The organism is bacterium (assembly GCA_019695335.1).
Lineage (GTDB): Bacteria > CLD3 > CLD3 > SB21 > SB21 > JABWBZ01.
Genome location: JAIBAF010000003.1, coordinates 1 through 57,671 on the forward strand (window position 1 = coordinate 1; position 57,671 = coordinate 57,671).

49 protein-coding genes (1 of these 49 running past the window's edge) are annotated in these 57,671 nt (G+C 40.3%); 39 read left to right on the forward strand and 10 right to left on the reverse strand.

The window, feature by feature from the left end:
* The 5 genes from rfbA to K1X84_01175 form a co-directional block, all read right to left on the reverse strand.
* Positions 1-818, reverse strand: an 818-nt coding sequence (gene rfbA, locus K1X84_01155) for a glucose-1-phosphate thymidylyltransferase RfbA (GenBank protein MBX7150217.1), incomplete at its 3' end; no start/stop codon positions are given.
* Positions 815-1,912: a hypothetical protein gene (locus K1X84_01160; GenBank protein ID MBX7150218.1), complete on the reverse strand. Its 1,098-nt coding sequence runs from the start codon at positions 1,910-1,912 to the stop codon at positions 815-817. The genes rfbA and K1X84_01160, both read right to left, overlap by 4 nt.
* 14 nt (positions 1,913-1,926) lie before the next feature.
* Positions 1,927-3,078 carry a glycosyltransferase family 4 protein gene (locus tag K1X84_01165; GenBank protein ID MBX7150219.1) on the reverse strand — a complete coding sequence of 384 codons (1,152 nt, stop codon included), beginning with the start codon at positions 3,076-3,078 and terminating at the stop codon, positions 1,927-1,929.
* A gap of 8 nt (positions 3,079-3,086) precedes the next feature.
* Positions 3,087-4,223, reverse strand: coding sequence for a glycosyltransferase (locus K1X84_01170; GenBank protein MBX7150220.1), 1,137 nt, complete (start codon positions 4,221-4,223; stop codon positions 3,087-3,089).
* Positions 4,220-4,948 (reverse strand): PASTA domain-containing protein, encoded by a 729-nt coding sequence (locus K1X84_01175; protein ID MBX7150221.1) that lies wholly within the window; start codon positions 4,946-4,948, stop codon positions 4,220-4,222. The genes K1X84_01170 and K1X84_01175 overlap by 4 nt, the downstream gene beginning before the upstream one ends.
* 182 nt (positions 4,949-5,130) lie before the next feature.
* Here K1X84_01175 and K1X84_01180 point away from each other — a divergent pair, with 182 nt between their 5' ends.
* The 17 genes from K1X84_01180 to K1X84_01260 all read left to right on the forward strand — a co-directional run bounded on the left by K1X84_01180 (position 5,131) and on the right by K1X84_01260 (position 22,066).
* Entirely contained in the window at positions 5,131-6,279 is a 1,149-nt protein-coding gene (locus tag K1X84_01180) for a response regulator (protein ID MBX7150222.1), read from the forward strand.
* 85 nt (positions 6,280-6,364) lie between these two features.
* Entirely contained in the window at positions 6,365-6,709 is a 345-nt protein-coding gene (locus K1X84_01185) for a response regulator (protein ID MBX7150223.1), read from the forward strand.
* A complete protein-coding gene (locus tag K1X84_01190; protein MBX7150224.1) occupies positions 6,706-7,395 on the forward strand; it encodes a ComF family protein in 690 nt (229 codons plus the stop codon). The genes K1X84_01185 and K1X84_01190 overlap by 4 nt, the downstream gene beginning before the upstream one ends.
* A gap of 7 nt (positions 7,396-7,402) precedes the next feature.
* On the forward strand, positions 7,403-8,161 hold the full coding sequence (locus K1X84_01195; GenBank protein MBX7150225.1) for a carbon-nitrogen hydrolase family protein: 759 nt from the start codon (positions 7,403-7,405) through the stop codon (positions 8,159-8,161).
* Complete coding sequence (locus K1X84_01200) at positions 8,158-9,048, forward strand: diacylglycerol kinase family lipid kinase (protein ID MBX7150226.1); 891 nt, start codon at positions 8,158-8,160, stop codon at positions 9,046-9,048. The genes K1X84_01195 and K1X84_01200 overlap by 4 nt, the downstream gene beginning before the upstream one ends.
* 82 nt (positions 9,049-9,130) lie before the next feature.
* Complete coding sequence (locus K1X84_01205; GenBank protein MBX7150227.1) at positions 9,131-9,835, forward strand: Crp/Fnr family transcriptional regulator; 705 nt, start codon at positions 9,131-9,133, stop codon at positions 9,833-9,835.
* A gap of 121 nt (positions 9,836-9,956) precedes the next feature.
* On the forward strand, positions 9,957-12,059 hold the full coding sequence (locus tag K1X84_01210; protein ID MBX7150228.1) for a response regulator: 2,103 nt from the start codon (positions 9,957-9,959) through the stop codon (positions 12,057-12,059).
* 18 nt (positions 12,060-12,077) lie between these two features.
* Positions 12,078-13,169 carry a response regulator gene (locus tag K1X84_01215; GenBank protein MBX7150229.1) on the forward strand — a complete coding sequence of 364 codons (1,092 nt, stop codon included), beginning with the start codon at positions 12,078-12,080 and terminating at the stop codon, positions 13,167-13,169.
* A gap of 8 nt (positions 13,170-13,177) precedes the next feature.
* The gene (locus K1X84_01220) at positions 13,178-14,023 is read left to right on the forward strand and encodes a PHP domain-containing protein (protein MBX7150230.1); all 846 of its coding nucleotides are present in this window, start codon (positions 13,178-13,180) and stop codon (positions 14,021-14,023) included.
* Entirely contained in the window at positions 14,020-15,126 is a 1,107-nt protein-coding gene (locus K1X84_01225; protein ID MBX7150231.1) for a TIGR04552 family protein, read from the forward strand. Before K1X84_01220 ends, K1X84_01225 begins: the two co-directional genes overlap by 4 nt.
* 12 nt (positions 15,127-15,138) lie before the next feature.
* Positions 15,139-15,852, forward strand: a complete 714-nt coding sequence (locus K1X84_01230; protein ID MBX7150232.1) for a TIGR04283 family arsenosugar biosynthesis glycosyltransferase — start codon at positions 15,139-15,141, stop codon at positions 15,850-15,852.
* A gap of 3 nt (positions 15,853-15,855) precedes the next feature.
* A complete protein-coding gene (locus tag K1X84_01235) occupies positions 15,856-16,509 on the forward strand; it encodes an HAD family phosphatase (GenBank protein MBX7150233.1) in 654 nt (217 codons plus the stop codon).
* Complete coding sequence (locus K1X84_01240; protein MBX7150234.1) at positions 16,500-17,240, forward strand: class I SAM-dependent methyltransferase; 741 nt, start codon at positions 16,500-16,502, stop codon at positions 17,238-17,240. The genes K1X84_01235 and K1X84_01240 overlap by 10 nt, the downstream gene beginning before the upstream one ends.
* Positions 17,241-17,242: 2 nt before the next feature.
* The gene (locus K1X84_01245; protein MBX7150235.1) at positions 17,243-18,568 is read left to right on the forward strand and encodes a thymidine phosphorylase; all 1,326 of its coding nucleotides are present in this window, start codon (positions 17,243-17,245) and stop codon (positions 18,566-18,568) included.
* A gap of 176 nt (positions 18,569-18,744) precedes the next feature.
* Positions 18,745-19,371 carry a sigma-70 family RNA polymerase sigma factor gene (locus K1X84_01250; protein ID MBX7150236.1) on the forward strand — a complete coding sequence of 209 codons (627 nt, stop codon included), beginning with the start codon at positions 18,745-18,747 and terminating at the stop codon, positions 19,369-19,371.
* Positions 19,372-19,373: 2 nt separating this feature from the next.
* The gene (locus K1X84_01255; protein ID MBX7150237.1) at positions 19,374-20,222 is read left to right on the forward strand and encodes a hypothetical protein; all 849 of its coding nucleotides are present in this window, start codon (positions 19,374-19,376) and stop codon (positions 20,220-20,222) included.
* A gap of 5 nt (positions 20,223-20,227) precedes the next feature.
* Positions 20,228-22,066: a tetratricopeptide repeat protein gene (locus K1X84_01260; GenBank protein ID MBX7150238.1), complete on the forward strand. Its 1,839-nt coding sequence runs from the start codon at positions 20,228-20,230 to the stop codon at positions 22,064-22,066.
* 15 nt (positions 22,067-22,081) lie between these two features.
* Here the strand turns inward: K1X84_01260 and K1X84_01265 are convergent, their stop codons facing one another.
* A complete protein-coding gene (locus K1X84_01265) occupies positions 22,082-23,152 on the reverse strand; it encodes a tetratricopeptide repeat protein (protein MBX7150239.1) in 1,071 nt (356 codons plus the stop codon).
* Between the two features lie 32 nt (positions 23,153-23,184).
* Complete coding sequence (gene polA, locus K1X84_01270; GenBank protein MBX7150240.1) at positions 23,185-25,917, reverse strand: DNA polymerase I; 2,733 nt, start codon at positions 25,915-25,917, stop codon at positions 23,185-23,187.
* Between the two features lie 278 nt (positions 25,918-26,195).
* Here polA and K1X84_01275 point away from each other — a divergent pair, with 278 nt between their 5' ends.
* The 6 genes from K1X84_01275 (at position 26,196) to K1X84_01300 (ending at position 36,940) form a co-directional block, all read left to right on the forward strand.
* On the forward strand, positions 26,196-26,495 hold the full coding sequence (locus K1X84_01275) for a DUF2914 domain-containing protein (protein MBX7150241.1): 300 nt from the start codon (positions 26,196-26,198) through the stop codon (positions 26,493-26,495).
* 136 nt (positions 26,496-26,631) lie between these two features.
* Positions 26,632-27,915 carry a dicarboxylate/amino acid:cation symporter gene (locus K1X84_01280; GenBank protein ID MBX7150242.1) on the forward strand — a complete coding sequence of 428 codons (1,284 nt, stop codon included), beginning with the start codon at positions 26,632-26,634 and terminating at the stop codon, positions 27,913-27,915.
* Between the two features lie 68 nt (positions 27,916-27,983).
* Positions 27,984-28,394, forward strand: coding sequence for a cytochrome c maturation protein CcmE (locus K1X84_01285; GenBank protein ID MBX7150243.1), 411 nt, complete (start codon positions 27,984-27,986; stop codon positions 28,392-28,394).
* Between the two features lie 75 nt (positions 28,395-28,469).
* On the forward strand, positions 28,470-31,223 hold the full coding sequence (locus tag K1X84_01290) for a PAS domain S-box protein (GenBank protein MBX7150244.1): 2,754 nt from the start codon (positions 28,470-28,472) through the stop codon (positions 31,221-31,223).
* Positions 31,216-31,872 carry a response regulator transcription factor gene (locus K1X84_01295; protein MBX7150245.1) on the forward strand — a complete coding sequence of 219 codons (657 nt, stop codon included), beginning with the start codon at positions 31,216-31,218 and terminating at the stop codon, positions 31,870-31,872. Before K1X84_01290 ends, K1X84_01295 begins: the two co-directional genes overlap by 8 nt.
* 217 nt (positions 31,873-32,089) lie before the next feature.
* On the forward strand, positions 32,090-36,940 hold the full coding sequence (locus tag K1X84_01300) for a hypothetical protein (GenBank protein MBX7150246.1): 4,851 nt from the start codon (positions 32,090-32,092) through the stop codon (positions 36,938-36,940).
* Positions 36,941-36,970: 30 nt separating this feature from the next.
* Here K1X84_01300 and ruvC read toward each other — a convergent pair whose 3' ends face one another.
* Positions 36,971-37,504 carry a crossover junction endodeoxyribonuclease RuvC gene (ruvC, locus tag K1X84_01305; GenBank protein ID MBX7150247.1) on the reverse strand — a complete coding sequence of 178 codons (534 nt, stop codon included), beginning with the start codon at positions 37,502-37,504 and terminating at the stop codon, positions 36,971-36,973.
* Between the two features lie 369 nt (positions 37,505-37,873).
* A complete protein-coding gene (locus tag K1X84_01310) occupies positions 37,874-38,707 on the reverse strand; it encodes a DUF2520 domain-containing protein (GenBank protein MBX7150248.1) in 834 nt (277 codons plus the stop codon).
* A gap of 165 nt (positions 38,708-38,872) precedes the next feature.
* Between K1X84_01310 and K1X84_01315 the strand changes: the two genes are divergently transcribed.
* The 7 genes from K1X84_01315 (at position 38,873) to K1X84_01345 (ending at position 44,696) form a co-directional block, all read left to right on the forward strand.
* Positions 38,873-39,106 (forward strand): hypothetical protein, encoded by a 234-nt coding sequence (locus tag K1X84_01315; GenBank protein ID MBX7150249.1) that lies wholly within the window; start codon positions 38,873-38,875, stop codon positions 39,104-39,106.
* Positions 39,106-39,501 carry a DUF2203 domain-containing protein gene (locus tag K1X84_01320; protein MBX7150250.1) on the forward strand — a complete coding sequence of 132 codons (396 nt, stop codon included), beginning with the start codon at positions 39,106-39,108 and terminating at the stop codon, positions 39,499-39,501. Before K1X84_01315 ends, K1X84_01320 begins: the two co-directional genes overlap by 1 nt.
* Positions 39,502-39,609: 108 nt before the next feature.
* The gene (locus K1X84_01325; protein ID MBX7150251.1) at positions 39,610-40,272 is read left to right on the forward strand and encodes an HD domain-containing protein; all 663 of its coding nucleotides are present in this window, start codon (positions 39,610-39,612) and stop codon (positions 40,270-40,272) included.
* A gap of 119 nt (positions 40,273-40,391) precedes the next feature.
* A complete protein-coding gene (locus K1X84_01330) occupies positions 40,392-41,609 on the forward strand; it encodes a 2,3-bisphosphoglycerate-independent phosphoglycerate mutase (protein ID MBX7150252.1) in 1,218 nt (405 codons plus the stop codon).
* A gap of 71 nt (positions 41,610-41,680) precedes the next feature.
* Positions 41,681-42,625, forward strand: a complete 945-nt coding sequence (locus tag K1X84_01335) for a CHAD domain-containing protein (protein MBX7150253.1) — start codon at positions 41,681-41,683, stop codon at positions 42,623-42,625.
* Positions 42,622-43,119, forward strand: a complete 498-nt coding sequence (sixA, locus tag K1X84_01340; protein MBX7150254.1) for a phosphohistidine phosphatase SixA — start codon at positions 42,622-42,624, stop codon at positions 43,117-43,119. The genes K1X84_01335 and sixA overlap by 4 nt, the downstream gene beginning before the upstream one ends.
* Positions 43,119-44,696, forward strand: coding sequence for a Ppx/GppA family phosphatase (locus K1X84_01345; GenBank protein MBX7150255.1), 1,578 nt, complete (start codon positions 43,119-43,121; stop codon positions 44,694-44,696). The genes sixA and K1X84_01345 overlap by 1 nt, the downstream gene beginning before the upstream one ends.
* On the opposite strand, the gene K1X84_01350 is transcribed toward K1X84_01345, so the two are convergent.
* Positions 44,693-45,835 (reverse strand): FAM83 family protein, encoded by a 1,143-nt coding sequence (locus K1X84_01350; protein MBX7150256.1) that lies wholly within the window; start codon positions 45,833-45,835, stop codon positions 44,693-44,695. The two genes, K1X84_01345 and K1X84_01350, sit on opposite strands and share 4 nt — an antisense overlap.
* Before the next feature lie 476 nt (positions 45,836-46,311).
* Between K1X84_01350 and dnaK the strand changes: the two genes are divergently transcribed.
* From dnaK to serA, 9 genes are all read left to right on the forward strand, one after another.
* Positions 46,312-48,225, forward strand: a complete 1,914-nt coding sequence (gene dnaK, locus K1X84_01355; protein MBX7150257.1) for a molecular chaperone DnaK — start codon at positions 46,312-46,314, stop codon at positions 48,223-48,225.
* An 11-nt stretch (positions 48,226-48,236) separates the two neighbouring features.
* Complete coding sequence (locus tag K1X84_01360) at positions 48,237-48,455, forward strand: zinc ribbon domain-containing protein (protein MBX7150258.1); 219 nt, start codon at positions 48,237-48,239, stop codon at positions 48,453-48,455.
* A 34-nt stretch (positions 48,456-48,489) separates the two neighbouring features.
* A complete protein-coding gene (htpX, locus tag K1X84_01365; GenBank protein ID MBX7150259.1) occupies positions 48,490-49,368 on the forward strand; it encodes a zinc metalloprotease HtpX in 879 nt (292 codons plus the stop codon).
* A 13-nt stretch (positions 49,369-49,381) separates the two neighbouring features.
* Positions 49,382-49,579 carry a hypothetical protein gene (locus K1X84_01370; protein ID MBX7150260.1) on the forward strand — a complete coding sequence of 66 codons (198 nt, stop codon included), beginning with the start codon at positions 49,382-49,384 and terminating at the stop codon, positions 49,577-49,579.
* Positions 49,576-50,466 carry a J domain-containing protein gene (locus tag K1X84_01375; GenBank protein ID MBX7150261.1) on the forward strand — a complete coding sequence of 297 codons (891 nt, stop codon included), beginning with the start codon at positions 49,576-49,578 and terminating at the stop codon, positions 50,464-50,466. The genes K1X84_01370 and K1X84_01375 overlap by 4 nt, the downstream gene beginning before the upstream one ends.
* 119 nt (positions 50,467-50,585) lie before the next feature.
* Positions 50,586-52,115 (forward strand): DegQ family serine endoprotease, encoded by a 1,530-nt coding sequence (locus K1X84_01380; protein ID MBX7150262.1) that lies wholly within the window; start codon positions 50,586-50,588, stop codon positions 52,113-52,115.
* A 120-nt stretch (positions 52,116-52,235) separates the two neighbouring features.
* Positions 52,236-54,668, forward strand: coding sequence for an endopeptidase La (gene lon / locus K1X84_01385; GenBank protein ID MBX7150263.1), 2,433 nt, complete (start codon positions 52,236-52,238; stop codon positions 54,666-54,668).
* 31 nt (positions 54,669-54,699) lie between these two features.
* Positions 54,700-56,640, forward strand: coding sequence for an ATP-dependent zinc metalloprotease FtsH (gene ftsH / locus K1X84_01390; protein MBX7150264.1), 1,941 nt, complete (start codon positions 54,700-54,702; stop codon positions 56,638-56,640).
* A gap of 89 nt (positions 56,641-56,729) precedes the next feature.
* On the forward strand, positions 56,730-57,671 hold the 5' portion of the coding sequence (gene serA / locus K1X84_01395) for a phosphoglycerate dehydrogenase (protein MBX7150265.1). The gene runs 666 nt beyond the window's last position; only the first 942 of its 1,608 coding nucleotides appear in the window; its start codon is at positions 56,730-56,732; the stop codon falls past the right edge of the window.

Here is a 57,671-nt window from a genome sequence, read left to right on the forward strand (position 1 = left end):
GGGTAATTCTCCAAGCTTTTTACGAAACCTTCAATGGAAATAAATCCCTGCCGGAGAGCCGCTTCCTCTATACTTCCGATCATCAGGCCTTGCCGCTGTTCGATTGATCCGATAAAATTATTTGCTTCTAACAGTGCTTGGGGAGTACCGGTATCAAGCCACGCAATGCCGCGGCCAATTTTTTCAACCTTGAGTTTTTGCTGATTGAGATAAATGCGGTTCAAATCAGTAATTTCGAGTTCACCGCGAGCAGAGGGTTTTAGGTTTTTGGCGTGTGTCACAACATGGTTGTCATAGACATAAAGGCCCGGAACCGCATAGTTGGATTTTGGCATTTTCGGTTTTTCTTCGATGGATAACACACGGCCGTGTTCGTCAAATTCTACGACGCCATAACGTTCAGGATCGTGTACAATATATCCAAAAACTGTAGCTCCATCCGTTGTATTCTGTATAGCCCGTTTAAAAAAATCAAGAGGACCGTAAAATAAATTATCACCTAAAATCAAAGACACGCGATCCGAGCCTATGAATTTTTCACCAATAATAAAAGCTTGTGCAAGGCCTTCCGGCTTGGGTTGCTGAGCATATTCGAATTGTAGTCCCATGTGGGAACCGTCACCCAAAAGCCTTTTAAAGCTATCGGCATCTTCGGGCGTAGTGATGATCAAAATTTCTTTGATCCCGCCTAAAATCAATGTAGATAGGGGATAATAGATCATTGGCTTATTGTAAACATACATGAGCTGTTTACTATAAACTTTACTAATAGGAAACAAGCGGCTTCCGGCGCCACCAGCTAAGATAATGCCTTTCATTCTGATCTTCGTTTCGTTAGTAATTGATGAGTGTCAATATAATTTTTGATAGCCACAGCCGCTAAATGATGTCCATTGCGATTCCAATGTCCGTCACCTTTAATTACAAGGTTGTTCCAATCATTCGTTTTAGCGTAGTCTTTAAAAACCGGAAGCAAATTAAGAACATCAAGGTTATTTTCTATGCCAAATTTTTCAAGTTGATCAAACGGGCGTTGGTTAGTCCATTGTGCAAAGCTGCCACCGTAATAAGTATGGTGAGGAATAATAACCACCAAAGTTTTGGCACCATGTTTTTCACATTGTCTTTTAATCTCCAGCAGGATCTTTCTTAAAAGCTGCCATCCTTCATGCTGTGAATCATATTCAGGCAAAGGATCAAATCGACGTGAAATATAATTAAATTTTTCAACTAAAAAAGCGATAAAGCGGCTATGCTTCTGCCAAAATCCTATTACACGATTTTCTCCTGCGTCATCTGAAACAGTGAGAGAGGAGTCAGGTCGAGTAATTGGAAAATTAGTTACTATTAGAGAATCTCCATTGGATTGCAAAAATGGGCGATTGATTGAATCCAAGTTCCTGCCAATATTGGTTATAAATAAACCAACGATAACTAAATCGGGCTGATAGTTAAAACCTTCGGTTTTTAAATACAACAATTGTTGAGCGGTGCCATAACCGCTTACGCCCATGTTAATTATTTCTGTTGAATCCAACATGCTTTCTAACATATTGCTATAACGATCATTTTCACTGACTCCATGTCCGAACGTAAAAGAATCTCCGACAATTACAATTCGAGCATTAGAATTCCTTTCGTAAGAATACTCATGAGCATTTCTGGTCCCTTGAGCGTTAATTTTATATTCAGCCGAATCATTACCAATATAATGCATAACTCTGACATTGGGCCGGTGTCGCCAACCCAGTAAGGGGTCGTATTCATCTTTGAGTTTTGCTGTACGCCTGTTTTCAGGTATTGACAATGGCGGTTTAGGTTTGTAAAAGAATCGGACAAGAAGCTCACCGCCAGCAAAAAAAATAAGTATCGAAAAAACGATTTTAACAAAGAATGATAGAAAGTTTTTCATTTGATTCCGATAAGTTAGACTATTGCTGAGAAAATCTTATCAAGACGTTCAACAGTCATTCGAATGTCGTGATTTTTTAGGGCATAGTTTCTTGCATTGCGGCCCATCGTTTTTCGTAACTCTTCATTTTCAATCAGCAGGTTAACGTCAGCAGTCATTCGTTCGAATGACTTTGAATGAAATCCCATCTGATTTTTTTCAATAACACCGTCCGGATCACAATGCAATGTTACTACCGGTGTTTCACGCATCCAAGCCTGAATATACGTATTAGGAAATCCTTCGCGTCCCGGTAAGGTGGTGTTGACAAAAATACTGGCTTTTGAGAACCACATATTCGATTCATCCCAACTCAAAGGACCAATATAACGGATGTTATTTAACCCATTCATTCGATTTTGAATTTCCTGCCAGTAATTCTTGTGTGGCATCGTTCCAGCTATAATAAACTCAGCACGAGTAATTTGCAACTGCCGTGCAAGGTCAACGAAAAGTTCTAATTGTTTTCTTCTTCCAGTATTTGCAACCCAGAGAATATAAAACCGCTCATTTTTTTGAAACGGTGGTCCTGGCACTTCTTGGCTGGAATTGACAATAGTTGCTTGTTTGTTATACAACGATTCAAAGCCTGCAAGCTGATAAGTGTTTTGAGCTATAATCGTATTCGATTTAATAACAGTTTGTTGGAAAAAATAATCTGATAATTTTGCATGGATATATAAAGGGACGATTTTGAACGGATTGAGTTTGTTTTTCTTAAATTCGGTTGTATTAAATTCTTTTACCAGATCATTATCTTCAGCGCAATGGTATAGTATCTTACATTGGTTTTGTTCGGCAAACCAATAGGGAATAGGTGAAGAGGTGAATCGTGATCGACCGCGCTGATATATACAGTCAGGCTTAATTTTCTTTAAAGTGTTCATTAAATCCTTACGAAAGAACGAAAACAAGCTTTTCCGCTGTATCCAATGAATTTCAATATTTTCGTAATTGCTAGCGGTATTAACTTTCGACGGGTCTGAAGTTTCTGCGATAAAACTTACATTCCATTTTTTTTGTGCAAGATATTTGCCAATCAAAAAAGTTTGTATTTCAACCCCCCCAACTCGTTCTGAAATAAAATTAGTGACAATAAAACATATCTTTTTTTGCTCTTTGGACAACTAAACACTCAATTTTTGATAAGATTTTCAATTTGATCGGTTATGCTTTCCAATCCAAATTCATTTCGAGCATAACGGATTGCGTTATTGCTCATCACGTTCCAGTTTTCTGTAGCCTTTAACCATTGCTGCAGTATATTTTTGATGTCAGGAATAGAGTTTGAAACATGCCCTAATTGTTGTGATGTAATGATCGAATCCGGATTACAAAAAAAACTTATCGTTACTGTGCCGGACAACCATGCTTGCACAAAAGCATTGGGGAGGCCTTCATATCCATCTTCCGTCGTATTGACTAAAACATGTGCTTGTGCAATGATTTCCTGGCTTTTTTCAAAGGGAATAACACCAAGGAACTTTAATTTTTTAGTTTTTTGTAAATATTTTTCAATCAAAGTGTGGTATTTTTGGTCGACTATTTGTCCGGCCATCCAAAATTCGCAATCTAAATCTTGACATATTTCAGCAAGTTGCAAAAATAATTCAGGTCTTTTAATTGGCTTGATACTGCCGATCCATAGCACTTTAAAAGGGAATGATCGCTGAGCGCTTATCGGAATAGGGTGTCCGGATTTAATGACAATTGAATCACGCTCGAAATTAGTCTTAAGTTGTTCGCTTTGATATACAGTTTGAACGATAATCCGGTCAGCATTTTCGATGCCGTATTCGCACATCCAATCGTTTATTTTGGCTTCAGTCTTTAAAAGAAATCTTTTTAGAAAAAAACGGTTTTTCCTGTTAAGCTGGGCGATGTATTTTCCTCTTTGAACTCCGGTTTCCCCTGCACTGGCCCAGATAAAATTTGTTTTACTACGTTTACAATAGCGAGCGGTTATGCCGGTTAATATATCCCGGCCCCTTTGATAATAAAACGAAGCATTAACTTTTTGGAGCCGCTTTAAAATTTTAAAATAATTTAAAATAGGAACAAATTTTCTTTGTGGAAGCCAATGAACAAATAATCCTTCATGGATTTCATCAGCTTCTTTTTTACTATCCTTTGTATAAGCGATAAAATGGACTTCCCATTTCCGTTTCGATAATTCCTTGCCCAGCAGATAAGTTTGTACCATTGGGCCGGTAATAGTCGCTTGAGAATCGGATATAAAAGAATCGCATACAAAACAAATTCGTTTGTTCACTCATCGTCCTTATCGATTGAACTCACAACCAAATCGATTGCAGTTTGAGGGGCAACTACTTGTGAAGAGTCCAGTGATTGTGAGATTATGGTACCGGGTAAAAGATCATTATGGTATTTTTTCGTAACTTTACCCAAGCTCAGTCCGGATTCAACAATCATGGTTTTAGCCTCTAAAAGAGTTTTAGAGATCATATACGGAACGTGTGCTTCCGTAAGAGTGCTGCCAAGACTTACGATGAGGTCTACAGAACTTCCGCTTCGGATTTTACTGTTGGAAGATATGGACTGATCGATGACGACACCTGCCGGAAACTCAGGCGATGGTTGGTGCGTAATATTTCCGACCTTGAGTCCGATGGATTCCAGCGTGAACGAGGCATCTCTTAAAGTTGTCAATTTTACTGAAGGGACCGTCACCATTAATTCATCCTGGCTGAGAATCAAACGTACAACGCGACCTGATTTAACGATTGCACCGGGTTCCGGGCTTTGGTTGAGAACAAGATTCTTTGGAAGAGTAGGTTCAAAGCGGTATTTAACTGATAAAGTCAGACCAGCTTTCTCGAGTAATTTTTGAGCGTCACTAAACTCGAGTTTAACGACGGAAGGTACAGCCACATCTTTTTCAAAATGAACGTATGACGGCATAATCACTTTATCAGCTAAAATGATTAAAATAACAGAGTAAATGGCTACCGTCAAGGCGGCTTTTAGCGATCTCACATCAAGTAAACTTGGGATGAAAAAATAAAAAATAATAAGCTAAATTCAGCGCGTGAATATATTTAATGAACGTGATAAAATCAAGCCTGATTTCAACTCATTAACTACTGTTTTATAAAAGGATGCAATTAATTTGACAATCGGACGAATGTTTAGTAAGATTTACATAGTTTGGTGAAGTTATGAGCGAAAAAAATTTATCAAATAAACAGTATCACGTTTTGGTTGTTGATGACGAAGAACTGAATGTTCGGTTTCTTTCGACTTATCTTTCGCGTAAAGGTTATATCGTATCGACAGCGCAAACAGGGCAACAAGCCTTGGATCAAATCAAAGAACAGATGCCGGATGTTGTGTTGCTGGACGTGATGATGCCTGAAATGGACGGATTTGAAGTTTGCCGGCAGTTGCGTGAAGATTCCTTGACGCATATGCTACCCGTAATTATGGTTACAGCATTGAGCAGTGTGGAAGATGAAGTGCGGGCGCTGGATTCAGGTGCAGATGATTTTTTACCAAAACCTATCAATAATCTCGAATTGCTGGCGCGTTTACGATCATTACTGCGAATCAAATCCCTCCATGATCAATTGAAAGACAGTAAAAATGAACTGGAAGAGAAAAATAAAAGGTTGGTGGAATTACAAGGATTGCGGGATTCATTAACTCAAATGATCGTACACGATCTTAAAAATCCATTAACTGGGATTATGGGCTGTGCGGAATTATTGATGATGACCAAAGACAGTTTATCTGAAAAACAAATTGTGATTGTAAAAAAAATCGATGAGAGCGCCACGACCATTTTAAATATGATCTCGGATATGCTTGATATTAGCCGGATGGAGGAGAACAAACTCGTACTGCATAAACAATTGTTCAGTATAACGGAAGTTTTGCAAGCCAATATCGAAGAGTTCAGTATCATGATGCAGAAAAATAATATTACCGCCGAAATCAGTTCGAACGGATCATTACCGCTTGTCAACGCCGATAAAGATTTAATCAATCGCGTTGTGGCCAATCTTCTTCATAATGCCGTCAAACACAGTCACCCTCAGGGAAGAATCATTCTCACTACTCACCATGATCATGATTCAAAAAAGGTTACAATTTCGATTGAAGATTTTGGTGAGGGCATACCGGCAGAATACCATGAAAAAATATTCGAAAAATTTTCGCAAGCCGACTTGAAAAAATACGGATTAAAAACCGATCGCGGTTTAGGTCTGGCATTTTGTAAATTGGCCGTTGAAGCACACGGTGGTCAAATTCGTGTCGAAAGCCGTCTGCATCAAGGAAGCAAATTTATTTTCAACATTCCCGTATAATTCCTCATAAAACTCTATCAAAACATTTTCTGGATTTATCTCTTTCGATTGACTATACTTCGATCAGAAAATTAAAAAAGAATTTATGATCGCAGTTATTGAAGATGATTTAATGTTTCGTTCGAAATTGAGTGCGACGGCAAAAGCCAAACGCACTGAAATTCAATTTCTTTCAGGATCTATTGAGTTCAATTTTGAGGAAATTAAATTTTTACAGCCATCAAAAGTTATTCTTGATTTGAATGCAACAAAGCTTGAACCTCTCAAGCTATTGCAGAAACTCAAATCGGTTCCCGATACATCAGCAATTCCTGTCATTGCATTTTTGTCGCATGTGCAAACAGATTTGTATGTTGCAGCGCAAACAGCAGGATGCGATAGTATACTGTCACGGTCGAAATTTGTACAAGAACTGGAAATATTGTTATGATGAATCCATCGGTTTTTTTTAGGAACGTCATTCAGAACTTGCTTGAATTTATTTATCCGCCGTTATGCGTTGTTTGCGACGGTCAGATCGATGCAAATGATACATTGATCTGCAGTCAGTGTTGGAGCGGACTGAAGAGCGTTAAAGGGCCTGTAGAATACGGCATTCTTGAACGTTCGCACATCGATGAAATTCGATCAGGCTTTTATTATGACAACATTCTGCAATCGATTATTCACTATTTAAAATATAATCAGGCGCCGGGCCTTGCAAAAAAGATGGCCGAACTCGTTGCGCCAAATCTGGTCAATCATCCGGAATGGGCGCGTGCGGATGCACTAATTCCAATTCCATTGCACAAAGCAAAAGCCCGCGAGCGGGGGTACAATCAAGCCGAAGTCATTGCGCGACATCTTTCAAAACTTACCGGCATACCATTTTGGCCGGATGCCCTGATCCGAAAGTCTAATACAGTTTCGCAGACCAAAATGAAAAATGCTCAGGACCGAATTGAAAACATGAAAAATGTTTTCGAAATACGTTGTTCAGTACGAGAAAAACGCCTGATTTTGATCGATGATGTAATTACTACCGGCGCCACGGCTAATGCTTGTGCACAAGTTTTAAAACATGAAGGCGCACATTCTGTATACGTTCTATCGGTGGCTCGGCCGATTTTTGATTGAAATAATTATGGACATTCGAATAGTTCTATATCAACAAAAGCTCATTGGGAAAATTTTACCTGAAGATTTTAATGCCATTAAGAACATGCATCCGGATTTCGTGTGTCTTCCGGAATATTTTTTTATCAAAGAGGGATTCGGACATGTGGAACAAGCCCGATTTGCCGAAGAAAATATCGAAGCTATTTCAAAATTATCAATTGAGCTGGACTCAGTTTTGATTGGGGGAAGCATTGTTGAGAAAATAGAAGATCGTTATTTTAATGTTTCATATATATTCGATCGTGGTCTGAAAATCGGACGATATTGCAAAGTGCATCTTTTTAAAGGTGAGTTGCATTCCAATCTTACGCCCGGCCATGATTTTAGAGCCTTTGATATCCAGGGCATACGCGTGGGACTGTTGATTTGTGCTGACGTATTATATCCGGAATCATTTGCAGCAATGAATAATTTTCAATGTGATATTGTTTTTGTACCGACGACATCACCGAAGAAAACCGAAACGCTGGCGGATAAATTGGAACGGGATGAAATTATTTTCGTAAAAGGTGCCCAAACGGCTGAAGCTTATATAGCTAAATGTTGTGCTGTAGGAAGTATTTTTAATTCACCGATTCAAGCAAGGAGCTTGATCGCGTCACCGGAAACTATCATGCAACGAGCGGGTTTGGAAGAAGAGGAAAAACCGCTCATAATATCTCAAACGTTGTCCATTGACTGGATACGCAATTATAAAATGGGAGCAGGTAAAGAAACAGTATGAAAATTGGTTTTGTGGTTAATCCTAAGGCGGGCGTTACCAAAAGTGCGTATCAGGAGATTCAGGAGTTCTCTAAAAAGTTAATTCGTGAAAAGCATCAGATAGACATAAAAGTAACGCAAGGACGTGGCGATGCAACGATGATTGCCCGGGAATGGGCCAATCAAAAATTTGATCTTGTGGCCTCGGTGGGCGGTGACGGAACGGCCAATGAAACCGCGCAAGGACTGATTGATTCCGATACGGCGTTCACTATTATCCCGTATGGTTCGGGAAATGGTTTAGCTCGCGGGTTGTCGATTCCGCTCAACCGCGAATTAGCCGTTCATGCCATGGGTGCTTTTACAACCAAACTCATCGATGTAGGCGAGGTAATCGATCGTGATCAACAACGATTATTTTTTGGATTTTCAGGAACAGGTTATGACGCGTTTATTGGCAAATTGTTTAATGAACGTCACGGACGACGCGGTTTAATGAGGTATGTATACTTGTCTTTGACCGCTTATAATAAATTTAAGCCTGTTTCAATGACTCTTAAACTTAACGATCAGGAAATTGCCTGTGAGCCATTTGTTTTAGCAATTGCCAATACTAATGAATATGGCAACGGAGCCATCATTGCTCCCAGAGCGATTCCGGACGACGGTTATTTTGAAGTATGTTTATTGCAGGAAATGACTTTTTTAAAAGGCGTTCTTCATGGTTGGAGGCTTTTTAATGGGTCAATTGCTGAATTGCCTGGAGCTTTAATGCTAAGGGCGCAGGAACTTGAAATTATTCCAAGTGAAAAAATTTATTACCATCTTGACGGCGAGGCACAAGAAACAAGCGGACCACTTAAATTTCGCATTTTGCCCAAACGAATTAGAGTAATGGTTCCGGCTTAAGAATATAACTTGACTCTAAGACCTTAAAAAACTAATTTTTCACCGAGAGTGGAAACCTTAGCATTTAGTTTCTCTTCATACTATGAGCGAGCAGAATAATAATTCGGTCAACAAAGTCGATTTCTTGAAAAAAGTTCCGATCTTTAGCGAACTTGCACGTAAAGACTTAGAGCGCATTGCTCAGGTAGCTCATTCGCGAAAATATTATCGAGATAACGTCATACTCATCGAGGAAGAAACCGGTCAGACATTGTTCATTGTTATGAACGGCCAGGTCAAAATTTCGCGTGTGAGTGAGGACGGGCGAGAGGTTATTCTGGCCGTGATGGGTGAGGGCGATTTTTTTGGTGAATTGTCTTTATTGGATGGCCAATCCCGTTCAGCCAATGTCACGGTTTTAAAAGATTCTGAAATGCTGCTTATTCATCGCGACGATTTTTTACGATTACTTAACGAATTTCCACAAATCGCCATTAACCTGTTACGCGAATTAGCGGGCCGATTAAGAAAATCGGATGCACAGATCAAAAGCCTTTCGTTAAAAAACGCTACCGGTAAAGTAACGGCCACGATTTTAAGACTCGCGGAAGACATCGGAGTGTTTTCGGATAAGCAATTGGAAATATCTAATCTTCCTACTCAGCAAGACTTGGCTAATATGGCCGGAACCAGTCGCGAAACTATTTCTCGTGTGATTCAAAAACTCATTAATCGTAAAGAAGTTTGTAAAGAAGGTAATAAACTGATCATTTTAGATTACGAACGCTTCAGAAAAGAATACTCGTAATTTTATTCAATGAAAAATTTCCATAAAAGCCAATCTCGATAAGGGATTGGCTTTTATATTTAATGGATTTTATGATCAGATTCGTATATATTGAGCCACAATTTTCAGAAATTGCAAATCCATGAATTTTAGACCCAAAATTTTGGTATGTGAGCCCAATCCACAGACCATGGTTACGTTGACCACCATCCTCACGCACAACAATTATTCAATGGAAAAAGCCTATGATGGGCATGAGGTGTTGGATAAAATAAAAACACTTCATTACGATCTGGCACTTGTCTCAGCAGACATGCCGGGAATTGATGGTTTTCAGGTGTGCAGGCTTTTGAAAGAAAGCGAACAAACCCGTCATATTCCGGCCATGATCATAGCCTCGATGAGCGATCATGTGACACGCAATCGGGCTATCGAGTCCGGTGCGGAAGAGTTTATTACTACGCCGATTAATCGGGTCGAATTGCTGGCTCGCGTGGTTACCTTGCTTCGAATTAAAAATTTGCACGACACGCTTCAGCGTCAGATTCAGGAAAAAGAAGACGAACGGAAAAAATTGGCTCAAAAAACCAATGAACTTCGGATTCTGTCTGAAATTGCCCGGGTCGTTATTTCCGTGAAAGACCGGCAAAGTGCAATGAATGAAATTGTCAATCATATTCGCAATGCATTTGCCGTCGAAGGCGTTCTGCTTGCCATAAGACATGAAACAGCATGGGTTGTTGAATCGCTTTCGGACAATCTTTCGCAATTGCATTCAGGACAGATCATCGATAAAACCGTTACCATTTTCGATTATGTTTTGCAAAATGAAAAGCCTGTCATTGTCAACAACGTATTGACTGATGAGCGCTTTTCGCCTTTGCTTACCCGTTTTACGGGTTTTATGATCAAAACCGCTTTATGTTCGCCGATTTTCGTTCGCGGCTCACTCATTGGCGTGTTGGTTATTTTTAATAAGAAAGATTTATCGTTATTTGAAACCGCTGATTTGACTTTACTGATGACCTTGTCGGGACAAATTGCGCTTGCCATCGAAAACATGCAGCTTTTTGACCGACTGTCCAGTTACAATAAAAATTTGCAGGAACAAATCAGCGTTTCAACACAAGCCTTGCTTGATTTGAAAAATTTTAATGAAAGTATTATTCAGAATATCAGTTCCGGGCTTATTACAGTGGACTTTTCAGGGAAAATTGTATTTGCCAATCGTGCAGGCGCAGGTATTCTTGGATACAACGAGATTGAATTGCTGGATAAGAATCTTACCGATATTATTGGCTCCAAAGCGGCTCAGACTATTCTACAGCCGCATGAAGGCGATACGAGCGTTGGAGCGGAAATATTGATTCAAACAAAGCAGGCCAAAGATATCTACATCGGGTATACTACCAGCTTTCGTTATGATCCGGAAAAGAAAATGGTCGGATATATTCTTAGTTTCCGCGATATTACTCAAATAAAGGAAATGCGTTCGACGATTTTGAAAATGGACCGGCTGGTTTCTTTAGGCATGCTGACGAGCGGTATTGCGCATGAAATTCGTAATCCGCTTGCGGGTATTAAAACTATGGCGCAAGCTCTTGAAAAAGAACTCGGGCCCGAGGATACGCGGTTGGAGTATGTCAGCCGGATTATCAAACAGATCAATCGATTAAACGAGTTACTTAAAGCTTTTTTTACGTATGCCAAACCGGTACGCCCCGAAAAGCAATACTGCAATCTGGCTGACATTGTTAAAGAAGTTCGTGAACTAACCCGGCAACGTTGTGAAAATGAAAAGATCAACGTGGAAGAATTTTACGATCCATATATTTCAAAATTATTTGTAGATGAAAATCAGATCGAGCAGGTGTTGATCAATTTGATCATCAACGCCATTGACGCGATGAAACACGGCGGTGTATTAACTGTTGAGGCACAAAATGCTAAACGTGCTTTGCCGCCGCGTTTTGCCGAAGCGCGTGAGATGATCGAAATAAAAATTTCCGATACCGGTATGGGAATTTCAAAAGAAAACCTGAAATCTATTTTTGATCCGTTTTTCACTACTAAACAAAACGGCGTCGGATTAGGATTATCTATTGTTTACCGAATTATACATGAACATGGCGGGGAAGTGCTGGTCGATAGTGTTGAAAAAAAAGGAACGACATTTACTATTTTACTGCCGCTGCATGATCAATTGCATCATGTAGACATTGACAGGCGGATATCCATGACGTAATTAAATTCCAGGATTACTATGAAGAAAAAAGTTTTGGTAGTTGATGACGAAGAAGATTTGACGTGGAGTATTTCAAAAAATCTGGCTAAGGACAAAGACATTTACGAGATCGTTTGTGTCAATAACGGCCAGGAAGCGTTGAACGTTTTGTCGCAAGTTCCGGTCGACTTAGTTGTCAGCGATATTAAAATGCCTGGCATTACCGGGCTTGATCTGCTCATGAAGATCAAAGAAACATATTCGAGCACCAAAGTCATAATTATGACGGCATTTGGTTCAGCGGATGTACAAAAAGAAGCTACTGCTCGTGGTTCATTGTATTACATCGAAAAGCCTTTTGAAATTGAAGACTTGCGGACATTAATTAATAAAGCCATTGCAGATAAAAAAGGTTTCGATGGCAAAGTGACAGATTTTCAACTGTCAGATCTGATTCAAATGAACGTATTGGGAAGAATGATAGCTGCGCTCGTTGTAACAAAGGATAACGAACGTGGTACGATTTACTTTGCCGAAGGCAATATTGTCCACGCGGAATGCGGATCCATTGTTGGCGATGAAGCCTTTTATAAAATACTTTCATGGGAAGACGGTAAATTTGAATTTCGTAAAGGAGAACGGTCCGATCAGGAATCGATTACGCGAGGCTGGCAGAGTTTGCTTTTGGAAGGAATGCGACGAAAAGACGAAGTCAATCCGGAATCGAAAACCCAAATGAAAGAAGTTTCACGGCAGGAAAGCTTAGAGAAAATCAAAGGCTGTTTGGGAGAATTTATCAAATTGAAAGGCATTGATTTGATATCTATCGTCGACGGTTCAGGCTTTTCGCGCGCCTCGTTGCAAAATGACAAAAAAGAAGACGTGTTGGATATTACAAGTTTACCGGGAATCATCACTCCTGGATTGGAATATCTGAACAAATGTAATGTCGATGTAAAAGGCAATGGCCTTCGTATTGTTACAATTGAATACAACAGTAAAACCCTAATTTTTTCACCTCTGCCATCGGGAGTTGAATGGTTGTTTATCGTGTGTGAGCCTGAAGTGAACTTAGGGGCTGTTCGCATGGCGATAAAAAAACAAGTGCCGATTCTCGCAGATATTTTATAGGATACTTGATGGTTCTCGATCAAACTGATTTCGTCGATTTGCATATGCATTCCGTTCATTCGGACGGACAATTGCCGATTCGTTCTATTATTGATTTTGCGGCAGGCGCCGGATTACGGGCGATTGCCATTACCGATCATGACACGGTAGAGGGCGTTGATGAAGCGATGCAGCTAGGCCGTGAAAAAGGACTTGAAATAATTTCGGGTGTTGAACTTAGTGCAACGATTGAAAACAGAGACATTCATATTTTGGGTTATTTGTTTAATCATTCGGATAAACATTTTTTGGATCGTATCAGTCATTTTAAAGATGAGCGTTATAAACGGGCTGAAAAGATGGTGCGCAAACTGAACAATGCCGGAGTTCATTTACAAATGGATTCTGTAATGGAATTTGCGGGCCAAGCGGCTGTGGGACGTCCGCACATTGCCGATGCAATGGTGAAACACGGATTTGCCGAATCCATCGAAGTTGCTTTTCGTGATTATATCGGCTACGGCGGGATTGCATACGAAGATAAATTTAATATTACACCGGAAGAGGCCATTCGCATTATAACAGACGCTGGTGGTCTTTCATTTTTGGCGCATCCTTCACTTAATTTGAAGCAAAAATATTTATACCAAGTGATTCGATCAGGAATTCATGGAATCGAAACCATTCATCCGAATCATTCAGAAAGCTCGTCAAGTTATTATAAGCGAATTGCTATGCAGCATGCTTTGCTTGAATCCGGCGGATCGGATTGCCATGGCCGTAACGGTGAAATCAATATCGGGAAATATCGAGTGCCTTATAGGGTAATTGAAGCAATGAAAGAAAAGTTGAACAAGAAAACGGGGGGTCGATGAGTCATACGGCCACGATACCTCAATTTCATAATGCTTATACCCATCTATCCGACAGAGAAGCGCATTACATCAGCCAGATGACGATCAGCGATCTGGAGGCTATTCGATTGGTTTTGGAGGGTAATTCGGTCATTGACTGGTTCCGACTTGATTTTTCTTCAGACGAACAAATCGAATTATTTCTTAGAGTCAACGGTTATGACGCTAATCAAACCCATGATCTTAAGCGCATCGACCGGCTTCGTCGGGAAGCTATTGCGTATCTGGATTTAAATTACCCGCACCGGCTGCCGCCGGAATTACGCGAAAACGAAATTCCAATTCATAAATTATTTTATTGGGCATCGGGATCTTACAAACGCTCGAAAATTCAAATGTTTGCTTGCATGGTTTTAAAAATCATGCATACGCTCAATCATATCGATGCGCGGGAACTTATGCATAGTTGTGAATTTCGCGCATCGGAGTTGTACACGGCCGTCGAACGTAAAGTTGAAAATGCGATCGTGACTATGCAAAACGAAGGCTTCCATATTGTTGATTTTTACGGAAGCCATAAAGATAAATTCAGTATGATAACAAAGCTTATTTCCAAGAAAGAAAATCATGCGGCGGCCATTTATGATAGAATACGATTTCGTATCATTACTTTAACGGTGTCGGACATTTTACCTATGCTATACTATCTTGGGCGAACAATTTGCCCATTTAATTATGTAATTCCGGGGAGTTCACATAACAGCCTGATTCCTTATCCTGACTTGCTTTCCCATTTTTCGCGATTTGAGCATTATGCTTCATATTTACGAAAGACGACGTCATTATCAGGTGCTGCGAAAAATAATTCCAACCAATTTTCAGATCCAGGCTACAAAGTCATTAATATTGTTAGCGACGTGCCGATAAGGGTCGATGAGTTGTTGTATACGCCGGATTTTGCTGAACTCGGAAGGATTATTTTCGTGCCGGTCGAGTTTCAGATTATGGATCAGGAGACGTATCACAGTAACGAAGCAGGCAACAGCAACCACAAAAAATATAAACAACGACAATCCGAAGCCGTTAATATCCGCTTGGGAATCCATCTTACTGACCACTTCTAACGCTATTTCTCCATGCGCATTTCTGCCATTGTTCCTGTCCTGAATGAAGAATCTGTTATCGATTCGTTTCTGCAATGGCATATGAATTTAAACGAAATAGACGAATGGATTGTAGTGGATGGGGGAAGTAACGATCGAACACTTGAACGAGTTGATGCATTTCAAAAACAATGTGCAAAGATCAAATTAATATCAGGCGAGCAGTTACGAGGTCGTGCAAAACAAATGAATGCAGGAGCTTTATCAGCCAATGGCGAGGTTTTATTGTTTTTACATGTTGACTGCAAATTGGATCGACTTGCTCCCGCAGTTTTGAAAAATGCAATGGGTCACGAGCATTTAATCGGCGGGGGGTTTTATAAAAAATATGAAAATGAAACCGTATTATTGAAAATTTATCGCTCAATCATGAATGTTCTTCGAACTCAGTGGCTGAGAAATTTAGTCGGGACAAATGGGATTTTTGTCAGGAAAAATATTTTTGAAAAAATCGGCGGTTATCCGGATACCCCGATCTTGGAAGACATGCTTTTATGTGATCGTATGAAATCAGCTGGAAAATTGGCCATGATCAAACCCTATATAATTGTTTCATCACGTAGATATTTTAAAGATGGCGTTCTTCGGAGAATTGTAATGGCCTTAAAAATTTTGTTCTTGTTCCGAATTATGAAAATATCACCCGATCAATTAAAATCGTATTATCTGAAAACAGTTAAGGAGTAGTGTTTGTCAGTATTGCATAACATTGATACAATTTTATTTGATTTTGACGGCGTAGTCATTCAAAGTATTGAAGATCATTACAAATCGTGGAATCAAGCCTTTGCTCGTTTTGGGGTAACGGTTCAATGGAACGATTTTGCCGTGTTAGAAGGGCAAAGTTTATATACCATTGCATCCCAATTATGCAAGCTTTATAACATTTCTCAAGCCGAACATCGGGCCATTGGCGTCGAAAAAAATGCCCTATATTTGACCACAGCAACCATTCGTTTTTATGACGATATTTTTCCGGCGTTGGAATATTTACGCCTACAAAAAAAAAGCATTGGTTTAGTTACCGGAGCACATCGCGATCGCTTTGATCAGACGGTCGGCATGGATTTTAAAAATAAATTTGACGTCATCATTACAGCCGATGATGTTACACGTACGAAACCTGACCCGGAGCCTTATTTACTTGCTGCTACAAAACTAAACAAACTTCCGGCTAGTTGTTTGGTAATCGAAAATGCTCCACTTGGAATAGAGGCCGCTAAAAATGCAGGTATGCTATGTTTTGCGTTGACGACAACTTTGCCGGCAGAATTTTTGAGTAAAGCAGACTGGATTGGAAAAAGCGTAACCGATGTCATTCAATTGATAAAAAAATGTCAGTGACCAACGTAAATCCATACTCAAAATTGGCAGCCATTTATGACGGTATGATGGAACAGGTGGATTACCATCTTTGGGCGCATTATATTGATTCACTGCTCAAGTCATTCGGACATGACGTTAAAGAAGTCTGCGAATTGGCTTGCGGAACGGGTTCGCTGGCAATTGAACTTTCTAAATATGGGTATCAATTAACTTGTTCCGATCAATCGGCCGATATGATCGATTGTGCCAGCGCTAAAGTTTCAAAAAAAAATAGAAACATTTCGTTTTTTATCAGCGATATGTGTAATTTTAAATCTGATCGGAATTTTGACGCTGTTATTTGCATTTATGACAGCATTAATTATTTAATGGACGAAATTAGTTTGAAGTCTTTTTTTATGAATGCCCATCGGTTATTGAAAAAAAATGCAATAATGATTTTTGATGCCTGTACGGAAATCAATTCACTTGAAAATTTTGATAAGCGGTATGAAAACGACCGTCATCACCACTATGTGCGCCGCAGCCGGTATTTAAAAAATGACCGCATCCAGGAAAATGAAATTGAAATTACAAGAGGCAATAAAAAATACATAGAAGTCCATCGACAGAAAATTTATCCACTGGAAGTTTTCAAACGTATTCTTCAGACGTTGCCGTTCGAAATATTGGCTCAGTATTCCAATTTCTCGTACGATCCCGGTACAGAATCTTCTGAACGCGTTCATTTTGTATTGAAAGCGAAATAGGCATGATAGGTTATGAAATTATAGCCAAAAAACGCGATCGTCATGAATTAAATCGTGAAGAAATTTACGGGTTGATTCAAGCTTACTCTTCCGGAAAAATTCCTGATTATCAGATGTCGGCATTTTTAATGGCAACTTACTTGAATGGAATGAGTTTTCGCGAAATTACTGACTTGACATTGGCTATGCGTGATTCCGGCATCGTACTGGATTTGTCAGATATTTCAGGAGTCAAAATTGATAAACATAGTACTGGCGGCGTAGGGGATAAAATTTCAATCATACTTGCACCGCTTGCAGCCTCGATGGGTGTAACGGTTCCGATGATCAGCGGCCGGGGCCTGGGGCATACGGGCGGGACTTTAGACAAGCTGCAATCTATTCCGGGTTTTGATATTTTTATTTCTACGGATCGGTTTCGTTCAATTTTGAAAGCCATTGGCGTCAGTATGATCGGACAGACAGAAGAAATTGCGCCGGCTGATCGCAAGCTTTATGCATTGCGTGACGTGACAGGAACCGTTGAATCGATACCGCTGATCTCGGCCAGTATCATGAGTAAAAAGTTGGCTGAAGGCATTGACGCGTTGATACTGGATGTTAAGGTCGGCAACGGCGCCTTTATGAAAACACTCGATCGCGCAGTTGATTTGGCTCAACATTTAGTGATGATTGGAGAAGGTGCCGGTAAACATACGATCGCATTACTTACAAATATGGATGAACCATTAGGCTTTGCAATCGGTAATTGGCTTGAAGTTGTAGAATCTATTGATGTTTTAAATGGAAAAGGTCCATCTGATATTCGCGAATTATCGGTTATTCTTGCGGCTAATATGCTGACTATTGCCGATCGGAAAATTTCATACGACACTGCGTATAACCTTGCATCTGAAAATCTGAACAACGGGAAAGCTTTTACAAAATTGATAGAATTGGTTCAACACCATAACGGGGATTCCAGTTTGATTCAAAATCCCGAAAAATATCCAAAAGCAATTTTCAAGAAAGATGTATTCGCTCAGAATGATGGATTTGTAGTATCAATGAATACACATGCAATCGGAATGACGGGAATTTTGATCGGAGCAGGCCGACTGACGAAGGAAGATTCTATTGACTATACAGCCGGAATAATGCTTCACAAAAAAGTTGGCGATCCGGTAAAGAAAAATGAACTGCTCGCGACGATTTTTACTGAGCGCGAAGCCAGCCTTGAAGAAGCTTCGCATAAATTGCTTGACGCGTACCGAATTGATTTTAATGCACCGGACAAACAACCGCTTATTCTTGGAGTTTTAGATAAAAACGGATTTCGATCAATATAAAGCATACGAATTTAATACTTTGAAACAATCGTTTCATACTTAACGTAACACTACCGGCTTGATTTATGGCAAAGAGAAAGGCGAAAGTATCTAAGACTTCCGCGGGTAAGAAAAAGAAAACCAAACGTTCTTTGACAACCGTTTCTAAACCGCAACCGGTTATTCGTACTCCTGAAATGGATGCTGCGGAACAACAGCGTTTGCAGGCAGAAAAAAGAGAAAAACAAAAGAAAGAAGATTTTGAGTTGATTGGCCGTGCTATTGCCGGTAATCAACAGGCTTATAAAGATTTAATGCAACGTTATCAGTCGCAAATTTTCAGTCTGATGTATCGAATGGTTCATTCGACAACCGAAGCTGAAGATTTGGTTCAGGAAGCATTTATGAAAGCCTTTGGTTCATTGCCGAACTTTAATTATGAATATGCTTTCAGCACGTGGCTGTATAAAATTGCAACGAATAACTGCATCGATCATTTAAGGAAGAAAAAATTGCAGACGTTTTCAATTGATACACCGGTTACTTACAAGGATAGTACATACAATATCGAAATTCCGGATTTGACGTATTATCCCGAGAAAGAAATGATGCGCAACGAACGGAATTCTATTATTAAAGTTGCGATTGATGCATTACCTGAGAAGTATAAGACAGTGATCTATTTGCGGCATACGGACGAGTTGTCCTACGAAGAAATTTCGGAATTATTAAAAATTCCTATCGGAACGGTCAAGGCGCGTATTTTCAGGGCGCGAGAAATGCTAAATAAATTCCTGAAAGGTAAAGTTGAAAAAGGTTCGTAAGTATGAAGTTGGCTAATATGAAGGTATGGGCTACGATATTTTTCTCCGGATCGGTGATCACTCTTGTATCGCAATCGAATATCGAAAGCCGTAACCGTGAAGACGAAAAAGAATTGAAAGTGAAAGTCGAATACGCTGCGGGCGATTTCTCCGTACGCAAAGTTCAGGAAGATAAGTTGTATATCATTCAATCCAAATCAGAAAAAACTTCAATTGCTCCAAAAGCATCTTATTATAAAAGCGGTAGTACCGGATTCTTAAATTTAGAAATGGATCAAAATACTTCCGTCGACATGTTTGATTTTGGTAAACAAAACTGGTCTCTTGAATTTTCGGACAAAATCCCAATGTCTTATAATTTTGAATTAGGCGCATGCAACGGTGAGTTTGATTTTACGGGTCTCCGCGTGCAAGATCTTACATTGTCGATGGGCGCCAGTAAAGCTAACGTTTATTTTCGTGCTCCCAATAAAGATCAGATCTATCTTATGAAAATAGAAGCCGGCGCTTCTAAAATGATGATGAGCGGGCTATGTAACGCAAATTTCGAAAGGATGGAATTTGAAGGCGGCGTGGGTTCATATATCCTCGATTTTTCAGGCGAATTAAAAAGGGATGCAAGAGCTAATATTACCGTCGGACTTGGAAAAGTCACTATTAAAGTTTCCCGTAACACTAATGTAAAGCTTCGTACAGATGAATCGTTTTTTTCGACTTGTAATATCAGCGATACTGATTTTGAGAAAAAACAAGATGGATTGTATGTATCCCGTAATTTTAATTCCGAAATACCGGTTTTGGACTTACGTGTAGAAGCGGGTCTCGGCAAAGTAAATGTCGTGATGGAGTAACGTTAGTGAACGGCAAAATTAAATATCTTTGCCTTTTTTTAGGTTTATTGAGCATTACCGCTTTTGGCCAAAACAATAGTTACAAATTTGAAACAGCCAAAAATTTTGAAAAAGACGGCCAATATGATAAAGCCCTTTCGATTTACGAAGAGTTATATAAAAGCGATTCGACTAATTTTGATTTGATTTCTCGCCTTAAAAGCCTCTATAAGATCACTAATAATCATTCTTCACGAATTAATGTTATCAGTCGTCAATTGTCCGGCGATTCTCTAAATGTAGCGCTAATTGCCGAATTAGCGGATGCGTATTATCGTAATAAAAATATTGAATACGCCAGAGTATTGGTCAATAAAGCGGTCCAGTTGTCCGGAAAATCGGTATCCAGTTATCGCATGATTGCAGCGATGATGATCGAAAATCGTTGGTTTGACGAAGTAGAGCGTGTTTATCAATATGCCCGAAAGTCGATGGGACAAGAAGATTTGTTTGTAATTGAAATGGCTAAATTGCATATGTATCGTGGCGATTATTATAGTGCAACCAAAGAGCTATTCAAATATTATCGGATGAATGTCGGTACATTCTCATATTTGCAAACACAACTCAACCAATTTCCTGATACTGAAAAAGACAATGCTTCTGTTATCAAAGCAATAAAAGAAGAGTTGATTGATCAACCTAAGGATCGTTCGATTCAGAAGCTTTTAATTGAATCGTATTTAAAAAATAAAAATTACGATTTAGCTTTTGAACAGTGCAAACAGTTAGATCGATTGACCGGTAACGACGGAATTGAAGTATTGAATTTTGCCAATTTAACTTTTCAGAGTGAGGCTTATGATGTTGCACAAAAAGCCTTTATTTATTTTCTGGCGCTCTATCCGAATTCACCTCAAGCCGAAATCGGCTTAGCCAGATGTTTTGAAAAAATGGATAATTCCATTCGGCATGCATACGATATTGCCGATACGGTTTCAAAAGTGAAGGAATCGGCTTTTTCCAATGAGGCCGTTAAAATGTATCGTACTGTTGTTAAAAAATATCCATCAACCGAATGGAGTGCAGAAGCTTATTTCCGAATTGGAGAAATTTATATTGACCGGTTTCAGGATGTCGATGAAGCGCTGAATCAATTTAAAGCTGTTCTTTCGGATTATTCGGCCACACCTTTACGTTATGATGCAATATTTAGAATTGCTGAATGTTTGATTGTACGTGGCAAATTAAATGATGCGATGGATCAGTATTCAGTTGTGAGAATGGAAGTCAAAGGTGGCGAGGTCAAAGATCGCGCTGATTTTATGATTGGAGTAACATTGTTTTATAAGCAAGACTTCGATTCATGTCGCAATCTGATGAAATTACTGGCTCGGCGGCAAGATGGCGTTTTTGTCAATGATGCATTGACTTATTTGCTTCTGATTCAAGACGGTAATAAAGCTAAAGAAGAACTCAAGGATTATTCACGAGCGGTGCTGTTCGAAAAGCAGCGAAAATATTCTGAATCAATGACCATTTTAAGAAGTTTGATCGAAAATAATCCCAAGTCGCCGTTAGCGGATGATGCAATGCTCAAAACAGGAGAATTATTTGTTAAAACTGGGGATTATGACAAAGCGATCGTGGTGTTCAATAATGTTGCTGACTATATGACGACAAGCCCGCTTACGGATCTGGCCTTGATGAAAGCAGGTGAGGTGTATGAATATAATTTAAAAGATTTATTTCAAGCAGTCAAAACTTACAAAGGAGTATTGACACGGTTTCCTCGTAGTATTTATTCTGTTCAGGCGCGTAAAAAAGTTCGCGAGCTTGAACAAAAAATCCAAAAATCATCCTAACTACTGCTGTAAACACTAACTTCCTGACTTTTTCGATTCTTCCAATTTTTCTTTGGCCATATCGAGCCTAAGCTTCACTTCATCAGAAGGCATTGTTCTCATGGACTTAGTTAAGTATTTAACGGCAGCCTCATAGTTTTTCTTTTTGAAATAACCCCAACCTAAAATGTCTGTGGATTCAATATTGTTAGGGGCTAATTCATCAGCCGCTTTAGCCAATGTGATGCCCCAATCATAATCAATATCTTTGTCAATCAACGCCCATGCAACTAAGTTGTAATTGGTAATTTTTTTACCTTGAGTATCATTTATTATCGAATTCAAAACCTCTTTTGCTTTCTCCTCATCTCCGTTTTTCCACAATGCTGCAGCATAATTTACACGCGAAGCTTTATCTTTATTGTCGTATTTTAAAAGTTCGCCATAATAATTGACCGCTTTACTGTAATTACCCAACGCAAAATATAGTTCACCTAAATTGTATAGCGTCTTAATATCATCAGACTTGTACTGTAAAGCTTTTTGAAATTGTGCAACACTTTTTCCTGCTTCTTCTTTTGAATTGTACAGGAAGCCCAGCAGAGAATGAAGTTCAAATGTACTGACACCTGCTTTTTCAGCCATTTCCATTTCACTGATAGCATCGTCGGTATTATTTTGTTCATCTGCCATGAGCCCCTTGACATAATGAGCGTAACCATTATTTGGATTGCTATTAAAGGCTTTGTCAATATATGTATTTGCTTGATTGAACATGGCTTCTTTCATCTTCATATTGTTGGAAGATTTATGTTTTAAGCCAGCCTTGACATAGGCCTCAGCGGCTTTAGCTGCGGCATCCGAAAAACTATCGTCCAGTTCAAGTGCTTTTAAATAAAAATCCAAAGCTTTTTCAATATCACGTTTTTCCATAGCTTCATCGCCCTGGTTCAGAAACGCGATCGATTGTTTGGGTACACCTTTGTACGGATTCGGTTTAATATATTGAATGGATACTACGATAGCGACGATCACGACAATGGCAATTCCACCGATTACAATTTTGTTCTTCCAAAGAGGAATAGCCGTAGGCTGAGTTTTAGACATTGTAAAATGCTCCCTGTGAGTTGTATGTAATATTATTTTGTTTCTAGCCAGTTTTCACCGACACCGATATCAATTTTAAGCGGGGCCTGAAGTTTTACGGCATTCTCCATTTTTTCTCGGACAAGTTCTTGCAGGTCTTTAACTTCTTCTTTAGGTGTCTCAAAAACCAATTCGTCATGAACTTGTAAAATCATTTTAGCTTTGAATTTATCCTTTGTCATCGCTTTATGTACTTCAATCATGGCGATTTTGATTAGTTCGGCGGCCGTACCTTGAATGGGGGTATTGGTCGCTGCGCGTTCAGCAAATTGCCGGACGGTATAATTTTTACTTTGTAAATCGGGAAGATACCGCCTACGACCGAACATTGTGGTCACAAACCCGTTTTCACGTCCATCTTTTAAAATGGATTCTATAAACATTTTCACTTTTGGGTATGTTATGAAATAATTGTCAATAAATTGCTTTGCTTCGGCATTTGAAATGCCAATCCGGCTGGACAATCCAAATGCAGAAATTCCATAAATGATGCCGAAATTAATATCTTTCGCTTTCCTGCGCAAGTCTTTTGTAACTTCATTTTTGGGTACTTTGAATACCAGTGATGCCGTGCTGGTGTGAATATCCTCGTCGTTGGCAAAGGCTTCAATCAAATGTGCATCGCCGGACATGTGCGCCAGAACGCGTAATTCAATCTGTGAATAATCCGCCGACAGCAGCAGCCAGTCTTTATGCTGTGGAGTGAAAGCTTTACGAATTTCACGACCCACATCGGTGCGAATCGGAATATTTTGAAAATTGGGATTGCTCGACGAAAGCCGTCCGGTTGATGCAATGGTCTGACTAAAAGTCGAATGGATACGGTTGGTTTTAGGATTGAGAAGCGGCGGTAAACCGTCAATATAAGTGGATTTTAATTTTGTTAACTGGCGATAATTTAAAATCGCATCAACAATAGGTAAACTTTTATACATTTCCAAAATTTTTACATCCGTAGCGTATTGTCCGGTTTTGCCTGTTCGTTTAGGTTTTTCGATCCCAGCTAATTTGTGAACATTCAATTTTTCAAATAAGATATCACCTAATTGTTGCGGTGAATTGAGATTAAATTCTATACCGGCTTCCTTGTAAATAATTTTTTCAAGATTCTTTATTTCGCCGGCAAATTCCGTCGACATGTCTTTGAGGATACCCATATTAAGCCAGACGCCATGATATTCCATATCCGACAGTACTTGAATGAGAGGAATTTCAATATCGTAGAAAATTTTATCGGATTGAATTTGTTTAAGGTTTTTCTCCAGAATGTCATGAAGCTGTAAAGTAAAATCGGCATCCTCGCAAGCGTATTTTGTCAGTTTTTCGACAGGTACATCTTTCATGCTGATTTGATTTTTTCCGGAACCAATTAAGTCGCTGGTTGGAATTTTTTTATAATCAAGGTATTCCAATGCAAGAGCATCGATGCTGAGTGGTTTTTCAGAATTGATCAGGTGGGAAGCAATCATCGTATCGAATGAGGCGCCTCGTAAATCAATACCAAGGTTTTTAACAACCAAAATATCAAATTTGATATTTTGGCCGAATTTTAAAATGGATGAGTTTTCCAAGACCGGTTTAAAAGCAGATATAATATCCTTAATCTCCAGATTACCGTTTGTCGGAACGAAATAGGCATGGCCGGGATTGAAAGCTACAGAAATGCCTACCAGTTCAGTATTCATAGGATCCGTACCTGTAGTCTCAGTATCAAAAGAGAAATGCTTGACCTGTTCTAATTCCTGGATCAATTCAAAAAGAGCTGATTTGGAATCGATTAAACGGTAGAGATGTTTCTCAGTTTGAAGACTTTTTTTGGTAGTTTCTACAGGTGAAGATGTTGAAAAAAGATCCGTATTCGCTTCAGTGAATTTTTTCAATAAGGATTTAAATTCGAGTGTTTTAAAAAGTTCAATCAATAAGTCATAATCTGGTTGTTTGGATTTGAGTGAATGAAAATCGTTGGTAATTGGAACGTGGATGTCAATAGTAGCAAGCTCTTTCGAAAGAAAGGCATCTTCGCGATGAGACTGTAAGTTTTCTTTTATTTTGCCCTTAATGCTTTCAATTTGATTAAATAAATTTTCGATAGAACCATGTTCCTGAATTAACTTGGTTGCTGTTTTTTCTCCGATACCTTTTACACCGGGAATATTATCGGCGGTATCGCCCATTAGACCCAAAATATCAGTTACCTGATTAGGCAAAACACCAAATTTTTCTTTTACGCCATTGATATCGACGACTTCAACATCGCCGCCTTTTTTAAAAGGATTGTACATCTTGATTTTGTCTGAGATCAATTGCATGAAGTCTTTATCAGCAGTTACCATCATAGCGTCAACGCCGTTTTGGGCTGCCTTTATTGAAAGTGTACCGATAATATCATCCGCTTCATACCCATGCAATTCAATCACCGGTACTCCCATTGCTTCGGTAACTTGTTTTAAGCGAGGAAGCTGCGGAAGCATGTCTTCAGGCATTTTTTGGCGAGTAGCTTTATAAGAAGAAAATTTTTTATGCCTGAAAGTTGGTTCAGCTGTATCAAAAACAGCTGCAATGTAATCAGGCTTTTCGTCCTGAAGGATTTTGATCAAAGTATTAGTGAACCCAAAAACAGCGCTGGTATTTTCACCTTTAGAATTTTTTAATGGGTTATTGATTAAAGCAAAATAGGCTCGATAGGCGAGTGCCATACCGTCAAGCAAAAATAGGCGTTCAGCCATACGTATAAAAACTTTTAAAAAGTAAAAAAATTGTAAAATTGTGGCGAGAAATTACGATCAGGTGAGTAGAAATACAAGTTATTTTTGCCGAATACAACAAATTATAATTGAATTTCGACCGAAGTTGATGTTTTTTTGTATAAACAGTTTGCCCAGAGGGGCTTATTATTTTATTTAACATTTTTATTAGGAGGTTGAGTATGAAAAGGATGATAATCACAGTTGCTCTGATGCTATTTGTAGCACAAATGGCTAATGCGCAGATAAAAGTAGATGAGATGAAACTTGGTACAGGCGTTGAAAATAAAGATATCGTGGGCGAAGCCACATCTTTTGCATCGACGACAGAAAAGGTTTATTGCTGGATGAAGCTTTCAGGTGGAAGTCAGGGTTCCTCTGTTACTGTAAAATGGTATCTCAATGATAGTCCTGCCGGGGAAGTACCCCTAGAAATCAATGGCACGCCTTGGAGAACGTATTCCTTCAAAACAATCAATGGCGTTAAAGGTAACTGGAAAGTCGAAGTTGTCGACGCTTCCGGCAATGTATTGCAAACAGCTACGTTCGTTACAGAATAATTTTTTTATCATAACGATTCGCTAAAAGCAGGAATGAAAATCATTCCTGCTTTTTTTTTGCAATAATAATTGAAATTTAAAAATTAATTCCACATTATTTCATAACCAAATTTTTTGAAATTTACTTGAAGTTGTTATGAAACTACACACAAAAATTTTGCTTGGGCTGGTATTTGGATTAATCGCCGGTATTATTGTCAACCAGATTTTAGGAGTTAGCGGTAATTCTCACGCTGGGCTTGAAACGTTTATTGCGAATGTTACGGATCCGATCGGACAAATTTTTCTGCGATTGTTATTTATGATCGTGGTTCCATTGGTATTTGCTTCGTTGGCACTAGGAGTGGCCAATTTGGGCGATTTGCGATCGGTCGGACGAATAGGAATACGCACTTTAGGTTTTTTTATTGTATTAACCACGTTAGCCGTAATCCTTGGTCTGATCTTAATTGTCACATTTGAACCGGGTAAGAATTTTGATGCAGGCATGCAGAGCCAATTAATGTCTATTTATGGTGAAAATACTTCACAAGTTATCCAGAAGAGCAAAGAGATTCAATTTTCAGTGATGACGTTCGTAGACATGGCTTTGCCCAGGAACATATTGAGAGCATTTATTGAAATGCAGATGCTGCCCATCATTATTGTTGCTTTATTGTTTGGCATCATGATGACCAAATTCGATACGCCTGTTTTAGGCTCAACACAACGAGGGTTGACAGCGTTAAATGACTTCTCAATACGAATTGTCGATATGGCAATGAAAATAGCGCCCTATGCCGTACCATGTCTTGTATTCGGTATTGCCTCTCGCTTCGGCGTTGCAATATTGAAACCTCTTGGCTTGTATGTAGCATTGGTTTTTTCAGCTTATTTCATCCACACAATTATGATATATTCAATATTATTGCGCACAATTGCATCAATCAATCCTTGGGCGTTTTTCAAAGCCATAAAATCAATTTTAATTACAGCTTTTTCAACGAGTTCGAGTAATGCAACGTTGCCAACGACTATCCGAGTTACTGAAGAAAATCTAAGCGTTACTCCTAATATAGCCGGGTTTGTGCTTCCATTAGGAGCAACGGTTAATATGAATGGAACGGCTCTGTATGAAGGTATGACGGTTTTATTTTTAGCAGAAGTGTTTGGTGTTGAGTTGACTATTGCACAGCAAGCTCTGGTAGTAGTTATGGCCGTTTTGACTGCAATCGGCACTGCCGGAATTCCTGGGGGATCATTGCCGTTAATCGTTTTGGTCATGCAATCAGTCGGTGTGCCTCCGGAAGGAATCGGAATTATATTAGGAGTTGATCGGATATTAGATATGGGGCGTACAACTGTTAATGTTACCGGTGATGTCGTTACCGCTGCATGTATTGCAAAATTGGAAGGACAGCCGGCAAAGATCAATACATGACGGAAATCATTTTGATTTATGCCGTTCGCGCCGTATATTAGAAACAGTTATTAGAAAGGATTTTTAGCATGGGTAAAAAAAATCTTAAAGTCATCATCGGTGTTGCGCTCGTAGCAGGCGTTTTGGGTTTTTTAAGCTACAGCGGCTTTGATGAAGGGAAATCATACTATAAATTTGTAGACGAACTGAAGGCCATGGGGGACGGAGCTTATGGCAAAAAACTGAAAGTACACGGTAACGTCGTGCCGGGAAGCATCAAAAGAGAAAATGGCAATCTGGAATTTATGCTTACTCGTAACGGTGCAACTATTCCGGTCAAATATGTTGGCAAGGACCCAGTGCCGGATACCTTTAAAGATGATTGCGAAGCTGTCATAGACGGTCGATATCACAAAGACGGAACATTTGAAGGTACCCAAATTCAAGCGAAATGTGCATCGAAATATGAAGTGGATTATAACGATCTGAAAAAATCATAATTCAAAAATAATAAAATAATATAGATTTATTAAATCCCAGGCCGATGGACTGGGATTTTTGTTTTAAAAGCCTTTATGACTGTTCAAAATAAAATTACTGCATTAATGCTATCAATTGTTGTTTTAATGTCGTTGGCGCTTTATACGATGAATAACCTTGATCATAAGCGCTTTACATACATTCGCCGGAACAGAGCGAATGAAAAGCTACAACTTTTGAATCATGCTATCGAATTAAAACAAAAGTCATTAGAGTTATTTGTTTATGATTATTCATATTGGGACGACATGTATGAATTCACTAAAACTCAAAAAATAGAATGGGCTAAGCAAAATATTGATGCCGTACTTACCAGTTTTAATCTTCAAGGTGTGTGGATTTATGGAAACAAAGGTGAATTAATATACTCAATCTCAAGGCTCGACTACCCACTTAAGTATTTGCCTGTAAAAAAAGAAACGTTTGATATTTTTTTTCAACAAAATCACTTTTCTCATTTTTTCGTTTGGACAAAAGACGGTCTTCTTGAAATCAGGGGAGCGCCTATCCAGCCCAGCGCTGACAATAAACGTGTAACAGAACCGGCTGGCGTTTTTTTTGCCGGAAGGTTGTGGAGTGATAATTATTTATCGGAATTTTCTGCACTATTAAATAGCAATGTTGAGTTAACTATCGACGAAACGAGTCAACCGGCGACTTATGATACTCTCACCTATATTCAGGTGTCTAGCACGTTAAAAGGCTGGGACGGCCAATCAATCGCCAGAATCATTTCTACTAATAAATCAGAAATGATGACTGAGATAATTCGATTATCCAACTTTCAATACTGGATTTTAGTAGGTTTTTCAGTGCTTATAATGTTGCCATTGTATTTCTTGCTTTCCAGATGGGTTTCACGCCCTCTGCAAAACATTTCAACAGTTTTGGCGCAAGAAAAAACTGATTCGCTGAATAATTTGATTAACCAAACTAATGAATTCGGAAATATTTCACGATTAATAAAGTATTCTTTTGAGCAGAAACAAAATTTACAAGAAGAAATCGTAAGGAGAAAAAGCGTCGAAAACGTGTTACAGCAATCAGAGAAGGATTATCGTAATTTATTCGAGAATGCTGGAAATGCGATTACGATTATTGGTGTTGGCACGATGAATATTCTTGCTGTCAATCATCGCGCTTGCGAAATCTATGGCTATACTCAAGATGAATTATTTAATGCACCATTTGTTAAGTTATGGTCTCAATCGGCAGAAATGGAATCGCTACGAAACAAAGTGTTGGAAAGTATTCATGCTATTAGTTTGGAATCAGTTCATCGAAAAAAAGACGGAACATCAATTTTGTTTGATATTAACGCCAGACAAATTGAATACCGGGCAGTGCAAGCCATTTTATGTATTCACCATGATATCAGCCAACGAAAGTTAATTGAGGAATTTTCCCTCTCTCATAATATTTTAAACCAAGTTGGTAATCTCGTTATTGTGAGCAATGAAAAAGCTGAAATTATTTATGTTAATCGCGCTCTTGTCAAAACACTTGGCTATCATCCCCGTGAAGTCCTTGGCGACCTTTGGTGGCATGTTACGCGAGAAACTTCAGAAGCGGCTATCGCTGAAAAAGAAAATATAAAAAAAATTGTTAAAGGAGAAATGCCGGTAAGCGCAACGTCTTATGAGCGATGGATTCGGCATAAAAATGGTAGTTTGCGTTGTATTTCATGGCATGATGCGTTGACGTCTGACCATCTTTTAATTGGAGTCGGTCATGACGTTACGGAGCGTGTAATCGCTGAACTAGAGTTAATTGAAAGTGAAAAAAGATACCGGCTTCTTTTTGAAAGTATTGCGACGGCGACATTCATTTATAATACCGATACAAAAGCTTTTTTAGCCGTTAATAAAGCGTCATTGGATCTATATGGATACTCAAGGGAGGAATTTCTATCGATGAAACTGAATGATCTGATGACTTACGACTATACTGGGCCAGAGTCAGAGCATGAGATGCATGTGGGTCGTCATCAGTTAAAAAGTGGGCGTATTATTGAGGTTGAGCTGATGAGATACGAATTGGTTTTTGATCACCACAAAGCATGCCTGGTTTTAGTTTCTGATCTTTCAGAAAAAAGAAAAATTGAGTTGGCTGAGATTAAACTAAGAAATCAAAAAATTCGATTGGCGTCGGTTATAAGTGCAATAGAGGAGGAACGTCGTCGTATTTCCAAAGAATTGCATGACGGCATTGGTCAGCTTTTATCCGCCATTCGGCGCAATATGGAATTATCGGAAAAATCTAGAAACGAATCTGACGAAATGCATTTGACTGAACAAAATAAAATTTTATTAGACAATGCACTGGTGGAGACAAAATTAATTGCATACAATCTGATGCCAAGGGTTCTCGAAGATTTTGGCCTGTATACGGCTATTGAAAGTCTTTTACGACAGATGTTTTCAAAAAATGAAGTCAAAATCGATTTCCAAATTTTTAATTTGGATAAACGATTATCGCATCCGATTGAATTAGGGGTTTATAGGGTTATTCAGGAGGCGCTCAATAATATTGTAAAACACTCAAAGGCAACCGAAGTATCATTTCAAATGGTAGGTCATTCAAGTTCTGTAGTGATTACGATAGAAGATAATGGTCAAGGATTCAGTTTGCGTGAAGTTAAACGACGAGAGACGCGAGGGATGGGATTAGTCAGTATGCGTGAGCGTATTGAATTTCTCAATGGAAAATTTCATATTGACTCCTCAATTGGCCATGGTACATCTCTCGTTATGGAAATTCCAATTCCAACGGAGGAAGTAAATGAATAAAATTACAATTTTATTGGCTGACGATCATCCGATCGTGCGGAGCGGGCTCCGTTCCTTATTGAGTAGTCAACCTGAATTTGAAATCATAGGCGAAGCAGAAAATGGAGAAGAAGCCATTGAAGCGATAAAACGATTGAAACCGGCCATTGCTTTACTAGATATCTCAATGCCAAAATTATCCGGAACGGAAGCTGCCAAAATCATTTCGCAAAAATACTCTCATACGAAGGTGATTATTCTTACGATGATTGAAGAAGAAGCCTATATCGGCAAAGTCATTGAAGCCGGCGCCTACGCATATTTGCTAAAAGATTCTGGGAATGATGAAATCATCAAAGCCATTCATCGGGTAGTTCAAGGTGAGAAATATTTCAGCCAAAGCGCTTATGATCTGATAGGACGTCAGTTTTCAAAAAAAAATATTAAAAGCAAAGATGTAGAAAATGACAATGTAATTAACACACTCACTGCACGTGAAAAAGAAATTCTTGGCTTAATTGCAGAAGGATTAAATTCTCAGCAAATAGCCAAAAAACTTTTTTTAAGTCCGCGAACGATTGAAACGCATCGTTCGAATCTGATGCACAAACTCCGCATTCATACCGCTACCGGCCTTGTTCGTTTTGCTATCGAGAATAAGATCGTGTGATTCCAATCTCTACGTAGTTTTACTTAATAAAATCCGCTTTAATTAAATACGCATTTCACTGGATTGATACCGCCCACATCCTCGTCTATCTTAGCTGAAGTTGACCCGATGACCCTAATTTCTCTCGAGTCATAATTCTTGTCGTTAGTTATTTTCCATTGAATAGACAGGCGAGTCAAATAAATAACAATCAATAACATACTAAATGATTAGTTTAATGAAGTATTTACTGATATTTGTTGGCGTTTTGTTTTTGCTGGTTGAATCGGATTCTTTATGGGCGCTTGGGCAGCCCAATGTTTCCGTAACGCCGTCTCAAACAAACAATTTTGGACAATATACCATCACCAGCTCGACGGGCAATGGTAATACCAATTTAATTGCGAATACGGATAGCATCATCATTTTTTTCGGAAGTGCCACGACTTTACCTTCAAGCATTGATCCAACGTACATTACTGTCAATAATACCGCAGCCAACGCCGTATCGATATATCCAACGTCCTCTAACCGAATTGCCATTCTGACACCGGTCAATATTGCAAAAAATGGCGGTACTATTACAATTGTGATTTCGGCATTGGCGGAAATTGTTAATCCGGCTTCGGCGGGCAACTACACTCTTCAAATCGAAACCACAACAGAGAGAGGATTAATTACTTCAACTAATTATTCAATTTCTGCGTCTTCTTCAACTGTATCACAACCTGCCGTAACGCCTAATCCTTCGGTTGAGAATTTGTCAGCTGCTTACACGGTTGCATTCAATGTTGGAAGCGGTGGACTTTTGACAACCGGTGTTAGCACTATTACAATCGGCTTTCCGACCGCTACCGGAATTCCTAACGGGGGTCTGTCGGGTGTTACCGTTAACGGAACAACTGCAAACGCTTCAGCCAATAATGATACGGTAGTCATCATTGCTCCGTTAAATGTATCCAATAATGAAGCTGTGTCGGTTGTTTTCAGCCTTGGCACGGGATTGAGCAATCCAACATCCGGTACTTACAATCTCAGCGTTAAAACCAGTTCTGAGAATACTTACGTCTCATCGGCTAACTATACTATTTCATCATCAAATTCTTTATCGGTTACTGCCGTTACGTTATCACCGACGGTGGTTAATGCACAAGCACAATATTCGCTCGATTTTGTGACAAGTTCGACCGGAAGCTTGACAGCAAATACGGATAGCATCGTATTTATCTTTCAACCCAATGCATTTTTGCCGGCGCTGATCGTCAATTCAAATATTACAATTACGAGCGGGGGATTCAGCGATATTGCAGCAGGTATTGCCATCCAGAAATCTAATTCAGCCGACGATGATACATTATTTATTAAAACTCCAATTTCTATAGGAAATTCTTCATCCGTAACTTTGAATATTGCATCCACGGCTGGCATTCTCAATCCTTCGGTTTTAGGAAATTACTATCTGCGTCTTATGACCAGCAAAGACAGGACACCGGTGTCCTCAAGCGCTTATGCTGTGACTAATACGAGTACCACAGTCTCTCAATCCATTGTGACTCCGACTTTAACAACTGCCAGTGCGAAATCACCTTATCGCATTGATTTTAATCTGGGAGCGAATGGTCGGTTAAATCCAGGCACGAGTACAATCACTTTGACTTTCGCTTCAGGTTACACATTAAGTACGACTGCGTCCGATTATGATTCAACTTATATATCGGTAGCCAGTGGAGCTTTTATTCAAATTCCAACCACGAATATTGCGCCGAATAATACTGCAAAGACTATTCAATTTACAATTCCGTCGAGCGTAATCTCACACAACAATGATAACATTGTATTGATTGTAAAAAGAAGGGTTGGGGCACAGCCCATTACCAATCCAACTGCGGGCAATTATAACTTGGGTGTCAAAACTAGCGTTGAAGCCTCTAATATTAATTCTGCTACTTATAACATCGGCGGAACTTCTATTGCTCTTACTGGTATTACATTGTCGAATTCAACTGTAAATAGTAATTCAACATACACGTTTAGTTTCACTGGTAATAACTTAAACGGATCCGGAGGCTCGCCTGATGTTATCACAATTACTTTTCCTGAAGGCACTGTTTTACCCGCCACAATTGCTGCGACTAACATAACTTTAAACGGTGCTCAGCCAGCAAGCGCTAGCATTAATACATCAACTCGGACTGTTACCGTAACTGTTCAAAATGGTAATGTTTCGAGCCCATTTACGCTGGTACTGGGATCGACCACAGCCGTTATTTCTAATCCAACGGTTCCAAGTACATCATTTTACAAAGTTACGATGTATACTTCACAAAATCTTGCCCCGGTTACATCGACGGCCTATACGATTGCCGGGCATAGTACATCTGTAACGGCAGTAAGTGCTACAGCTAGTCCGTCAGTACAAAATGCCACTAGCAGTATTTATACAGTCACTTTCACGACATCTTCAACAGGAAAACTCGCCGGTGGAACTGCATCGGGGTCAAGCAGCATCACAATTGCTTTTGGCTCCCGCACAAGAATTCCGTCAAGCATCACGGCATCGAGTGTAAAAGTCAATTCAAATGCTTGCCAAACAGTTACCGTATTGACTAGCGGTGACAGCGGTAAAATTAAAATCAATATACCTGATGGGTTGACTATCGACAACAATACTGCAGTATCCGTCGTATTTGATACATCAGCACGACTGGACAATCGAAATCCATTCGGGACCAGTACGATTGTCGTTAAAACGTCATCGGATACGACTAATGCATCCGGGACATATACAATTACACTAACTCAGTTGCTGGCAGTCACTTCTGTTGTACCATCACCATCCAGAATTAATGCAGCCAGCGGATATTCGATTAAGTTTACCACAGGTTCAAGCGGCGCCTTGAATCAAGGTGATACGATTCGAATTGCTTTTCCTTCCAATACTTTCGTTCCGTCCAGCATCAATAAAAATGATTTAACGGTAAACGGCATTAATCCATTGGTCAATCCGACTGTAATTGGCGATACGATCAAAGTCAATGTTCCCCAGGCTGGCGGCATTGCAAATTTAACGAATGTAACGATACTTATTAATAGCGCGGCTGGTATTTTGAATCCGACTACGATTGGAACCTACACCCTTCAGGTGCGTACACAAGCTGAACAAGCGTACGTTGTTTCTCCGACGTATTCAATTACTTCAGGAATTAGTAGTGTTACCACGCCTTCCGTCAGTGTTACTAATCCACGACTCGCGACGGTATCGCCATATACTGTAAGTTTTAATGTTGGTGCCAATGGCAGGCTAATTGCCGGAAGCAGTACCGTTACTATTACATTTAATGCCAGTACTACCGTCAGCGCCACCAATACGAATTATGACAGTACTTATATTACAGTTGATGGCGTAGCTACTCAGATTCCTACAGGTTCTATTTCAATAAGCGGCCAATCGGTAACTATGACAATTCCAACAGGTATTTCTATTGATAATAACGACGCAGTGGTGATTACGATTAATCGTATCGGTGCTACGGATCCGGTTACCAATCCTGGAATCCAGGGAAGTTATACTTTGACAGTGAGAACAAGTGTTGAAACGACCGACGTGACGTCAGGCGCTTATAGTATTTCCAATGTTGCGGCTGTCGCGACTATACGAACACATATCACTCCGGATACTGTAAATGCAGCTTCTGTTGATACAATACGGTTTACTGTAGGAAGCACCGGAGCGCTCACGGCCAATAGCGGAACAATCACTATAACCTTTCCTAGTAATACTTATATTCCTTCATCGATTAATACTTCCAATGTAAGAGTGGCCAGTCAAACCAATAATACTTTTACCAATGCATTTGCCGTGAGCACCAATCCATTGTTACGTTCAGTCACTATAACAACTCCGGTTGTGGTCAGCAACAATGATTCAGTTCGGGTTGCTTTTCTAACAGGGGCAGGGATTGAGAACCCATCGGTTTATGGCGATTATACGTTGAATGTACATACGAGCGCTCAACCGATTGACGGAACAAGCTCTGCTTACACATTGAAACCAACTGTTTCGACTATATCTAATGTGGCATTATCGGTCACGCCGAATGATACAAGTCAATTTGGACGTTATACGTGGTCATTCAAAACCGGAATGCGCGGTCGGTTAGTTTCTGGCATCAGTACTATTACGATGATCATTCCATACGATGCGACGTTTACTCAAGGAACTCCGGCGGCTTCAAAAGTGACTGTCAATTCAATTGCTGCGGGAAGTGTTAGTCTCAAACAAGGTGTGCTTACCAACGCCGACACACTGGTCGTGACGGTCCCAACGACGGTGACTATCGGTAATTTAGCGAATGTAACCGTTATTATTGACTCGTCGGCTGGCCTCCGTAACGTCAGCTTTCGAACGGTTTCGACTTATAGTATTTTCACCAGCGTTGAAACTTCCATTACGGGAACCGATGTAACATTACCCGTTGAATTAGCTTATTTCAGAACGGAGCAATCTGGTAATGAAATTTTAATAAATTGGAGAACTGAAAGTGAAATTGAAAACGCATATTGGTTAATCCAAAAAGCAGAAGTCATGACTGAAAATGTTAGCGCAGCCAATCTTGATTTTAAAACGATTGCAACGATAAAAGGACAGGGGACAAAAACGAATGCAACAGATTATTCATTGAGTGATCGTGATGCACAAGTTGGTAAATCTTATGCTTACAGAATTGCTGATATTTCATACGGTGGTGTTATAGTATATCATGAAATACAATATGTAACTTTTGTTCAGCCGAAAAAATTCAGTCTGTATCAAAATTATCCTAATCCGTTCAATCCTGTAACAAAAATCAAATTTGATTTGCCGTATTTAGCCAACGTTAAAATTAAAGTATACAATATCCTTGGACAAGAAGTTGCGGAATTGATTAATAAAGAAATGCCTGCCGGATTTCACACATTGGAATGGAATGGTCGAAATGATCGCAATGATATTGTGTCGAGCGGCGTCTATCTTTACCGCATTGTCGCCAATACTTCGGATGGAAAGCATAAGTTTAGCTCGACGAAGAAAATGATGCTGATTAAATGAGTATTCGTGGTGAACTAAGAGCGGTAGGATTTACTTTTTTATCATTTCAGGATGTTGTTTGACATATTCCGTCCAGCTTTTTATAGAGGATCGTGGTGATTTCATCCTATGTGCATGGCATACGGCAAGTCCTAATGCATCTGATTCATCCAGCGAAGGTTCACGACTTAATTGTAACAGTTTACTAACCATAAATCGAACCTGTACCTTAGAAGCATTCCCATTGCCTACGACGGCCATTTTCATTTCTTTGGGGGAGTATTCATTGATTTTCAAATTGTGATGAACGCCTGCAAGTATTGCAATACCGCGTGCGTGGCCCAATTTCAGAGCCGATTTAACGTTTTGATGAACAAAAACGTTCTCAATAGCCAGCTCTTTGGGCTTATATTTTTTAATGAGCCGATCAAGATTGTTATATATTTCATTCAGTTTCAGGGGGAGAGAGAGGTTGGCCGGAAGTTCAAGATATCCACTGGCTAAATAGGAGAGTCGATTTTTTTCATAAGAAATAATTCCAAAACCAAGTAATTGTGTACCGGGATCGATGCCAAGAATAATCATTGAATCACAAAACTCGAGTGTACGTTTGAGTGACTGTTTGCTGATTGCTGAAGAATTGAAGAACTAATCTCAGGGCATTTAATTCAACAATATTAAAAGTAAATTCTTCATTTTCATTGAAAAAATACAACACATTGTCCTCAATCCTAAAAAGAAAAGTCTCATCCACTGGATTATCATTACTTGTGTTCACAACATGAACTGAAAAATTGCTGTTAAATACTAAATTGATTGTCGAGTTTGACTCAATATTATAGAATGCCCATTGACCGATAATCAAAGTTTCTTTTCGAGTGTCATTGCTGTCAACCAATGCTTCACGGCAACCGGCTGACAAAAAGCAGAGAGTAATAAAAAAGATTTTCTTCGTCATGACTTATTTAAAGTAATTTTTAAACAAATATCAGTTAAATATCTATATAGTCTTGCAATTTCATGTGATTTCTTAGATAAAATCTTAATGTGAGACCGTATGGTTGTTATATCTTTGCGCGAGGCCGGTCCCGTAAGTGAAGACACCGTTCCATGCGCTTGTACATTAGCAATGGTTGCTTGCATTAATGGTAATACTACTGCCAGTGTTTGTTTTTCATTCCAATCTAAGTTATTGTATAATTTTTGAATTTCGTACAGTAAAGCCACCACAAAATTAGAAGCCATAATTCCACCGATGTGATATAAAGATTTATAGCTTTTTGGAACTAAAATGGTTTTGGCTTTAATTTGCCTGACGAAGTGGTTTATATTTTTTAACGCTTTTTTTTCTCCTTCAATTCCAAAATAAGTATTTTCACGCATTTTTTTTCTGCGAGTTGATCGCAACAAGAACGTTTGCATGGGATGCATCGATGCGATCGTCACATCAGCATGGGCGTTAGATTTTGCCGGTTGTAAAATGTCTGATGTCAAGCTGCCGGAAGTATGAACCATTGTAACGGAATTTGATCTGAAAGCAACATGGGATACTTCTTTTGCTATTTTTTTCAATGATATATCGGAGGCGGCTGTAATCACAAAATTACAATCATCGAGTAATTGATAATTCGTACCAAATTTTTTAATTCCAATGCGTTTGGCCAAACGCTGTGCATGCGATTTATTACGGCTCACGATGGCTTTAATCGAAAGGCCGCTCAAAAGTATGGCATCGGCGATTCCATACGCAACAGCGCCGGCTCCGATCAGCCCGATTTTCAAATTCATAGTTTCATGTAACGACAAAAGTTCATTCAAAACATAGAGAAGATGTGACTGAAACGCAAGTCTCAATTAGGGGCATATTGAAATCGATTCAGATTATGCTTGATTTCTCATAACGAATTGGCTAACTTTTTTACACTAAAAATTATATTGGAGAACGCAGAGTCCATGCCTCAAGAACCTTTTTCGATGTACAATGAAGGCGTAAACGAAGATTTCCGTCATATCGCTGAAACGTATTTCAGTAATTATATCATAGATTGGTGTAATCAAAATCACGTTGATGATCGGTCCAGAGAATATATCATCAAAGTTCTTTCGGATTATTCCCTTTTCTTTTTTGACAGCATTATGCACGACCTGATTGATTCGGAACCTCCCGAACATGAAATGAAAAACTAATGCCTCAGTATCTGCACAATCGTCATTTTACCGTTGACGAAGCACGATCTGTTCTTAAATCCATTAGACCGAAAATCGAAGAAATGTTGCAGTTGAGGGCGCGGCTTACTGAATTAAATTATGATATATATAAACATGCTTACTTTGGTGGACGCGGTCCCAACGGATCACGGTATCATCCTGATGAGTTAGAAGCATTGGTTTGTATTTTACGCGATCTTGAACTCAAAGGCGTTTTAATAAAAAGTATCGAGGAGGGTTTGATCGATTTTCCACATGTCCGAGAGAACGGAGAAGAGGTTTATTTATGCTGGAAAATCGGAGAGGAGAACATCGACTACTGGCATTCTATTGCCGACGGATTTCAAGGACGCAGGTCGATTGACCATCTGTAACTACCTTTCCTCGTTCTGTCAAATCTAATAGTACCAAAATTACGGCGCATCTTTTGACGTTCTGGCCCTAACTGAACGTTAAAAAATATTTTAAAGGCATCAGCCATCGTGGAGTCCAAAAAAAGTAAATCCGGCGGTAAAACGACGGTCGTTATGACGTCGCGTCGAGACGCGGATCTTTTTGATAAATTTGCCGATCTTGATTACCTCGAAAAAAAATTTGACGAGTACGTTGCACGGTACAAATTATCCAAACGAGAAAAATTTCTCATTCTCAAGGCATTTGACTTTGCCAAATTAGCTCATAATGGGCAATTACGTGACGAAGGTGTGCCCTATATCAGCCATCCGATCCGTGTAGCTAATATTTTAATGGATGAAGTCGCCGTGATGAAAGGTGATATGATCTGTGCGGCATTACTCCATGATGTTATTGAAGATTGTGATATTACTCTGCGCGAATTAAAAAATAATTTCAACGATCGCATTGCTCAGATGGTTAAAACATTGAGCAAAGATCCGTCTCTTGAAAACCATAAAAAAGTTTATTATGAAACGATCGTCAAATCCGATGATGAGGTTAAACTCATTAAAGTATGTGATCGCCTGGATAATTTAAGATCATTGCGTTTTTCACATAATAAAACTCGTATCCGCCGCTATATCCGTGAAACCGAAAAAAAATATTTACCGCTAGCCGAAGCAAAAAGTTCCTATATTTTCAGGGAAATGAAACATGAAGTTGTTGTGCTCAAAGGCCGCTTGAAATAGTTTCCTTATTTTCATTTGCTTGATTCCTTCCTTTTTCTCCGCATGCTTCTGTCCGCTTGATTTAGAATATTTTAAAAAGTATATTTTCCAGCTTGATCCATTAATTCTGGGGAATTTTTATGACACACAATGAACTCATCAAAAGTTTGATCCAAAAAACTGATTCAAAAATTATCCTGATAGTTATGGATGGTCTTGGCGGTATTCGGACGAAAGAACATCGCAAAACCGAATTAGAATCAGCTAATATTCCAAATATGAATCAACTGGCCAAAGAATCCGTTTGCGGACGTATTATGCCGGTTTCATATGGTATTACGCCTGGGAGCGGGCCTGCGCATTTTTCATTATTTGGTTATAATCCGACCGATAATAATATCCAAATTGGTCGTGGTGTGCTGGAAGCGCTCGGTTTAGATATGAAACTGCAAGCCGGCGATGTTGCAACACGGTGTAATTTTGCTACGATAGATGGGAACGGACTTCTAACGGATAGGCGCGCCGGAAGGATTCCAACCGAAGAATGTGTTCGCCTCTGTGAACTCTTAAAAAAAAATATCCAAAAAATAGATGATGTTGAAGTCATTATTAAAGCGGGCGAGCAATACCGTTTTGTTGTCGTTTTTCGAGGAAAAAATCTCGACGGATATATCGATGATACGGACCCGCAAGTTACAGGTGTCAAATCGCTTCACGCCAATCCGCGTTCCGAATCATCGAAGCGCATGGCACAAATTGCGGATAAATTTATTGCTCTGGCCGGTCAAGTTTTAAAAAGTGAGCCTAAAGCCAATGCTGTTTTGATGCGGGGATTTTCAGTACTGCCGCACGTGCCCAGCATGAAAGAACGATACGATCTAACTGCTGCATGTATTGCAAGCTATCCATTGTATCGCGGTGTAGCTAGCGTAGTGGGGATGGATGTTTTGACTACTGGAATGGAAATCAAAGACGAATTTGAAACGTTAAAAACTCATTGGTCCCAATACGATTTTTTCTTTTTGCATGTTAAAAAGACGGATTCGTACGGAGAAGACGGAAATCCGGAAGGTAAAATCAAAATTATGGAAGAGGTCGATCGCTTTATTCCGATGGTTCTTGATCTCAAACCCGATGTCATAATGATAACCGGCGACCATTCAACGCCTCCTCCGATGAAAAGCCATAGTTGGCATCCGGTGCCATTCTTATTGCATTCAAAAGTGTGTGGAATCGATGATGCCGGCGCTTTTAATGAATTAGAATGCACCAAAGGCCAACTCAGTAATTTTCCTTCATACTATATTATGGAAATGGCCCTGGCCAATGCCGGTAAACTGAAAAAATTTGGAGCCTGATAACGGGATTAACCTGGAAAATAAGCCATATCACTGCAACAATGCCAGTAGATGCAGGTGCTAGCGCAATTTTGACGACTCGGTTTCAACAATGGAAATTGCAGTTTGAACGTATCAAGCGCCGTCAGACTTTAAGCGCTGTTCATGATTTCAGAGTAGCAACCCGAAGATTGCGTGCGGCAATAACCATCTTTTCTCCTTATCTTAACAAACATTCGTCGGTGCCTTTTGATCAGTTTAAAAAATTTGCACGTCTGTGCGGTATAGCACGCGATCTGGATGTTACAATTGAACATATTGCAGCGTATCTTCCTAAAATCAGTATCCGTGAACAAAAAGGAGTCCAGTATTTTTTAGAAAGTTACCGCACAAAACGTCGGCAAGAGGGACTCAAAATTACTGATCAATTTTCCAATGCAAATATTGATCTCATTGAAAATGTTTTTAACGAAACTATTAAGCTGTCGATCATGACGGCGCCGGAATTACCTGATTTACGCGCACTTTCACGACAGGTAATCGGATCAAAGATAATGGCTGTGTATGAATTTGATGTTGTATGCAGGCGTCCGCTAGAGATCAGTGCATTGCACGAGATGAGAATAGCAGTCAAACATCTGCGCTATGTTTTGGAAGTATTCGATAATTGTTTTGATAAAAAGCTCCGTCCTTTTATTGATACGTGTAAGCTTTTGCAGGATCAATTAGGTTCTATTCATGACGGAGATGTTATGATTGAAGCGTTGCGGTCAGCGATAAAGAAATTTTCTAAATCTCATTTGAATACATGGCTGTCGTTGATCCAAACAGTTGAAACAATTGATGAAACAAAAATATTGATCGATTCATACAAGCAAATCAAAGTGCAAGATGTCATTCCCGGCCTCATCAAGCTGTCGGTCCTTCGTATGAATGAACGTGTTCACGCTTACAATAATTTTATAAAATTTTGGAGCCAATATTCTATCGGATTCAAGGAAGAACTTCAGAATAATATTGAGAACGGATTGTCATGAATATTTACCTGTTACGGCATGGAATTGCTGCAGACATCGGACCAGGAATCAAATCAGATTTTGAAAGACCCCTTACTGAAGAAGGCAATAAAGAAATGCGCCTTGAGGCAAAAGGAATGAAAAATCTTGGAATTCAGTTTACGAAAATTTTGGCAAGTCCGTTGATTCGAGCCAAACAAACAGCAGAAGTCGTGACTGAAATTCTTGATTGCAGAGGAAAGCTTCAGGAATGCAAAGCATTGGGCATTCCGGCTTCACGTAGTCATTTACTTGATGATTTGAAACAGTTTAATTTTGAGGATGAAATCCTTTTGGTTGGACACGAACCTGAAATGGGATATCTGGCTGGATTTTTCATCGGTAATCTTAAATTGCGTCTTCCATTCAAAAAAGGAAGCTTATGTAAAATTGAAATTTCGCATCTCCAACCCAGCCCGATGGGTGAAATAAAATGGTTTCTGACTCCGAAACAATTAAAACTGATAGGTAAGTAATGAATTTGGCCAGCCGTTTAATAACACATCGGAAAAAAAATAATACCTACTTGGCCGCCATCGATATTGGAACAAATTCTTTTCATTTAGTGGTTGTAGAAATTTTGGCTGACGGCAAATTCAAGATTATTGACCGGGCAAAAGAAAATGTCCGGCTTGGTCATGGCGGCAAAGATATGAAATTAATTTCACCTGAAGCCATGCAGCGTGGCGTTGCGGCATTGAAGCGTTATGCCGGGATTGCGCAGTCTTTCAATGCGCCAATTCGGGCTGTGGCTACAAGTGCGGTGAGGGAAGCGCTGAACCAGGCGGAATTCGTCAAACGCATTCACGATGCCACCGGAATCGATGTCGAAATCGTATCGGGCGTCGAAGAAGCACGGTTGATCTATCTTGGAATTTTGCAGGCATTACCGGTATTCGATAACCAAATTTTGATGATCGATATTGGCGGCGGGAGCGTGGAATATCTTATTGGCAAACGCGGAGAAGCAGTGTTGTCGAACAGTCTGAAATTAGGACATATCCGGCTGACTGAGCGTTTTTTTAAGCGCGATAGTTTACGTGAAAAAGATATTGAAACTTGCCGGGAACACATACGTGGATTTCTATCATCATTGAGCCGTGAAATGCGCGCATACAAATATGATTTTGCCATTGGAAGTTCTGGAACTATACAAAATGTTGCCAATATGATTAAAGGCTTGCGTGGTGAAATTTTGAACACGCAATTAAACAATTTTTCGTTTACACGTGATGAATTGTCAGAAATTGTAAAAATGATCCTGAAGGCAAAAACACCTAAAGATCGATTAAAAATTCGAGGGCTTGATCCGAAAAGAGCCGACGTGATCGTTGCCGGTGCGATGGTGTTAGAAGAATCGTTTAAGGCTCTGCGAATTAAGCGCCTTACAGTGTCCGAGTTTGCACTGAGAGAAGGCATCATTTATGATTATTTACAAAATCGAATTTATCAAGGTGATCATGCACATCATTTAGCAAATATTCGTTATAAAAGTGTTCAACGTTTATCGGAGCTTTTTCACAATGACGCCAAACATGCTGAACATACCGTACGCATTGCTTTGTCACTATTCGATCAATTAAAATCTCTCCATAAACTGGGAGAACGAGAACGAGAATTCCTGGAGTATGCGACCATTTTGCACGAGATAGGTTTTTTCGTATCGCACGCACAGCACCATCGACACTCGTATTACCTGATTCGCAATTCTGAGCTTTCAGGTTTTACTGATCACGAAAAAGAGATCATAGCGAACATCGCGCGTTATCACCGAAAAAGCCATCCGAAAACCAAACATGAGGGGTTTGCAGCGCTTGCTCCAAAAGATCAATTGCTTGTGAGAAAACTTTCAGGCCTGCTCCGCATAGCCGATGGGCTGGACAGAACTCACAATGGCGTTGTTGCTTCCGTTAAATGTAAAATTGAGCCAAGAAGGGTAATTTTGATAGTACGATCGGGGGTTAATTTGGAATTGGAAATGTGGGCGGTAAATATGAAAAAAGGGCTATTCGAGGAAGTGTTTCATAAGCAAATCATTCTCAAATCATATTAATCTTCAATATTACCGTCATCCATCTCATCTGATGCTTTAATAGATTTTGAACTATCTTTGGCGCGGATGAACCTTGCATAGAACTCCTGCAGATATTGATTCACAATCTTCCGATCTCTTATAATAAGAAAATTATCATCGTTAACTTCATTGGCATTCTTGCTAAAATTTAACGATCCCGTAATGACGATCGGAATATCATTGGTATCGGGATTCTCAGCGTCGATCAATATATATTTATGATGTAAATGACGGTCTTCGACGGCCAGATAGGCCTCGGCCTTTTTTTCCCATGGTTTTTTTGATTTCTCGTTTTGTGTCATTGCAGAATACAAGCTCCAATACTGCTTGCCCAACGACGGCTCAAACACGGCCTTAAGATCAAGGCCTTTCTTATCAAATTTTTCTTTGATCGCCTCATCGATTTCAATTCCCGTACTAAATGAAAATGCACAAATTTTAATGTCATGTTGCGTTTCTTTGGTAACCAGATCAGCCAATAAATCGAGAAAACTGGTTTTTCCTGCTTTCAAATTCATCGGTGTAAAATACGCATCGATCATAGTGCCATTGAGCGTAATTCGATTACTGGAAACTTTGTTTTTGTATTGATGAAATCTGGCAGCACTGGTATCCGGTACCGATGATGAACCGCCCCACATGATCTCAAATTCTTCAGTATAAATTTTCGCCAAGGCCCGGCTTTGAACTTGAATCATATTTTGCATGCTTACGAGGCCGGTAATAGTGAAATTATAAGAACCTGTAATAACGACATCATCTGTCGAATCGGGTGAAAGATAATCGGCGATGAGGAATTTATGATGCATTTGAGCACGGTGTCCTTTGTAATAGTTGGCTTTGGATTGTACCCACGGCCAACCGGCATCGCTCATGATTGGAATTTTATATCGTTTCTCTAATAATTGCCGCGCCGTTTTCCACAATTCGGAATTATTTTTTGGAGCAGCTTCATCATCAAATATGATTCGCACTCGTACGCCACGTTCATGGGCTCTGCACAAAGCTACAACTATATTCAAACTGTTTAATTCGTAAGAAGTCAGGTCAATACTTTGGTGAGCCGCATTGATCACATCGATTACGCGTTGCTCAAGGTTTTCATTACCGTTTGCCAAATTACCGGGGAATGAGTACGCACTATCAATCGTTCCGTTAAAAAAAACAAACGCTTTATTATTTAATGAAGTGGTGGGATGTAAGTTATACTGAATTTGTCCAAACGTGTGGCTTGAAAATAGAATTAAGCAGAAAAATTTGAATAAGTTTATCATGGTGAATTATAGTGAATTTTTTCGGTATCGGTAATCTATATAAAATTTGAAAATAAGCAAGCAGATTTACTTCACTGCCAAAATAATCAATTCAAGACATTTTGTCCGTATTAAAATTTATTTTATGACAATTTTGCATTGCTTCAAAGTTTTGCAAATTTTAAACTAAATAAAAACAATTGTGACTTAATGTTTTATATCGGTATGTCATTTGCTAAATTGGGTCGTGTGATGGAGTGCAAATACAAAATCAATTTTAAGTAATTTAATATAAAAATATGCCGTATGTAATACGGTGCTCTTATTAAGGAGGAAACAACATGGCAAAAGGAAAAGTAATCGGAATTGACTTGGGAACGACCAATTCATGCGTGGCGATTATGGAGGGAGGTCAACCGGTCGTAATTGCAAATTCTGAAGGCGGACGTACGACGCCGTCCATCGTGGCTTTTACAAAAGCCGGTGAACGCGTTATCGGAAATCCCGCTAAGCGTCAATCGATCACCAACCCGAAAAATACAATTTTTTCGATCAAGCGTTTTATGGGACGGCGATTTGATGAAGTAACGGAAGAACGTAAAAAAGTCCCGTACGAAGTAATTTCCGGCGATAATAATGTCGCGCGGGTAAAGATTACGGATCAAGTGTTTTCACCGCCGGAAATTTCAGCGATGGTTCTTCAAAAAATGAAACAAACTGCTGAAGATTATTTGGGACAAAAAGTTACAGATGCCGTAATTACCGTTCCTGCTTATTTTAACGATGCACAGCGCCAAGCAACAAAAGATGCCGGCAAAATTGCCGGGCTTAATGTGTTGCGTATTCTCAATGAGCCTACGGCAGCTGCGCTGGCATATGGTCTCGATAAAAAATCAAATGAAAAAATTGCCGTGTATGACTTGGGCGGCGGTACTTTTGATATTTCGATTCTTGAAATCGGCGACGGAGTGTTTGAAGTATTATCGACGAACGGTGATACGCACTTGGGAGGCGATGATTTCGACGAACGTGTTATCAACTGGATGGCCGACGAATTCCGTTCAGCTGAAAGCATTGATCTTCGCAAAGATCCCATGGCACTTCAACGTTTGAAGGATGCCGCTGAAAAGGCTAAAATCGAATTGTCCAGTTCCATGCAAACGCAAATTAATTTGCCGTATATTACTGCCGTAGACAGCATTCCGAAGCATCTCGATCTGACACTGACGCGTGCGAAATTCGAACAAATTTGCGACGATCTTATTCAGCGAACGATAGGGCCGGTTGAACAAGCAATGAAGGATGCCGGATTAAAATATTCTGAAATCGATGAAGTGATTTTAGTCGGGGGTTCTACTCGTACTCCGAAGATCCAGGAATTGGTACAAAAACTTTTTGGCAAAGAGCCGCATAAAGGTGTCAATCCGGATGAAGTAGTTGCAGTTGGCGCAGCCATTCAAGGTGCGGTTTTAGCAGGAGAAGTCAAGGACGTTCTCTTATTAGATGTAACACCGTTGTCATTAGGTATCGAAACTTTGGGCGGCGTATTTACAACGATGATTCCGCGTAACACAACCATTCCGACAAAAAAGAGTGAAATTTTCTCGACAGCGGCGGATAGTCAAACGGCCGTTACGATTCGTGTCGGACAAGGTGAACGGCAAATGTTTGCCGATAATCGCGAAATCGGACGATTTGAATTGATCGGCATTCCTCCGGCTCCGCGTGGCGTACCGCAAATTGAAGTGACGTTTGATATTGATGCCAACGGTATTTTACACGTGTTGGCCAAAGACAAGGCAACCGGAAAAGAACAGAGTATCCGGATCGAATCGTCTTCAGGTCTCAACAATGACGAAATTGAACGGATGGTTAATCAGGCGAAAGAACACGCGGAAGAAGACCGTAAACGTCGTGAAAAAATTGATGTCAAGAATCAGGCGGAAAATCTTGCTTATCAGACCGAGAAAAATATCAAAGAATTCGGCGATAAAGTTGATGCCGATTCCAAGAGCAAATTGGAAGGTGAAGTTCAGAAATTGAAAGATGCGATCGCTACGGACAATACTGATACCATCAAGGCAGCAACGGAATCGTTATCGAAGGTATGGAACGATGTTTCTGCGAAAATGTATCAAGCCGGTGCCGGCGCGCAGCAAGAACAGGCTACAGGCGGGAATGAAACCAATACTCAACAGGGACAAAAAGTCGAAGAAGCTGATTATGAAGTCGTTGATGACAAAGATAAAAAATAAGAGGTGATGCGATGCCGACGTACGACTATAAATGTCCGAAAGGGCACGAATTTGAGGAATTCCAAAGCATCAACTCAGAGCCCGTGGCAAATTGCCCGACGTGTGGCGAAAAAGCCTCACGAATTATTGGATCGGGCGGCGGCTTGATGTTTAAAGGAAGCGGATTCTACATCACCGATTACAAAAATAACAACAACGGGAAGAAAGACTCGAAAAAAAAACCTGAGTAACACTCGGGTGCTCATTTAACAAAAAGGTTATTCGATGTTTTTGAACACATTCAAAACTATGTTCTTTTTGACGCTCTTGACACTGTTATTGATGCTGATCGGCAGCATGGTTGGCGGACAGAGCGGCGCTCTCATCGCTTTGGTGATTGCCGGAGTGATGAATTTTGTAAGTTATTGGTTCAGCGATAAAATTGTTCTTAAAATGTACGGCGCTCAGGAAATCACGTATAACGATGCGCCGCGATTATTCAATATAGTTCAGCGGCTCGCACAGAATGCACAATTACCGATGCCGCGTGTATACATCATTCCGTCTGACACCCCCAACGCCTTTGCGACAGGGCGTAATCCGGAAAACGGCGTCGTAGCGGTGACGCAAGGTATCGTCAATCGTTTGAGCGAAGATGAATTAGCCGGTGTCATCGGGCATGAATTGGCGCACATTAAGAATCGCGACATCCTGATCAGCACAGTCGTAGCGACGATAGCCGGTGCCATTGCATATATCGCTCAGATGGCACAGTGGGCGGCAATCTTCGGCGGATTCGGGAGAAGTTCGGATGACGACGAACGAGGCGGCAGCTTTATTTCAACATTGTTTCTGGCAATTTTAGCGCCGATTCTTGCGACAATAATTCAACTTGCTGTGTCACGTTCGCGTGAATTTCTTGCGGATCGCGTGGGTGCGGAAATAAGCGGACAGCCAATGTCTTTGGCCAATGCGCTGATCAAACTTGAAAACGCCAACCATCGTTTGCCGATGGAATCAAATCAGGCAACAGCGCACATGTTTATTATTAGTCCATTAACCGGCGGCGGTCTCATGAGTTTATTCCGTACGCATCCGACGACAGAGCAACGCGTGTCGCGCTTGAAAGAGTTTGCGGCTGAACAGGGTCTGTTGGCTTATTAAACAAAAGTTAAGTATGTCCCGAACAGAAGTTTTAAAAAGTTTGATTGGAAAGAAGATCAGGATTGTTTTGAAAAATAATCATCATATCGACGGTGTCTTGAGTAAAGTTGAAGAACATTTATTAACGTTCAACAATGGAGAAACACTGATTCCCGATCACATTGAAAATTTTTTTGTCATTTCCGATGACTCAATTGGTAAAATACGATGAATAAGGATTATTACAACATATTGGGTGTGACGGAATCAGCGAGTGAAGAGGAAATCAAAACGGCGTACAAGAAGCTGGCAAAAAAATTTCATCCGGATAAAAATCCCGGTAATAAAACGGCTGAAGATAAATTCAAAGAAATGTCTGAAGCCTACAATGTGTTGAGTGATCCGGCAAAACGGAAACAATACGACGCAATGCGTCGATATAGCTCGCGAAAAGGCCATCAGTATGACAATTATCAAACGGATTTCACAGACTTCGATCTTAAAGAATTTATGAAAAATTTTAATATGGGCGGTTCGAAGCCCCGTGAAAGTTTTGCAGACTTATTGGATGAGATGTTTTTTGGAAGCTCCCCCAAAGCTGAATCACGAACTTCATCCCGCGATATGCATGTCGAGCTTACTATTCCGTTTGAGAAATCGATTCACGGGGGAGATGTTGACTTTACTTTGGCCAACGGAACCCGTCAGCCATTGCGCGTACGATTACCCGAAGGTGTTGCTGACGGAGAAAATGTTCGTATAAAAAATCCGGCTTATCATGCTGACGGAGCTATCGTCATAACAGTTCGGGTTCAACCTGACAATTTTTTTACGCGTAAAGGGCTGGATGTTTATTGCGAAATCCCGGCAAATTATGCTCAGCTTGTTTTGGGAAGTACCATGCGCATTCGAACGGTCTACGATACAAAAATTGATGTTAAGATTCCTCCCGGAACGCAAAGCGGAACGATGTTGAAATTGCCGGGGATAGGCGTTCGCTCTCCTAAAGGTACGGGCGACATGTATGTTATGGTTTCTGTTGCAGTTCCTAAAAATTTGACGAAGAAGCAAAGAGAGTTACTGGAAGAATTTGCGAAAGCATCGGAAATGAAGTGGTAGTTTTATTTGTAAAGAATGTAAAAAAAATTTGACATTGGGTTAACAAAAAACATTTTAAAATCGATTTCGTAAAATAATGACAAACAACTAAATTTGTCAGAAAATTTTGGAGGTTGTCAATGTTAGCAGCAAAATCATCCCGCGTATTGGTCAGTGTTATTTTAATTCTGATTGGCGTGATTGCCGGCATCTTATTGACGGCGAATTTCAATATGATTCACAGCGGCCGTGCCAGCGCTGATTCAGAACGACGTACGCAATTAGAAGAAAAAATGGCGGCGATGAAAGATTTTGGAGAAGGTTTTTCAACGGTCGCTGAATATGTGACGCCAAGCGTCGTAACCGTAGAAACTGAAAAGACCGTGAAAGTCAATTACTCGCCGTTTGGCAATGAAGATCCTTTTGGTGATTTTTTTGGCGGTGATGATCTTTTTAAACGCTTTTTTGGATCTCCCCGCGGCGGACAACAACAACAAGAGCAGAAATTGCAGGGCTTGGGCTCCGGCGTAATTGTGAGTGAAGACGGATACGTTCTGACTAATAATCACGTTATTGCCGAAGCGGATAAAATTACCGTCACCTTGTCTGGTGGAAAATCTTATCAAGGAAAACTGATCGGCCGCGATCCAAGAACCGATATTGCGGTTGTGAAAATCGATGAAAAAGGTTTGCCTGCAATCAAAATGGCCAATTCCGACAATGTCAAAGTCGGACAATGGGCGATTGCTGTAGGTAATCCGTTTAGTAAGTCGTTAAGTCAGACTGTAACAGCCGGTATTATCAGCGGTATGTCTCGTTCGTCGGTGGGTTTGGATACGGACGTAGATTTTCTCCAGACAGATGCCGCGATCAATCCCGGTAATAGCGGTGGCGCTTTGGTCAATATGAGCGGTGAGTTGTTGGGAATTAATACAGCTATCTTATCCCGCAGTGGCGGTTATGAAGGAATCGGTTTTGCTATCCCGGCCAATACCGCCAAAAATATTTTGGAACAAATTGTCAAAAACGGAAAAGTTTCGAGAGGTTACGTTGGCGTCGGTATTCAAGATATCGATGAAAGCGTCGCCAAAGCTCTGAATCTCAAAGATGCCAAAGGCGCTGTCATCAACCAGATTGTCAAAGACAGTCCTGCCGACCGTGCAAACTTAAAAACGGGCGATGTTATTTTGAAAGTGGACGGCAAAGTCATCGACGATGCGACAGCATTACGTAAAACGGTATCTCAAAAAAGACCGGGCTCTGACGTCGAACTAACCGTTTTCCGCGATGGTAAGGAAATGAACGTTAAATTAACACTGGCCGAAGCGCCGGGAGAAGTTCCGACTATCAAAGAAGAAGACGTGCCTGCGAAGAACAGTTCAGTGAGGCTTGGAATAAACGCCTCAGGATTGAATGCAGATATTGCTAATAAATACGGCGTCAATCCGAATGAAAAAGGCGTGATTATTACACAAGTAGACCAAAATGGTCCCGCTTATCGCGGCGGATTGCGCGAAGGCGATGTTGTCAAACGTATCGGTCGTAAAGATATTACAAGCATAAAAGATTTTAATGATGCGATCAGCGAAATCGGCAAAGGCGATACGGCGCTATTCCTGATCAATCGACGCGGCGGTTCGTTATTTATTGCCTTCAGCGTACCTAACTAACCGTAAACGTGCGATAAGTCTAATTAATAATTTGAAAGCAACTTAAGAGCATCAATCCCGATGCCGGGGTTGGTGCTCTTCTTCTATACATGATGCAGTGAATCTACAAAGGAATGAATGATGACTAAAAATCTGGACGAGCAAATTTCGACCAAAGAAAAGAAAAAAAAGAATCAACTGCCTACATCGCTGCCAATCATACCGTTGCGTAATACCGTGCTTTTCCCGCAACAAATTATGCCTTTATCCATTGGTCGGGATAAGACGTTGAAGCTTGTTTCAGAACATTCCGATGCAAACCGGCTGGTGGGTGTCGTCGCGCAGATTGACAGCGGCGTCGAAAATCCATCTCCTAAAGACATGTATGAATACGGCGTTGCCGCGACGATCATGCGAGTCTTCGACATGCCTGACGGCAGTAAAAGTGTAATTGTTCAGGGTGTTCAACGCGTCAAACTGACCGAATTTTTGCAAGATGATCCGTATTGGATTGCTCAAATTGAAGAGCTTCACGAAATTCCCGTAGAAGCAAGTGATATTGAAGTAGACGCGTTGGTACTGAATATCAAAAATATTTTCCAAAAGATGGCTTCTTTGGCGCCCTATATAACGGCCGAACAGACGTCCATGATTCTCAATATTCAACAACCGGCGCGCGTGGCCGATGTCGCGATCGCATCGTTGAATATTTCAACATCCGAAAAGCAGGAATTGTTGCAAACCCTTAATGTCAAAGAACGTTTGGAAAAAGCCCATGTCGTTTTGAATCGTGTTCTCCAAACGCTGGAACTGGGTAATAAAATTCAATCTGATGTTCAGGATGAGATCAGTAAAACTCAAAGAGAATATTATCTTCGCGAACAATTGAAAGCAATTCAACGCGAACTTGGCGAGACAGAGTCGAGCAATCCGGAAATTCAGGAACTCCGTGAAAAGATTGAAAAAGCGAAAATGCCAAAAGAAGCTATGGAAGTCGCTAAGAAAGAAGTAGAACGGCTTTCCAGAATGTCACCGATGGCGGCAGAATATACTGTATCGCGAACATACATTGATTGGCTGATTGAGTTGCCATGGACGACTGCTACGGAAGACAATCTTCAGATTAATGACGCCCATAAGCGTTTGGAGGCGGATCACTACGGTCTGGAAAAAGTCAAAAATCGCATTTTGGAATATCTAGCTGTTCGCAAACTTAAAAATGACATGCGTGGTCCAATTCTTTGTTTCGTAGGACCTCCGGGAGTAGGTAAAACGTCATTAGGCCGATCGATTGCCAATGCCTTGGGAAGGAAATTCGTCCGGATGTCGCTTGGAGGCATTCGCGATGAAGCGGAAATTCGTGGGCATCGCCGGACGTACATCGGAGCTTTACCTGGCCGGGTTGTGCAGGGTTTACGCCGGGCCGGAACGATCAATCCTGTTTTTATGTTGGATGAAATTGACAAAGTCGGTATGGATTTTCGCGGCGATCCGTCCAGTGCTTTACTGGAAGTATTGGATCCCGAACAAAATAATTCTTTCAGTGATCACTATTTGGATGTTCCGGTCGATCTTTCAAAAGTACTGTTCATTGCAACAGCGAATCTCGCCGATCCAATCTTACCGGCTTTGCGCGATCGCATGGAATTGATAGAGATTCCGGGGTATACTGAAGAAGAGAAAATGCATATCGTGAATAAATTTATTATTCCGAAACAAATTGCTGAACACGGATTGAAAGGAAATCAGGTTAGATTTAATGCCGATGCGATCAAGATGATTATTCATCAATATACACGTGAAGCAGGCTTGCGTAATCTTGAACGTGAAATAGCGGCCATTTGCCGTGCCGTTGCAAGAGAAGTGGCTGAAGGCAAGTTGACTAAAAAAACGGTGGATAAGAAGAGTGTTGATCACTACCTCGGAAAAATAAAATTTTATTCTGAAGCAGCCGAACGAATCAAAAAGCCCGGTGTGGTTACCGGCTTGGCATGGACAGCCGCCGGCGGCGATATCCTTTTTATTGAAGCGACCAAAATGAAAGGAAAGGGTAGCCTTACACTCACCGGACAACTCGGTGACGTTATGAAAGAATCTGCTGTAGCCGCGTTAAGCCAGATTCGCTCGCAAGCCGATGAACTGGGAATTCCCGACGACTTCGATAAAATTGACATTCATATTCACGTTCCGGCCGGAGGAATTCCAAAAGACGGACCGTCAGCCGGTATTACTATGTTCACAGCGATTTTATCGCTGTTGACAGACACTATTGTCCGTAAAGATATAGCGATGACCGGCGAGGTGACTTTACGAGGTGCAGTACTGCCGATAGGAGGCGTTAAAGAAAAAGTTTTGGCCGCACACCGGGCTGGAATCAAAACGGTTATTTTACCGGATAAAAATGAGAAAGACGTCGACGAAGTGCCCAAACAGATCCGCAAAGAAATGAAATTTTTATTTGTCAACGAAGTGACTCAAGTCATGGAACATGCTCTGAACCTTCATTCGAAAAATTCTAAAAACGGAACAGCGCGGAATAATGGCGCCAAAAGTAAGCTAAAAAGAAAAAATTGATTCACGCCTAACATTTTCCTGAAAGGAAAATATGGACAAACAGAAATTACAAATTCCGATTATTCTGGGTATTTTGCTTCTTTTCGTATTGCTCAACCCGATTTTATTTTCATCGCATCCGGACTTAGAAATCACTTATAAAGAATTTCGCGATTATTTAAGCGCTGGCCAAATCGATGAAGTTCAGATTACCAATGAAAAAATTTACGGCAAATTCAAATTGCCTGACAGCCTTGCCGCAGTTCAGGATCAACAGACCGATGAAACGACCGATATAGTTGAGCGCATTCGCAGCGGTAATATTTTTGAAGCTTTCAAGAAAGATCTTCGAAAACCATTTATCGTTACCACGCTTTCAGATGACAAATTGGTTGAAGATCTGCAAAAAGCCGGCGTTAATTATAAAGGAGTGATTGACAGTAATTGGCTGGAGAACATTCTAATCTATTGGATTTTTCCGTTGCTGCTGCTTTTTATGTTGTGGGGATTCATATTTCGCCGAATGAGCGGCGGCGCTAACGTGATGAACATTGGAAAAAGTAAAGCAAAGATTTACGCTGCCGATCCGCGAAGCCGCGTGACATTTCAGGATGTGGCCGGAGTCGATGAAGTGATCGAAGAAGTGCGCGAAATTGTCGATTTTCTTAAAAGCCCTAAAAAATATACCAAGCTTGGTGCAAAATTGCCTAAAGGCGTTTTATTAGTCGGGCCTCCGGGAACCGGCAAGACTTTATTGGCTAAGGCTGTAGCCGGCGAAGCTAATGTGCCTTTTTTCAATCTAAGCGGTTCGGATTTTGTTGAAATGTTCGTCGGTGTGGGTGCGGCGCGTGTGCGTGATCTTTTCGGTGAAGCTAAATCCAAAGCGCCGTGTATCATTTTTATCGACGAAATTGACGCCATCGGACGCAGCCGTGCCAAAGGTTTCGTAATGGGCGGGCATGATGAACGCGAAAATACGCTCAATCAATTATTGGTTGAAATGGATGGATTCAATTCGGACAAAGGTGTTATTATTATGGGCGCGACCAATCGTCCGGATGTTCTTGATGCTGCATTATTACGTCCCGGACGTTTTGACCGCCAAATCGTCTTGGATCGCCCGGATTTGAATGCACGCGTTGAGATTTTTAAAGTTCATACCAAAGGCATGCCGCTCGCTGACGACATTGATTTGAAAGCTTTGGCCGCACAGACGCCCGGTTTTGCCGGTGCCGAAATTGCTAACGTATGCAATGAAGCCTCGTTACTCGCATCACGAAAAGATAAAGAACGTATTGCCATGACAGATTTCCAGGAAGCCATCGAACGCGTCATCGGCGGCTTGGAAAAGAAAAATAAGATCATTAGCCCGCGTGAACGTAATATTGTTGCTTATCACGAAGCAGGCCATGCGATAGTCGGGCACTATCTGAAAAATGCCGACCCTGTTCACAAAGTATCGATTGTGCCTCGCGGAATCGGGGCTTTAGGGTATACGTTACAAACGCCATTAGAAGATCGCTATTTATTGTCGCGCGATGAATTGATTGAACGTTTGTGCAGTTTGCTCGGTGGACGGGCGGCAGAAGACATCGTATTTAATCAGATATCCACCGGAGCTTCCAATGATCTTGAACGAGTGACAGAAATCGCCACGCGTATGGTTACCACGTACGGCATGAGTGAAAAACTCGGCAACGTGTCTTTTACGGATAATAGCCAACAAAATTTCCTTGGCGGTGTCAATATGAAATCATACAGCGAAGACACCGCGCGGCTTATTGATGCGGAAGTTAAACGCATTATCGATGAAGCCTATCAAAAAACCAAAGATCTTTTGAACGAAAAACGCAATAAGCTCGAAGAGTTGGCTAAACAATTGCTGGCCAAAGAAGTTCTCGATAAAAAAGCAATCGAGGAAATTTTAGGCGAAAAACCGGTCAGCGATAATGGTAAATTCGAACGGGAACTGATTAACGAATCCAATTCCTGATTGCATAAATTAAAGCCGTTTAGTATCTTCGCTCCGGTTAAACGAACCGATTTTCCGGAGCGATTTCATTTATAACTGTACTATTGAACATGAAAATTTTAATCAGCGACGAAATGTCTTCGGCTTGCGTCGAAAAACTTCAAACAAACTTTGAGGTTGATTACAAAACCGGATTAACTCAAGAACAATTATTGGCCATTGTTCCGCAATATTCAGCATGGGTCGTTCGGAGTTCAACCAAAGTGACCGCTAAACTTATCGAAGCCGGAACGTCTCTTAAAATCATCGGCCGTGCCGGTGCCGGCGTCGATAATATCGACGTCGAAGCCGCTACTCAGCGCGGAATTGTCGTAATGAACACACCCGGCGGCAATACTATTTCAACAGCCGAACACACGATCGCAATGATCATGGCGTTGTCGCGGAATATTCCGCAAGCCGATCAAAGCGTGAAAAAAGGCGAATGGAAAAAATCAAAATTTACCGGAACTGAATTATTTGAAAAAACGCTGGGCGTGCTGGGCGTCGGCAAAGTAGGGCGCGAAGTGGCGATCCGCATGAAGTCATTTGGTATGAATGTGATCGGTTACGATCCGATTTTTTCAAATGAAGAAGCCGAGAGAATTGGAATTCGTTTAGTTTCTTTAAATGAACTCTTTGCTTCGTCAGACTACATTACTATTCACACGCCGTTGAATAAAGCTACTGAAAATCTGATCAATCACGATACTTTAAAGCAGTGCAAAGACGGCGTTAAAATCGTTAATTGTGCGCGGGGAGGAATTATAGACGAGACGGCTTTACAGGAAGCCTTGACATCCGGTAAAGTTTCAGGAGCAGCTTTGGACGTTTTTGCCGCTGAGCCGCCCGGCGATCATCCGCTGTTTAAATTGCCTAATGTCATTACAACGCCGCATCTTGGGGCTTCGACTGAAGAAGCACAGGAGAAAGTCGCTATTCAAATTGCCGAACAATTAATCAGCGCTCTTAACGGCAAAACCATTACCGGCGCGGTCAATTTGATGCCGATC

Coding starts and splice junctions, on each gene's coding strand:
- K1X84_01160 (MBX7150218.1), bottom strand. CDS start 1,912: ATGAAAAACTTTCTATCATTCTTTGTTAAAATCGTTTTTTCGATACTT.
- K1X84_01180 (MBX7150222.1), top strand. CDS start 5,131: ATGAGCGAAAAAAATTTATCAAATAAACAGTATCACGTTTTGGTTGTT.
- K1X84_01185 (MBX7150223.1), top strand. CDS start 6,365: ATGATCGCAGTTATTGAAGATGATTTAATGTTTCGTTCGAAATTGAGT.
- K1X84_01190 (MBX7150224.1), top strand. CDS start 6,706: ATGATGAATCCATCGGTTTTTTTTAGGAACGTCATTCAGAACTTGCTT.
- K1X84_01195 (MBX7150225.1), top strand. CDS start 7,403: ATGGACATTCGAATAGTTCTATATCAACAAAAGCTCATTGGGAAAATT.
- K1X84_01200 (MBX7150226.1), top strand. CDS start 8,158: ATGAAAATTGGTTTTGTGGTTAATCCTAAGGCGGGCGTTACCAAAAGT.
- K1X84_01205 (MBX7150227.1), top strand. CDS start 9,131: ATGAGCGAGCAGAATAATAATTCGGTCAACAAAGTCGATTTCTTGAAA.
- K1X84_01210 (MBX7150228.1), top strand. CDS start 9,957: ATGAATTTTAGACCCAAAATTTTGGTATGTGAGCCCAATCCACAGACC.
- K1X84_01215 (MBX7150229.1), top strand. CDS start 12,078: ATGAAGAAAAAAGTTTTGGTAGTTGATGACGAAGAAGATTTGACGTGG.
- K1X84_01220 (MBX7150230.1), top strand. CDS start 13,178: ATGGTTCTCGATCAAACTGATTTCGTCGATTTGCATATGCATTCCGTT.
- K1X84_01225 (MBX7150231.1), top strand. CDS start 14,020: ATGAGTCATACGGCCACGATACCTCAATTTCATAATGCTTATACCCAT.
- K1X84_01230 (MBX7150232.1), top strand. CDS start 15,139: ATGCGCATTTCTGCCATTGTTCCTGTCCTGAATGAAGAATCTGTTATC.
- K1X84_01240 (MBX7150234.1), top strand. CDS start 16,500: ATGTCAGTGACCAACGTAAATCCATACTCAAAATTGGCAGCCATTTAT.
- K1X84_01245 (MBX7150235.1), top strand. CDS start 17,243: ATGATAGGTTATGAAATTATAGCCAAAAAACGCGATCGTCATGAATTA.
- K1X84_01250 (MBX7150236.1), top strand. CDS start 18,745: ATGGATGCTGCGGAACAACAGCGTTTGCAGGCAGAAAAAAGAGAAAAA.
- K1X84_01255 (MBX7150237.1), top strand. CDS start 19,374: ATGAAGTTGGCTAATATGAAGGTATGGGCTACGATATTTTTCTCCGGA.
- K1X84_01265 (MBX7150239.1), bottom strand. CDS start 23,152: ATGTCTAAAACTCAGCCTACGGCTATTCCTCTTTGGAAGAACAAAATT.
- polA (MBX7150240.1), bottom strand. CDS start 25,917: ATGGCTGAACGCCTATTTTTGCTTGACGGTATGGCACTCGCCTATCGA.
- K1X84_01275 (MBX7150241.1), top strand. CDS start 26,196: ATGAAACTTGGTACAGGCGTTGAAAATAAAGATATCGTGGGCGAAGCC.
- K1X84_01280 (MBX7150242.1), top strand. CDS start 26,632: ATGAAACTACACACAAAAATTTTGCTTGGGCTGGTATTTGGATTAATC.
- K1X84_01285 (MBX7150243.1), top strand. CDS start 27,984: ATGGGTAAAAAAAATCTTAAAGTCATCATCGGTGTTGCGCTCGTAGCA.
- K1X84_01290 (MBX7150244.1), top strand. CDS start 28,470: ATGACTGTTCAAAATAAAATTACTGCATTAATGCTATCAATTGTTGTT.
- K1X84_01295 (MBX7150245.1), top strand. CDS start 31,216: ATGAATAAAATTACAATTTTATTGGCTGACGATCATCCGATCGTGCGG.
- K1X84_01300 (MBX7150246.1), top strand. CDS start 32,090: ATGAAGTATTTACTGATATTTGTTGGCGTTTTGTTTTTGCTGGTTGAA.
- ruvC (MBX7150247.1), bottom strand. CDS start 37,504: ATGATTATTCTTGGCATCGATCCCGGTACACAATTACTTGGTTTTGGA.
- K1X84_01310 (MBX7150248.1), bottom strand. CDS start 38,707: ATGAATTTGAAAATCGGGCTGATCGGAGCCGGCGCTGTTGCGTATGGA.
- K1X84_01315 (MBX7150249.1), top strand. CDS start 38,873: ATGCCTCAAGAACCTTTTTCGATGTACAATGAAGGCGTAAACGAAGAT.
- K1X84_01320 (MBX7150250.1), top strand. CDS start 39,106: ATGCCTCAGTATCTGCACAATCGTCATTTTACCGTTGACGAAGCACGA.
- K1X84_01330 (MBX7150252.1), top strand. CDS start 40,392: ATGACACACAATGAACTCATCAAAAGTTTGATCCAAAAAACTGATTCA.
- sixA (MBX7150254.1), top strand. CDS start 42,622: ATGAATATTTACCTGTTACGGCATGGAATTGCTGCAGACATCGGACCA.
- K1X84_01345 (MBX7150255.1), top strand. CDS start 43,119: ATGAATTTGGCCAGCCGTTTAATAACACATCGGAAAAAAAATAATACC.
- dnaK (MBX7150257.1), top strand. CDS start 46,312: ATGGCAAAAGGAAAAGTAATCGGAATTGACTTGGGAACGACCAATTCA.
- K1X84_01360 (MBX7150258.1), top strand. CDS start 48,237: ATGCCGACGTACGACTATAAATGTCCGAAAGGGCACGAATTTGAGGAA.
- htpX (MBX7150259.1), top strand. CDS start 48,490: ATGTTTTTGAACACATTCAAAACTATGTTCTTTTTGACGCTCTTGACA.
- K1X84_01370 (MBX7150260.1), top strand. CDS start 49,382: ATGTCCCGAACAGAAGTTTTAAAAAGTTTGATTGGAAAGAAGATCAGG.
- K1X84_01375 (MBX7150261.1), top strand. CDS start 49,576: ATGAATAAGGATTATTACAACATATTGGGTGTGACGGAATCAGCGAGT.
- K1X84_01380 (MBX7150262.1), top strand. CDS start 50,586: ATGTTAGCAGCAAAATCATCCCGCGTATTGGTCAGTGTTATTTTAATT.
- lon (MBX7150263.1), top strand. CDS start 52,236: ATGACTAAAAATCTGGACGAGCAAATTTCGACCAAAGAAAAGAAAAAA.
- ftsH (MBX7150264.1), top strand. CDS start 54,700: ATGGACAAACAGAAATTACAAATTCCGATTATTCTGGGTATTTTGCTT.